At 35.0% G+C, this 57,671-nt stretch carries 50 protein-coding genes and 1 tRNA gene (1 of these 51 only partly in view); 29 read left to right on the plus strand and 22 right to left on the minus strand.

All coding sequences use genetic code 11. From position 1 onward, the window contains the following. Together QO200_RS01825 and QO200_RS01830 are read right to left on the minus strand one after the other, a co-directional pair. Positions 1–77, minus strand: the start of a protein-coding gene (locus tag QO200_RS01825; RefSeq protein ID WP_371535630.1) for a Kelch repeat-containing protein. The gene continues 928 nt to the left of window position 1, outside the view; the window shows 77 of its 1,005 coding nt (coding positions 1–77); its start codon is at positions 75–77; its stop codon lies off the left edge, out of view. Positions 78–91: 14 nt separating this feature from the next. After that, the gene (locus QO200_RS01830) at positions 92–940 is read right to left on the minus strand and encodes a hypothetical protein (protein WP_371535632.1); all 849 of its coding nucleotides are present in this window, start codon (positions 938–940) and stop codon (positions 92–94) included. 230 nt (positions 941–1,170) lie between these two features. On the opposite strand from QO200_RS01830, the gene QO200_RS01835 reads away from it, so the two are divergent. Together QO200_RS01835 and QO200_RS01840 are read left to right on the plus strand one after the other, a co-directional pair. Then, positions 1,171–2,493, plus strand: a complete 1,323-nt coding sequence (locus QO200_RS01835) for a DUF4270 family protein (protein ID WP_371535634.1) — start codon at positions 1,171–1,173, stop codon at positions 2,491–2,493. Beyond that, positions 2,494–3,738, plus strand: a complete 1,245-nt coding sequence (locus QO200_RS01840; protein WP_371535637.1) for an aromatic hydrocarbon degradation protein — start codon at positions 2,494–2,496, stop codon at positions 3,736–3,738. Here the strand turns inward: QO200_RS01840 and murI are convergent, their stop codons facing one another. The 8 genes from murI to QO200_RS01880 form a co-directional block, all read right to left on the minus strand. Further along, entirely contained in the window at positions 3,739–4,515 is a 777-nt protein-coding gene (gene murI / locus QO200_RS01845; protein ID WP_371535639.1) for a glutamate racemase, read from the minus strand. A 114-nt stretch (positions 4,516–4,629) separates the two neighbouring features. Then, complete coding sequence (locus QO200_RS01850; protein ID WP_371535641.1) at positions 4,630–5,130, minus strand: OmpH family outer membrane protein; 501 nt, start codon at positions 5,128–5,130, stop codon at positions 4,630–4,632. A 26-nt stretch (positions 5,131–5,156) separates the two neighbouring features. Continuing rightward, on the minus strand, positions 5,157–6,170 hold the full coding sequence (locus QO200_RS01855; RefSeq protein ID WP_371535643.1) for an OmpH family outer membrane protein: 1,014 nt from the start codon (positions 6,168–6,170) through the stop codon (positions 5,157–5,159). A gap of 39 nt (positions 6,171–6,209) precedes the next feature. Next, positions 6,210–8,939 (minus strand): outer membrane protein assembly factor BamA, encoded by a 2,730-nt coding sequence (gene bamA, locus QO200_RS01860; protein WP_371535646.1) that lies wholly within the window; start codon positions 8,937–8,939, stop codon positions 6,210–6,212. Beyond that, positions 8,872–9,612 (minus strand): isoprenyl transferase, encoded by a 741-nt coding sequence (locus QO200_RS01865; RefSeq protein ID WP_371535982.1) that lies wholly within the window; start codon positions 9,610–9,612, stop codon positions 8,872–8,874. The genes bamA and QO200_RS01865 overlap by 68 nt, the downstream gene beginning before the upstream one ends. Positions 9,613–9,616: 4 nt before the next feature. Then, the gene (locus QO200_RS01870) at positions 9,617–10,300 is read right to left on the minus strand and encodes a DUF6089 family protein (RefSeq protein WP_371535648.1); all 684 of its coding nucleotides are present in this window, start codon (positions 10,298–10,300) and stop codon (positions 9,617–9,619) included. Between the two features lie 170 nt (positions 10,301–10,470). Further along, positions 10,471–11,355 (minus strand): NAD kinase, encoded by an 885-nt coding sequence (locus tag QO200_RS01875; protein WP_371535651.1) that lies wholly within the window; start codon positions 11,353–11,355, stop codon positions 10,471–10,473. Positions 11,356–11,428: 73 nt separating this feature from the next. Further along, on the minus strand, positions 11,429–12,085 hold the full coding sequence (locus tag QO200_RS01880) for a CBS domain-containing protein (protein ID WP_371535654.1): 657 nt from the start codon (positions 12,083–12,085) through the stop codon (positions 11,429–11,431). Positions 12,086–12,201: 116 nt separating this feature from the next. Between QO200_RS01880 and QO200_RS01885 the strand changes: the two genes are divergently transcribed. From QO200_RS01885 to QO200_RS01895, 3 genes are all read left to right on the plus strand, one after another. Then, positions 12,202–12,915 (plus strand): pyridoxine 5'-phosphate synthase, encoded by a 714-nt coding sequence (locus QO200_RS01885; protein WP_371535656.1) that lies wholly within the window; start codon positions 12,202–12,204, stop codon positions 12,913–12,915. A 278-nt stretch (positions 12,916–13,193) separates the two neighbouring features. After that, entirely contained in the window at positions 13,194–15,485 is a 2,292-nt protein-coding gene (locus QO200_RS01890) for a TonB-dependent receptor plug domain-containing protein (protein WP_371535659.1), read from the plus strand. A 6-nt stretch (positions 15,486–15,491) separates the two neighbouring features. Further along, the gene (locus QO200_RS01895; RefSeq protein ID WP_371535662.1) at positions 15,492–16,346 is read left to right on the plus strand and encodes a DUF4249 domain-containing protein; all 855 of its coding nucleotides are present in this window, start codon (positions 15,492–15,494) and stop codon (positions 16,344–16,346) included. A gap of 49 nt (positions 16,347–16,395) precedes the next feature. Here the strand turns inward: QO200_RS01895 and QO200_RS01900 are convergent, their stop codons facing one another. Then, positions 16,396–17,784, minus strand: coding sequence for a hypothetical protein (locus QO200_RS01900; protein WP_371535665.1), 1,389 nt, complete (start codon positions 17,782–17,784; stop codon positions 16,396–16,398). A 208-nt stretch (positions 17,785–17,992) separates the two neighbouring features. On the opposite strand from QO200_RS01900, the gene QO200_RS01905 reads away from it, so the two are divergent. The 17 genes from QO200_RS01905 to QO200_RS01985 all read left to right on the plus strand — a co-directional run bounded on the left by QO200_RS01905 (position 17,993) and on the right by QO200_RS01985 (position 36,217). Next, a complete protein-coding gene (locus tag QO200_RS01905; RefSeq protein WP_371535667.1) occupies positions 17,993–18,757 on the plus strand; it encodes an alpha/beta fold hydrolase in 765 nt (254 codons plus the stop codon). Between the two features lie 24 nt (positions 18,758–18,781). Next, positions 18,782–19,126, plus strand: a complete 345-nt coding sequence (locus tag QO200_RS01910; protein ID WP_371535669.1) for a phage holin family protein — start codon at positions 18,782–18,784, stop codon at positions 19,124–19,126. A 96-nt stretch (positions 19,127–19,222) separates the two neighbouring features. Then, complete coding sequence (locus QO200_RS01915) at positions 19,223–19,588, plus strand: hypothetical protein (RefSeq protein WP_371535672.1); 366 nt, start codon at positions 19,223–19,225, stop codon at positions 19,586–19,588. Positions 19,589–20,017: 429 nt separating this feature from the next. Next, a complete protein-coding gene (locus QO200_RS01920; RefSeq protein WP_371535674.1) occupies positions 20,018–20,707 on the plus strand; it encodes a DUF3347 domain-containing protein in 690 nt (229 codons plus the stop codon). Between the two features lie 50 nt (positions 20,708–20,757). Next, positions 20,758–22,038, plus strand: a complete 1,281-nt coding sequence (locus tag QO200_RS01925; RefSeq protein ID WP_371535676.1) for an efflux RND transporter permease subunit — start codon at positions 20,758–20,760, stop codon at positions 22,036–22,038. A 7-nt stretch (positions 22,039–22,045) separates the two neighbouring features. Next, a complete protein-coding gene (locus QO200_RS01930) occupies positions 22,046–23,983 on the plus strand; it encodes an efflux RND transporter permease subunit (protein ID WP_371535679.1) in 1,938 nt (645 codons plus the stop codon). Beyond that, the gene (locus tag QO200_RS01935) at positions 23,970–25,199 is read left to right on the plus strand and encodes a TolC family protein (RefSeq protein ID WP_371535681.1); all 1,230 of its coding nucleotides are present in this window, start codon (positions 23,970–23,972) and stop codon (positions 25,197–25,199) included. The genes QO200_RS01930 and QO200_RS01935 overlap by 14 nt, the downstream gene beginning before the upstream one ends. Positions 25,200–25,201: 2 nt before the next feature. Further along, positions 25,202–26,449, plus strand: a complete 1,248-nt coding sequence (locus QO200_RS01940) for an efflux RND transporter periplasmic adaptor subunit (RefSeq protein WP_371535683.1) — start codon at positions 25,202–25,204, stop codon at positions 26,447–26,449. Between the two features lie 2 nt (positions 26,450–26,451). After that, the gene (locus QO200_RS01945; RefSeq protein WP_371535686.1) at positions 26,452–27,666 is read left to right on the plus strand and encodes an efflux RND transporter periplasmic adaptor subunit; all 1,215 of its coding nucleotides are present in this window, start codon (positions 26,452–26,454) and stop codon (positions 27,664–27,666) included. Positions 27,667–27,840: 174 nt separating this feature from the next. Beyond that, complete coding sequence (locus QO200_RS01950; protein WP_371535688.1) at positions 27,841–28,320, plus strand: DUF305 domain-containing protein; 480 nt, start codon at positions 27,841–27,843, stop codon at positions 28,318–28,320. 25 nt (positions 28,321–28,345) lie between these two features. Then, on the plus strand, positions 28,346–28,885 hold the full coding sequence (locus QO200_RS01955; RefSeq protein ID WP_371535983.1) for a helix-turn-helix domain-containing protein: 540 nt from the start codon (positions 28,346–28,348) through the stop codon (positions 28,883–28,885). A gap of 86 nt (positions 28,886–28,971) precedes the next feature. After that, positions 28,972–31,506, plus strand: a complete 2,535-nt coding sequence (locus QO200_RS01960; RefSeq protein WP_371535690.1) for a heavy metal translocating P-type ATPase — start codon at positions 28,972–28,974, stop codon at positions 31,504–31,506. A gap of 53 nt (positions 31,507–31,559) precedes the next feature. Continuing rightward, positions 31,560–31,979 carry a membrane or secreted protein gene (locus tag QO200_RS01965; protein WP_371535692.1) on the plus strand — a complete coding sequence of 140 codons (420 nt, stop codon included), beginning with the start codon at positions 31,560–31,562 and terminating at the stop codon, positions 31,977–31,979. A 215-nt stretch (positions 31,980–32,194) separates the two neighbouring features. Next, complete coding sequence (locus QO200_RS01970; RefSeq protein ID WP_371535694.1) at positions 32,195–32,581, plus strand: DUF302 domain-containing protein; 387 nt, start codon at positions 32,195–32,197, stop codon at positions 32,579–32,581. Between the two features lie 71 nt (positions 32,582–32,652). Then, entirely contained in the window at positions 32,653–35,049 is a 2,397-nt protein-coding gene (locus tag QO200_RS01975; RefSeq protein WP_371535696.1) for a multicopper oxidase domain-containing protein, read from the plus strand. A 285-nt stretch (positions 35,050–35,334) separates the two neighbouring features. Beyond that, positions 35,335–35,814: a hypothetical protein gene (locus tag QO200_RS01980; RefSeq protein ID WP_371535697.1), complete on the plus strand. Its 480-nt coding sequence runs from the start codon at positions 35,335–35,337 to the stop codon at positions 35,812–35,814. 331 nt (positions 35,815–36,145) lie between these two features. After that, a tRNA-Glu gene (locus tag QO200_RS01985) sits at positions 36,146–36,217 on the plus strand. A 280-nt stretch (positions 36,218–36,497) separates the two neighbouring features. Here the strand turns inward: QO200_RS01985 and QO200_RS01990 are convergent. The 7 genes from QO200_RS01990 to mddA all read right to left on the minus strand — a co-directional run bounded on the left by QO200_RS01990 (position 36,498) and on the right by mddA (position 44,378). After that, a complete protein-coding gene (locus QO200_RS01990; RefSeq protein WP_371535700.1) occupies positions 36,498–37,673 on the minus strand; it encodes a nitrate/nitrite transporter in 1,176 nt (391 codons plus the stop codon). A 187-nt stretch (positions 37,674–37,860) separates the two neighbouring features. Next, on the minus strand, positions 37,861–39,309 hold the full coding sequence (locus QO200_RS01995; RefSeq protein WP_371535702.1) for a flavin-containing monooxygenase: 1,449 nt from the start codon (positions 39,307–39,309) through the stop codon (positions 37,861–37,863). A 241-nt stretch (positions 39,310–39,550) separates the two neighbouring features. Beyond that, positions 39,551–39,820 carry a hypothetical protein gene (locus QO200_RS02000; protein ID WP_371535704.1) on the minus strand — a complete coding sequence of 90 codons (270 nt, stop codon included), beginning with the start codon at positions 39,818–39,820 and terminating at the stop codon, positions 39,551–39,553. Between the two features lie 354 nt (positions 39,821–40,174). Beyond that, on the minus strand, positions 40,175–42,019 hold the full coding sequence (locus tag QO200_RS02005; RefSeq protein WP_371535707.1) for a cystathionine beta-synthase: 1,845 nt from the start codon (positions 42,017–42,019) through the stop codon (positions 40,175–40,177). Between the two features lie 410 nt (positions 42,020–42,429). Next, the gene (locus QO200_RS02010) at positions 42,430–42,795 is read right to left on the minus strand and encodes a hypothetical protein (protein WP_371535708.1); all 366 of its coding nucleotides are present in this window, start codon (positions 42,793–42,795) and stop codon (positions 42,430–42,432) included. 391 nt (positions 42,796–43,186) lie between these two features. After that, the gene (locus QO200_RS02015) at positions 43,187–43,522 is read right to left on the minus strand and encodes a YegP family protein (RefSeq protein ID WP_371535986.1); all 336 of its coding nucleotides are present in this window, start codon (positions 43,520–43,522) and stop codon (positions 43,187–43,189) included. Positions 43,523–43,778: 256 nt separating this feature from the next. Further along, positions 43,779–44,378 carry a methanethiol S-methyltransferase gene (gene mddA, locus QO200_RS02020; protein WP_371535711.1) on the minus strand — a complete coding sequence of 200 codons (600 nt, stop codon included), beginning with the start codon at positions 44,376–44,378 and terminating at the stop codon, positions 43,779–43,781. A 448-nt stretch (positions 44,379–44,826) separates the two neighbouring features. Between mddA and QO200_RS02025 the strand changes: the two genes are divergently transcribed. The 3 genes from QO200_RS02025 (at position 44,827) to QO200_RS02035 (ending at position 46,636) form a co-directional block, all read left to right on the plus strand. Beyond that, the gene (locus QO200_RS02025; protein ID WP_371535714.1) at positions 44,827–45,000 is read left to right on the plus strand and encodes a hypothetical protein; all 174 of its coding nucleotides are present in this window, start codon (positions 44,827–44,829) and stop codon (positions 44,998–45,000) included. A 169-nt stretch (positions 45,001–45,169) separates the two neighbouring features. Further along, a complete protein-coding gene (locus tag QO200_RS02030; RefSeq protein ID WP_371535717.1) occupies positions 45,170–45,547 on the plus strand; it encodes a hypothetical protein in 378 nt (125 codons plus the stop codon). Between the two features lie 639 nt (positions 45,548–46,186). Beyond that, positions 46,187–46,636 (plus strand): hypothetical protein, encoded by a 450-nt coding sequence (locus QO200_RS02035; protein WP_371535719.1) that lies wholly within the window; start codon positions 46,187–46,189, stop codon positions 46,634–46,636. Positions 46,637–47,069: 433 nt separating this feature from the next. Here QO200_RS02035 and QO200_RS02040 read toward each other — a convergent pair whose 3' ends face one another. From QO200_RS02040 to QO200_RS02050, 3 genes are all read right to left on the minus strand, one after another. Next, positions 47,070–47,618 carry a transposase gene (locus QO200_RS02040; protein ID WP_371535721.1) on the minus strand — a complete coding sequence of 183 codons (549 nt, stop codon included), beginning with the start codon at positions 47,616–47,618 and terminating at the stop codon, positions 47,070–47,072. A 225-nt stretch (positions 47,619–47,843) separates the two neighbouring features. Then, positions 47,844–49,310: a glycoside hydrolase family 130 protein gene (locus QO200_RS02045; protein ID WP_371535722.1), complete on the minus strand. Its 1,467-nt coding sequence runs from the start codon at positions 49,308–49,310 to the stop codon at positions 47,844–47,846. Positions 49,311–49,967: 657 nt separating this feature from the next. Next, a complete protein-coding gene (locus tag QO200_RS02050; protein WP_371535724.1) occupies positions 49,968–50,522 on the minus strand; it encodes a tetratricopeptide repeat protein in 555 nt (184 codons plus the stop codon). Positions 50,523–50,902: 380 nt separating this feature from the next. Here QO200_RS02050 and QO200_RS02055 point away from each other — a divergent pair, with 380 nt between their 5' ends. The 4 genes from QO200_RS02055 (at position 50,903) to serB (ending at position 55,931) form a co-directional block, all read left to right on the plus strand. Further along, positions 50,903–52,228, plus strand: a complete 1,326-nt coding sequence (locus tag QO200_RS02055; protein ID WP_371535726.1) for a trigger factor — start codon at positions 50,903–50,905, stop codon at positions 52,226–52,228. Positions 52,229–52,538: 310 nt separating this feature from the next. After that, on the plus strand, positions 52,539–53,213 hold the full coding sequence (gene clpP / locus QO200_RS02060) for an ATP-dependent Clp endopeptidase proteolytic subunit ClpP (RefSeq protein ID WP_371535728.1): 675 nt from the start codon (positions 52,539–52,541) through the stop codon (positions 53,211–53,213). Between the two features lie 87 nt (positions 53,214–53,300). Next, the gene (clpX, locus tag QO200_RS02065) at positions 53,301–54,533 is read left to right on the plus strand and encodes an ATP-dependent Clp protease ATP-binding subunit ClpX (protein WP_371535730.1); all 1,233 of its coding nucleotides are present in this window, start codon (positions 53,301–53,303) and stop codon (positions 54,531–54,533) included. Positions 54,534–54,695: 162 nt separating this feature from the next. Next, the gene (gene serB / locus QO200_RS02070; RefSeq protein ID WP_371535731.1) at positions 54,696–55,931 is read left to right on the plus strand and encodes a phosphoserine phosphatase SerB; all 1,236 of its coding nucleotides are present in this window, start codon (positions 54,696–54,698) and stop codon (positions 55,929–55,931) included. Between the two features lie 231 nt (positions 55,932–56,162). On the opposite strand, the gene uraA is transcribed toward serB, so the two are convergent. Continuing rightward, the gene (gene uraA, locus QO200_RS02075) at positions 56,163–57,452 is read right to left on the minus strand and encodes a uracil permease (protein ID WP_371535733.1); all 1,290 of its coding nucleotides are present in this window, start codon (positions 57,450–57,452) and stop codon (positions 56,163–56,165) included. Positions 57,453–57,671 lie beyond the last annotated feature (219 nt).

The raw sequence follows: 57,671 nt of genomic DNA on the forward strand, positions 1-57,671 counted from the left end.
TCATCGTTACTGCAGCTAACCAAGACTAATCCCATGATGAGAGTAGACATTATCATTCCTTTTCTTAAAATATTCATATGTTTATTGTTTATTAATGTTTGAATTTTATACCAATGTTGAAAATGTATCCGTTGTTATTGTTAAAATCATAAGTTAGGTTTCCGGCATTATCTGTAAGATAAAATTTGTTGTTAAAGCCATATCCTCCTTTAAAATTAATGGACCAGTACGTGTCTACGCTTCGCACATATTCAAATGTTGTAGCCATTTGTGAGTAGGTCATTTTTGTCGCGTTATTATAATTGTCACTTAAGGCTTCACCGTCTAAATTGTAAATAGCCCCTTGAAAGTCATTTTTAATTGAGAATGAATTTTTATTATTATTCGAATAAGAAACTTGTGAGATGGGGAATCCAATTGCTACAGCTGTATTTTTATTTATCTGCTGCATATAGGAGAAGCTTGGTAACACACTTATTTTTCCAAAAAGCATACTACGTTGCGCCCCTGCGGATATTGAATTTGATTCATTGAATTTGTAATTCATTTTTAAACCTCCTAATAATTGTACATCCGAGAATCCAATGTTTTTTTCAAAATTAATGGTTGGTTTTACATTAACTGTAAAGCTCATTTTTTGATCAATATCATGGTTAATCGTTAGATCATTTGCTATACTAGAGAAATCAGTAGAATTATCTTGAAAAGCATATTTTTCTAATTCATAATCCACTCCTATTTTAGTATATCGTATCGTATTTGATAATGTGTTTTTTGAATCAATTTTCTTTGTAACGGTAAAACCAACTTCAGTTTCATTTGTTGTTATTTTTTCGGTTGGCCCTGTTTTTATATTTAAATCTAAAGAGTAGCTGTTTTGAGCGCTTATTTTTAGAATAGAAAACAAAAACAACAGGATTGTAAAAATCTGTATTCTCATATTTTTTTTTATTGTTTCAAAAGTAGTTGCATTATCCAATTTAAAAAAAGAAGATATATGTATTCGCTAATTCCATAGACAAATGAGCCATTTGCATGGCTGAATCAATATTGCTGTTTGCTAATTGAAGTTGTAGATGTTTTAAGGCTCTTTATAGATATAAAACTTTGAATGGTATATGTTATAATGCGGTATAAAAAGTGCTCTGCTATATTTGTTAAAAAACTTTTATGTATAAGTTATTGTTAGTGCTTTTTCTTGGAGCTTTGATAACCTCTTGTGATTCGGATGTAGATACAGGAGAGTTTGTTGTTGGGTCAGATTATTTATCTGTAAGTAATAAAGTAATATTAGTTGATACTCTAACGGTCGACGTTTCTACTATAAATTTAGATTCTTTAGTTACTTCTAGTCAAGGGAGAATTTTAGTTGGTAATTATAATGATCCGTATTTTGGAAAAGTGAAGTCTGAAAGTTATTTTCAGTTATCTGGTTCGAGCTATGCGTTGAATAGTGATAATTCAGATATAGATGCACCAAATTATGTTTTTGATTCAATACGAATGATCTTAAGACCTGATAAGTATTATTATGGGGATACAACTAAGGTACAAACAATAAGTATTCATCGCTTACTTGAGAAAGTGAAGGTAAATGATGATGATAGTTATTTCTATAATGATTCTAGCCTTTCTTATGATTCAGAAAGTTTGGGTTCCTATTCTTTCAAACCAAAACCATTATCTCAGGATACGGTAGTGGTGAGTATTAAAGATGTTTTTGGAGAAGCTATTTTTCAAAAAATTAAAAAACGTGAAATAACAAACTTTGATGAATTTACGCAATATTTTAAAGGATTAGTTATTAAATCAACGACGGGAACTTCTTCCAGTGTTGTAGGCTTTAGTACGACAAGTGTTCTGCGTTTGTATTATTCAAAGTATTTAGGTAATACGGAAGAGTCTCTAAATTTAGATTTCAATATTTTAGATCAAACGAAACAGTTTAACAATATAAGCTTAGATAGAAGTGGAACTGAAATTAAAGATCTGACGGGTTTTACTGGTAGTTTGTCAAGTCTCAAAACTGGTAATAAAGCCTATGTGCAATCTGGAACGGGTATTGCCTGTAGGGTAGATTTTCCTAATATAAAACAACTGAAATACATTTCAGAGAAAGGTACTATTGTTGACGCGGAACTTATTATTAAGCCTATAAATAATACCTATTCTGCGGATACTTATCCATTGCCGGATTCTTTAAGAGTTTTTGTGGCTGATAAACTGAATAGAATAACAGGAACTTTAAACAATACGGGTACTGCGACCTATGCAGTATTAAATACAGAAACGGATGAGTTCAACGAGTATATTGGTTATAAAGTTTCCATTGGAGCTTTTTTACAGAATGAAATGATTAAAAATTCTGATTCTAAGTTATCATTAATATTAACGATACCTAATATTTTGAAATCAGTAAATCGAGTGATGTTGGGAGATCAAAAAAACAGTAACAATAAAATTCAATTGAAAATTTATTATATTTCTTATTAAATGAAAAACAAAATAGTATTTGCTAGTTTCTTTATCCTTGTGGTAACAACTGCATTTTCACAAAGCATATCGAGTTCACCGTATTCAATTTATGGCCTAGGAAGTTTGTATGATTCTGATTTTGGTTCTAATGCTTCCATTGGATCTTCAGGTATTGCATTGCCTTCGACAAGTTCGATTAATAATCTTAACCCGGCTTCTTTGGGTTTTATGGCTCAAAATCATTTTCTGTTTGATGTGGGTGGTAAATCAATTTTCACCAGTTATGAAAATGGTTCTACTAAAGAAAGCCGTAATAATATTCAATTTTCACACATTGCATTGGCTTTTCCGGTTACATCTAAATCGGCGGTTAGCTTAGCTTTAAAACCATATTCTAGCGCTACTTATAAAATTTCTAATTTGCTTTTGCCTATTGATAATAGTACAGAGAGTTATACGCTAAACGCTACAGGTTCTGGTGGTTTAAATGATGTTAGTCTTTCTTATGGTTATAAGATCGGAAAAAAAATATCTTTAGGACTTTCTACAAATTTCCTTTTTGGTACTATAACGGATGAAAGAGGTTATACTGTTGGGAACTCAATAACAAATATTGACAAAACATCTTATTACAATGGAGCAAGAGTATCGCTCGGAAGTCAAGTTCAAATTGACTCTACATTGTCAGTTGGTTTGAATTTTAAGTCTCCTAGTCAAGTTAAAGCTTCAAAAGTGCAATCTGTAGTTTCTTACAACGGTTCTACAAGTACTAGTACAACAATAGAATCGGATGCAGATTATGATGTTGAAGATTACTATTTGCCGTTAGAAGTGGGAGTAGGATTAAGTAAAGTTTTTAAAAACAACTTAAATCTAACTATGGATTATTCAAAGAGTTTGTGGGACAGTACAAACCAGTCTGATTTGTATGGCACTTATATCAATCAAGATAAATTTGCATTGGGTTTTTCTTATAGTAAAATGAATAGTATTCGTACTTATTTTGATCGAATAAAATATTCGACGGGATTTAATTATGACACAGGATTTCTAGAAATTGACAACAAACGAATTAGCAATGTGGCTTTTTCAGTAGGGGTTTCTTTGCCAGTAGAGAATAGAACTTTCTCTGCATTAAACGTGACTTATTCTTACGGTCAAAAGGGGAGTATAAGTAATGGTCTAATCAAAGAAAATTACCATAAAATATCTGTCAATTTAAGCTTAGATGCAATATGGTTTGTTAAAAGAAAATTCGAGTAATTAAAATTCTTTTTCTATCACATCATATATATTTTCTAAAATCTCTCTCAATACTTTTGGATCCGAATTAGTATAGAAAATAGGTTTGCTATTTTTCTCGGTTGTAAAACCCACTTTTTCTTTCAATAGATTTTGTGTTTGTTTAGCAACCGCTTCTCCTGAATCAATGATTTGAATATTATTAGGAAGGATCTTTTTTATTTGGGGAATAAGGTAGGGATAATGACTACAGCCTAATACCAAGTAATCGATATTTGCATCAATCATAGGTGTTAAATAGGAGCGAAGTAATTCTGTCATTTCAGGAGAATTCATTTTTCCGCTTTCTATAAGCGGCACTAATCCATGACCGACCTGGTTAATAATTTTAGTGTTTTTAAACTGTTGTGCGGTTTTATTGAAAAGTTCGCTTATAAGGGTTCCCTGTGTAGCGAGAATGCCTATTGTTCGTGTTTTTGAATTTGTGGCAGCAGGCTTTATAGCTGGTTCTATACCTATAAAAGGAATATCATATTTTTCCCTTAGTTCTTTAATTGCATTTGTGGTAGCGGTATTGCAGGCTACTACAATGAGTTTGCAATTCATCTTAAGCAATAAATCAGTGTTTTTCATGCTTAGGGCTATAATCTCATCTTTTGTTTTTTGGCCATAAGGAGCGTTCTTGCTGTCTGCAAGATATATGGTGTTTTCATCGGGAAGTAGATGATGAATCTCTTTCCAAATTGAAGTGCCGCCAATGCCTGAGTCGAAAATTCCTATTGGTTGGTTGTTGTCCATCAAAACAAAGTTAATAGGAAAGGAGTAATAATCCTAAGGATTTATAATATGACAAAAAAATACCGCTCGATCCTAAAAAGGATGAGCGGTATTTTTTAATGTGTTTTTGATTTCCTAGAAACCTAAATCTTTTTTCACGTCAGCAGTCAAGTTAGGACCGTCAGCAAGTAAAAGAGTAGAACCGTCTAATACATATTGAAAACCTTTAGCTTTTCCAACTTTTTGGATTGAAGCTCTTACTTTTTCCATTAATGGTTTTACGATATCAGATTCTTTTTGTTGTAATTCTTTTTGAGCATTGTCTCTAAAGTCAACAATTCTTTTTTGCATGTCCTGAACTTCTTTAGAACGATCTCCGTTTATTGCGTCAGTAACAGTAGCAGATTCAGCTTCGTATTTTTTTAATTTTGCTTGGTACTCTTCAACCATTTTTTTATAATCGGCATCATAAGTTCCGCTTAATTTTTCTAATTGCTTTTGAGCATCTAACATAGCTGGCATTTTAGCCATGATTTCACTTACGTCAACATGAGCAGTTTTTGCTTGTGCGCTAATAGTTTGGTTTGCTCCTAAAATGAATATTGCAGCAATTAATAAAGTTTTAATCTGTTTCATCGTTTTTAAAATATTAAGTAATTAATTTATTGTTTTAGTTTTAATTGTTCTTCTCTGGCCTTTTTTATTGAGTCTCTTTCTTGGAGTACTTGTATTCTTTTTTCTTCTGCAGCTTTCTTGCGATCTTCAATTACTTTTTTGCGGTCTTCCAATAGTTGGGCTCTTGCATCAAGTTGTTTTTGTCTTGCCTCTTCTGCTGTTGTTTTTGCTGCTTCTTTATCAGCTTCAGCATTAGTTGTGCTTTCTTTTACATCTTCTGTTTTAGATGAGGCAGAAACCGTGCCATTTTTTTTAGCTTCTCTATCAGAAAGTATTTTTTGTCTTCTTTCCTCAAAGTCTGCTTTCTTTTTTTCTTGAGCTAATTTTCGATCTGCTAAAATTGAATCTCTTACTGCTTTTCTATCGTCCAGTATTTTTTGTCTTTCAGATAAGAAAGGATTGTCTTGAATAGCGTCTTCCTTATTTTGTTTTGCTTCTTGAGCCTCAAGTTGCTTTTTTGTTAACTGTTCTCTTTTTTCTGCTCTGTTCAATACTCGCAAGACCTGGTCGCTTATGTCAAATCTTTTTGCAGCAAACAGCATTGTTAAGTCAGAAGATTTATCGAAAACAAAATCATATTTAAGTGACTCTGCTATGTCTTGAACGGCGGTGAATACTTGATCTTGTATTGGTTTAACCAAAATAGATTTTTGCATCATTAAATCACCATTGGCACCAAATCTCTTTTGCTGAAAATCTAACAACTCATTTTCAAGGAACTTAATTTCTATCTCTCTTTCCTCAATTAAACCTTTTGTCAACAAAGGTTTTTCGGCGGTTAGAGCTTCTTTTATTTTATTGATCTCAATTTTCTTCGCTTCAATTTCTTGTTTCCATTTTTGTGCTTTTTGCTCCAGTTGAACTGTTGCTTCGGCATAATTGGGTACATTTTGTAAAATATACTCCATATCTATATAGCCTACTTTAGTTCCTCTGGTTTGCGAATGAATTGCATTGACTACAATCAGGGCTAAAAATAGTATTAAAAAATGTTTTCTCATAACTTTATAGTATTAGAAAATCGTGATTCAATTTTTTTTTTAAAATTGTTGTCCAATAATGAAATGGGTTTCCCATCCATTAGGTGCACTTTGTCCTGGTAGAGCATCAAAACCATGTCCGAAATCAATACCTAATAAACCAAATGCTGGCATGAATACACGTAGACCAACTCCAGCAGAGCGGTTTAAATCAAATGGATTGTAGCTTTTGAAATCTGCATAAGACGAACCTGCTTCTAAAAATCCTAATGCATATATAGATGCAGATGATTTTAAGGTTATAGGATAACGCAATTCCATAGAGAACTTATTGTAAACAGTAGCTCCAATTTGCTCTCCTGCACTATTTATTGGTGTCAGGGAGTTGTTAGGATATCCTCTTAATTGGATCGTTTCTCTACCATCCATAGAGTAGTTAGCTAATCCGTCTCCACCTACATAAAACCTTTCAAATGGTACAACACCTCTGTCTTGATTGTATGCACCCAAGAAACCGAATTCTGTCAATGTACGAAGTACTAATTTTCCGTAAACTTTAGTGTACCAATCTGCTTTGAATTTAATTTTATAGTATTCTAACCAGTTAAATTTCTTTTGATCTACTAGTGCTGGATCTGCAGCTGCATCTTGGTAATTGAAAACTTTGTTTCCAGATGCATCAATATAATCACCAATATTTACTGTGTTTCCGTTTGCATCGACTTGATTCGATTGATCAACAGTGTTTTTTAATTTATACTGTTCTTTATCACCCAATGTTGCATAATCTACACCATTAAACAGGGAATAAGGAAGTGAAAATTTACCAGTTAAACTAAACTCTGAACCGTAAGTAGGGAATATAGGATTCACCCCTTTGTTACTTCTAGATAGTCCAATTGTATAGGCTAAATTTCTTGAAGCACCATTACCAAATGTAAATAATCCAGTATTGTAATTATTTAAATCATAGTGTTGGTAACTTATAGATTGTGATAAAACAAAGAAGTCATCTGGCACAGTTAATCTCTTAGCTAACCCAACAGACAGTGTTAGGATATTGAAACTTTTATCTTTGTCTACACTTCCAGTAATGTAATTATTTAAAAATTGTTTACTGTAAGATATCGAAGTACTAAATGAAACTGGTTTTTTTTGTCCAAACCAAGGCTCAGAAAACGAAACACTATAGGTTTGAAAATAAGTACTTGCCTGAAGTCTTAAAGCTACCTTTTGTCCATCACCCATAGGTAAAGGTTTGTACGCTTCCTTATTAAGTAAGTTTCTAGCTGAGAAGTTATTAAAAGACAATCCTAATGTGCCAATGAAACCACCACCACCGTAACCTCCTTGAAGTTCTATTTGGCTTGATCCTTTTTCTACAAGATTGTATTCTATATCCACTGTTCCTGCTGCAGCATCTACATTTTTAAATTTAGGGTCAATTGCTTCAGGATCAAAAAATCCTAGTTGACCAATTTCACGTATGGTTCTAACTAATAATTCTTTGCTGTATTTTTCTCCTGGCTTAGTTCTTAATTCTCTATAAATAACTCGGTCATTTGTTTTGTCGTTTCCTACTACCGTAATTTTATTGAAGTAAGCTAGAGGACCTTCATTAATTCTTATTTCGAAGTCAATCGTGTCGTTAACTGTTTTTACTTCAACAGCATTGATGTTTGAGAATAAATAACCGTTATTTTGATAGAGATTAGTAATGTCTTCTCCGTCTGGTTTTGTCTTATCTGCTATTCTTTTTTCAAGAAGTACTCCATTATAAGTCTCCCCTTTTTTAACACCAATGTATCTGCTTAAAAGTTGGTCTGAATAAACAGTGTTTCCTAAAAACTTGATGTTTCCAAAATAATATTTGTTTCCTTCTTCAACATTAATTTTTATAGATAATGCGTTTTTGTCTTTAAGATAAGTTATTGAGTCAGAGGTTATTCTAGCGTCTCTATATCCTTTTTCTTTATAAGAAGCAATTACTTTTTCTAAATCTGTTTTGTATTTCGCTTTTATAAATTTAGATGATTTTAATATGCGAAAGAAGTTTTTTTGTTTGGTATCTTTCATCGCTTTACGTAAAGCTTTGTCTGATATTTTTTCGTTACCAATAAAATCAATTTCAGCAATTTTTATTTTTTCGCCTTTGTCAATGTTTACAACCATATTAACCTGGTTTACAGTCGCTGTGTCTTGGACAACGTTTATGTTTACCTTAGTGTTGTAATATCCGTCTTTTTTGTATTTGTTTTCTATGTAATTTTTTGTCGTGGTGATTAAGTTTTCATTGACTACTTTACTTTTTGTCAATCCGTTGTCTTTAATTAAAGCATCGGTTTTGTTTTTCTTAATTCCAACAAACTTAACGTTGTTTAGTTTTGGCAGTTCTTTGATGTCTAAATCAAGATAGATACTGTCGTTTTCAATTCTGTTGATGTAAAATGAAATTTCGTCAAAAAGACCTAGTTTACCTAGTTTTTTAATAGCGCTACTGATCTCTTCTCCGGGAACAGTGATTTCTTGTCCTTTCTCAAGCCCAGCAAAAGTCACAACTGTTTGGTCGTTGAAACTTATTTTGTTAGTAAGAACAACATCGGCGAGTATGTATTTATGGCCTTGGTCAAAAGGAACTCTTTCTTGGGCTTTAATTTGTGAAAAACTACCTAATAAAACTAGGGTAAGGACTGCTTTTATACTTTTATTCAACACTAAAAATTTATTTAATTTGTTCACTTGTTTTTCCAAATCTACGTTCTCTTTTTTGATAACTAATAATAGCCTCATATAAATTTTGTTCTTTAAAGTCTGGCCACAATACATCAGTAAAATATAATTCTGCATAGGCAATTTGCCAGAGCAAAAAATTACTTATTCTATGTTCTCCACTTGTTCTTATTAATAAATCTACATCCGGTAAATTTTGCGTGTAAAGATGCTCATTTATAATTGAATCGTCAATAGAGTCTATTGAAATTATATTATTTTTAACTTTATTACTGATGTTTTTTACGGCATTTACGATTTCTTCTCTCGAACCATAACTCAATGCTAATGTTAATGTCATGTGAGTATTATCCTTGGTTTTGTTTATGACATCAAGAAGCTCCTTTTGAGCAGATTGAGGTAATTTTTCTAAATTACCTATAGTGTTCAATTTGATATTGTTTTCTAGGAGTGTAGGAAGTTCTTTTTTTAATGACTTTATCAGGATCCGCATTAAAGTATCCACTTCCAGCTTAGGTCGGTTCCAGTTCTCTGTCGAAAATGCGTAAAGTGTTAAGTTTTCGATACCTAGTTTGGCACAAGTTTTTATGATGGTTTTTACTGATTTTGTTCCGCTCTCATGACCGAAAGCTCGCAATAAACCTTGTTGTTTTGCCCATCGCCCATTTCCATCCATTATAATGGCTAAATGTTGGGGTAAATTATTCTTGTCTATATTTTCTAGTAGATCCATTTTCTTATTCTGCACAGTAGCATGGTTTTTCTCCAAAGGTATAGGTTAATGTTAACCCAGAAAAAACATACCAATCATTATTATTTATATTTCCAAATTTCAGTTGCTCTAGATTTTTATTAGTGGGGTTACTCCCGTCAATGTCATCAGCAAACGTGTATCTTGCTCCAACCTCTAATCCTAGTATAAAGCGATTGTTTAAATTTGTCTTAATCCCCACAGTCATTGGAATCGCGATTGTTCCGTGATTTGCATCAGATCTTGTTTCGTCGTCTACAAAAAACAAACCGTTATATTGTGTGTAACTAATTCCGCTATAAATATAAGGAGTGAATTGCCTGTCTAATTCATGAAGATTAAAATCGAAAAAATTAAATTCAAGGCCTAAAGATACTTCTTTTATGTTATTTTCAAAACGATAGCCTCTCTGACTGCGGCTCGGTTCTTTTGAATCAAGATCATTTGAAGTGATTTTTGATTGGGTGTAAGAAAAACGATAGGCATGTCTTGGGCTTTTGTTGTATTTATAAAGTATTCCAAAAGCAGGTTCATTTGGGGATATGTAGGTTGTAGGCCCAATGTCGCCAATGTAGTTGCTTCCACCTAGAAAAACTCCCACTTCATGTATTTGTGAATACATCGTCATACTTAGGAATAAGCATATAAATAAGGCGAAAGGTTTGTTCATTTTGATTGAAATTGCGTGCAAATATAATAATTATCGTTTCGAATCAATACCGATTACGTTAAATGTGCCATTATTTAAAGAATTGGCGTTATAATCGATATCGGATAGGGATTTGTTAAAAGCGAAACGAAAAAATGGGATACAATCGTATATTTAGGAAGTAAAAAGATTTAATTTCTTTTGTCTTCACCCCACAATAGTTTTGTGCGCAGTGTTTTTAGAAAGGTTTCTTCCGGGATTTCGACCATGTTTATTTCAAACGGTGTTTTGCTAATGGTCAGTATGGATTCGTTTTTTACAGAAGTAATTCTGGAGTCTAATGAAACTAGATAATGCTCTTCTCGTCCTGATACTTTTAATCTGATTTCAGTTTCATCAGGGATAACAAGAGGTCTTGCATTCAAGTTGTGCGGTGCAATAGGAGTTATTACTAGACTTTTTACGTCAGGAGTTAAGATAGGACCGCCACAACTTAAAGAATATCCGGTTGATCCTGTAGGGGTGGATACAATTAAACCATCGGCCCAATAGGAGTTTAAAAACTCACCATTAAGGTAGGTGTCAATTGTTATCATGGATGTGGTGTCTTTTCTGCTTACTGAGATCTCGTTCATTGCAAAGTTAATGTCTTGCAACGCCTCGTTTGGAGGAGTGCAGGACAGGCTCAACAGTGTTCTTTTAGAAAGTGTGTATTTTTCATCAATGACAATTTGTAGGAATTCATCAATGTTTTCTTTTTGAACTGTAGCTAGAAAACCAAGTCTTCCTGCGTTGATACCTAAAATAGGGATTCCTGAATCTCTTACCAGCGTTGCTGCTCTTAAGATGGTTCCGTCACCGCCAATGCTGACTAGCATGTCAAAACTTTCGTCTAACTGCGTATGCGAAGAAAAAGTATTATATTCTTTTTTTACAATTCCCTTTTCATAAAGCAACTCTAAAAAAGCAGCTTCAATGACTAATTCGACATTGTTTCTATTAAAAAAAATGAAGATGTCTTTTATGATAGGTTCTGTACTATTTTGATAATATTGACCGTATATGGCTACTTTCATTATTTTATTGAATCGTTTGTTTGTAAAATAGTTGAGTTATTAAAAAGCTTAGATTAGTATTTAGAATAAACAATTACATATTAAGGTACTTGTCTAAGTAGTCTGAGCGTTCTTTTAAACTGCTGATATAATTGTCTTCTTGGTGTTCTGATACTATTTCGTAACTGTACCTTCTAAATGTCTGGACTATTTCATTAATAGCGCCCAGGCTAATTTTCATCGTTACTTCAATGCTGTCCACATCAGATTCAGAAATGAATAAGCCTAAAAGTTTTCCGTTATTGCTTTCCACTATTTGAGTGATTTGGCTCATAGAATAATCTAATACTCCTTTTTTCACCTTTATAATTCGTCCTTGTTCTTTCAAAAAGGGAGTTTGGTGGAAAAAGCTCATAATATCATCTATTTCATAATAGCCAATATAACTGTTCTTTTCATCCAAAACAGGAATCAAGTTCGTGTGATTTTTTGCAAAAACTTCTAATACTTCGAGCCAAATTGAATCTGTTCTCGTGAAAAAACTCGCAAGAGTATATCTGTAATCAATTACTTTTTTGTCATTATCAAAAGTTTCAATATCTTCAGATGAGATACTACCAATGTAAATGCCTTCTTCAACAACAGGAAAGTGTGAAAAAGTCAATTCGTCAAAAAAGTCTTTAACAGAGGCAATAGTCTCTTGGCTGTCAATCGCTTTAAAGTCAGTGGTTATGTAGTTTGTAATTTCCATCTTAATTAAATCCTGAATTTTTATGCAAAATAATCAAAAAAAGGCAAAATCTCCTACCTTTTACTTTGTATTTTTGTGTCAATTATACAGTTATTTCATAATCAAAAAGTATTCCAATGACAAAGTTAAGTGTAAATATCAACAAAATAGCGACTTTACGTAATGCGCGCGGAGGAAATGTGCCTGATTTATTAAAAGTGGCCACTGACATTCAAAAATTTGGTGCCCAAGGAATCACCATACATCCTCGTCCAGATGAGCGTCACATTCGCTATCAGGATGCTCGTGATTTAAAAGCAATCGTTTATACCGAATTTAATATAGAAGGAAATCCACAACATAATTTTATCGATTTGGTTTTAGAATGTAAGCCCGAGCAAGTGACTCTTGTACCAGATGCTATTGGTGCAATTACCTCTTCTGCTGGTTGGGACACAGTAAAAAATCAAGCCTATCTTACTGAGATGATTCAAGAGTTTCAGCGCAATGGTATTCGTACCTCTATTTTTGTAGATCCAAGATTAGATATGATCGAAGGTGCTAAAAAAACAGGGACAGACCGAATAGAATTGTATACCGAAGCTTTTGCACATGAGTATGGTTTAGGAAACAAAAATGGAATTGATCCTTACGTAAAAGCGGCTGTTTTGGCTAATGAAATAGGTTTGGGAATCAATGCAGGTCACGATTTAAGCTTGGATAACATTCAGTTTTTTAAACAAAATATTCCAGGGTTATTAGAGGTTTCTATTGGTCATGCCTTAATTGCAGAGGCCTTATATCTTGGCCTAGAGAATGTGGTCAATATGTATTTGCAAAAATTAAAATAAAATAATTTGGGCGTGACCCGCATAATCCCGATAGCTATCGGGACGGGTCGGGCTATGCGCTACAATCTTTAATAGTATTTCGCTATCGCTCCATACTACTAAAGGATTTTCGCTGCTATTCCTCACGTAAAACCAGTATTTTTGTTGTATAAAATACCTTCTATTTGTAAAGCAATTTAAAAGGCATAAATCAATTTAGATCCTTTAATTTTTATAGGAATATTTTGATTAATTTAGGTTCGAAATGTTTACTTTAGCTCTTTATTAAAAATGAGCTATTGAAGGCAATTATACTCTCTACATTTCTATTTTTTTTCGGTTTAAAATCAATAGCACAGTCAAATGTTACCGTTGAAGGATTTGTAAAAAATCAAGATAAACAACTTGTTATTGGTGCAAACCTAATTTTTCTTTCGCGTAGCAACACTTTTACAACTACCACAAATTCATTAGGTAAATATACGGTTTCTATTCCAGCTGATTTCTATAATATTGAAGTTCATTATCTTGGATTTGTTTCGCAGGATTTAAACGATACTATTTTAAGCAATCGCTCACTTGATATTTTTATGCAAAGGAAAGACAGCTCATTGAAAGAAGTTATTGTAATTGCAAATTCCAATAAAGCTGTAGCTGTTTCCTCAGGAAATCGATTGTCTTTCAATCCTGAAAAATTAAAGTCAATCCCTTCTTTAATGGGTGTTCCTGATGTTATAAAAATCTTGCAACTTACCCCAGGAGTACAGAACTCAGGTGATGCAAATGGTTATTTATATGTAAGAGGCAGCGATCCAGGACATAATTTGATGCTTTATGCCGATACTCCTATATATGGAATGGCACATTTACTAGGTGTTTTCCCTTTTTACAATGGCGATCATATAAAAGAAGTTCAGTTTGACAAATCAAATTCTGAGGCTAGAAACGGTGGGCGATTAAGTGCTACGGTTTCAGTAATTCCTAATAAGATGGTGCCAACTGAATTTTCTGTCAAAGGAAATTTAGGATTACTAGCCTCTCAGGCTACAGTTGCAATACCTATTTCAAATACGATGGGTTTGTATCTTTCAGGCAGAAAAACCTACATTGACGAGATTGTTGCGCCGTTATTTGATTCTCCTAAAAACAATAAAAATAGCGATGTAAAAGATTTAAAATATAGTTTTGGAGATGGTAATTTGACTTTTGTAGCGGCATTTCCTGACAAGCATTTATTTACAGTTGATGCTTTTGTAAGCGGTGATGTTTTAAAAATAACAGACTCCAATTTAGCGCTCAATGCAAATCTAAAATGGAGTAATACAGCAATTTCTCCCTCATGGCAGTACCATATTTCCGAAAAAACTGTTTTGACAAACTCAATCTATTTTACACAGTATGAAAACAGCCTTCATCTAGAACAAGCAACGGTACAAATGGATATTGCATCGTATGTAAAAGACTTTGGTTTTTCAAGTGCAATTAAATACCCTGTCAATAAAATTCCATTTGAAACAGGTTTACAGTATACAATTCATGAGTTGCAACCACAAAAAATTGAAGTTAGTAATCTAAGTATTAACCCTATCAATCAACAAGCTGTAATTAATAATGCTAACACGCTAGCAATATACACTAGCGCTAAACCTAAATTATTCGATAAGCTAACTGCTGAGCTAGGTTTACGCTTGAATTATTATACATCGGATAAGGGAAAAACGACTTATTTACATTTAGAACCAAGAGTCTTATTGAATTATAATTTACAAGAAAATAGTTCGTTTTTTGCCTCTTATACTCGTAAAAATCAATATTTAAATCTGATTACAACCTCAAGTGTTGGGATTCCCACTGATTTTTGGGTTGCGAGTGCAGAGGGTGTTCCAGCACAATTGTCCAATGAGTTTTCGATTGGTTACAACCAAAAAATAGAAAGGCAATTTGATCTTTCTTTGAATGCCTTTTATCGCTCGATGAATAATTTAATTGAATATCCATTCGGCGTGACTCAGTTTAACGAAATTACATCTTTCAAGAATGATTTTATAGTAGGAAAAGGAGAGGGCTACGGGCTAGAGTGGATGCTTAAAAAAGATTTAGGGAAATTTAAAGGTTGGTTGAGTTATACTTTAAGTTGGGCTGACCGTCAGTTTGATAAATTAAATAATGGAGAGCGCTATTATGCTAAATATGATAGGCGCCACAATTTAGCTTTGGTTGGTACTTACGATTTAAATTCAAAATGGGATTTCGGGATCACCCAAATTTTTAGTTCTGGAAATCGATTCACGACTCCTACGTCTTGGTATTTTATAAATAATAATCCAGTTAAAGAGTACGGGAAGTACAATAATGCACAAATGCCAAATTACATACGTACCGATTTATCCTTAAACTATTATTTTATAAAAACGAGAGAGAAAGAAAGTGCTATTAATTTCTCTATCTTCAATGCTTTTAATGTAGAAAATCCAATATATACGGTTTTGAATGTTGCTATTGATGAAGAAAAGCAAAAAATAGAGGTAAAGCCCGAAAGAAAAACATTGTATTCTATCTTGCCTTCAATAAGCTGGAGGTTTAAATTTTAAATAAATATGAAACAGTTTATAGTATTATTTATTTGTATGCTTTTTTTAAGTTGCAATCAAGATGATTTCAGCAGTAGCAGTGATTCAGATTCTAAGATTGTTGTTGAGGGCTGGATTGAAAACGATGATTATGCTCAAGTAATTTTGTCTACGAGTATTCCTATCACAGCAGTTGTTGATTCTACAACCATATTAAATAATGTGATTAGATCAGCTAAGGTAACAGTTTCTGATGGGGAAAAGGTAGAAGTGTTAAGGCTGAAAAGAGATAGTGATAGAATTCCACCTTTTATATATTATGGAAGTGAAATTCTTGGTAAATCAGGAAAAGAGTATACTTTGAAAATTGAATATTTAAGCAGAGTAATTCAAGCAAAGACAATAATTCCTGCAGTTGTTCCTTTAAAAAAAGCAACCTATATAAAGGAGAATACGCAAGATACTACGGGGTATATATTCATAGAATTTGACGATCCTGTTTTAGAAAAAAATTATTATCAAGTGACCACTAGAATAGATAAAGAAGAGCCTATTTTCGTTCCTGCCTTTTATGGGAATCTAAATGATGACAATTTCTCTTCGAGTGCAATTGCTATGCAGGTTAATAGAGGGGTTTTGATTTTTCCTAAAACTAAATTCAAACCCTATTTCACTGATGGCGATTTGATTTATGTTAAGTTGAAAACGCTAAATAAAGAGACTTATGATTTTTGGAATAGTTGGCAAAACGAAATTGTAAACGGGAGAAACCCTATTTACCCTTCAAACACAAGTTTAAAATCAAATATATCTGGCGGTTTAGGACTTTGGACTGGCTACGGACAAAGCACAATCGTGGTTCGAACTCCTCCAAAAAAATAAAGCCGAACTGAAATTAATCAGTTCGGCTTTAAGTCAATTTCTTGATTTATTATCTTTCAAAAGATTTTAAAAAATCTTCAAATTTCTTTTCTAAATCATCAAATCCAGTAGAGAAGTAAGCGCTCATTTCAACTTCAGTATTGTCATTGAATTTTAAGTAAAGTACTTCGTCGTATTGTTGGATAGTAATTGCCTCACCATTACCGTTAAACGACCAATATCCTCCATTTGTATAATATGAATTTTTAACCCATACTGGTATTTCATCAATATAGCTATATCCTTTTTCTGAACGGTAAAAAATGTCAGCGATCTTCGTTCCGTCTTTTTTAGACACTAAAATCAGTTTCATATTTTTATTTGAATTAACCACATTGCCGTCAGAATACTTTTTATAATATGCGTTTTTAGCTGTGTAATATGCTTTGAAGTCAGCTTTAGGACTTTCGTAATCAGGATAATCAGGATAAGCCAAACTTTTTTCTAAAGCAGCTTCGTCATTCCCTAAACCTGCAATATCAATATCAGCTACAATAACAAAATTGTCCATTAATTCAACAAGTCCATTTGCTGTTCCTCTGTAGCTTACAAGTGCATCATTATCATCAATTAACGCATCAATTTTAGCAGTGCTTCCTACTGTGAATTTTACAAGATTTTTTTCCTTGTAAGTAAAAGTAGATTGAACTGAGTTTACATCCCCTTTTTTACTACTAATTACATATGCATAACCATCATTTAAAGTCATTTTATAACTAAAGTCATCTGGAGTTTCTTTTCCGTTTGAATATTTAGCTTTGATTGCAAATGTAGCAGCTTGTGCGTTGTCAATTGTAAGGGCGGCATCGGCAGAAGTAGGTAAGAAAAATTCGTCATTAATAGATGGACTTTGAGTATACTGATCAGTATTAGGATTGTATACCCAGTTTCCGTACGTGTCTTCAAGTTTTACTTTTATGTCTGAAGATGTTGCTTTAGACGAAAAGGTGGCGTTATTGCTTGTTGCAGCTGCTTTTGCTGGGAAAACAAATTTTAACTCAGTATTTGAAGTTGTTTTAATCCAAATTTTCTTTGTACTGTTCCAAGTGTAAATACCATAAACCCCAGAAACATTTAAAATATCTTCAATTTGATTATCATTTTTACCATTAAATATATCAACAGAGCTAATGTCTAATAGATTACCTAGATTTTGTATTGCTTCAACTGCGCCTGATGTTTTTGATTTGTCCATTTCTAGTAACATTGCATTCGCCTCTGCTTCTAGTTTTATTTTTTGTTCCGCAGGTGTGAGTTTAGAGTACGGCTGTTTAATCAAATTTGCAATTTGCTCATTTAGGTTTTCTGATGTAACTTCATCCACTGCTGAATTGTCACTGCTGCATGAAGTTGTTAATTGAGCAACAACTAGCCCTAGTAAAAGGAATTTTTTAATCATGTTTTTTTATTTAAAGATTTATCAGTATTCCATTCTAAAAAAGACATTTCTGTAAAAGATAGAATAATACTACAAAAGTATGCAATTTAAAATAGCTAACAATACCCACTTTTAGTGATATTTTAAATAATAACTGCGTTTAGGAATTAATGGCTAATGAAAATTGATTTCTTATCTTTGCTATTCAATTTTATTAAAAAATAATCAAATGCTTTATTCAAAAATAGAAGGTGAAGGAAAACCATTATTGATACTTCACGGGTTCCTAGGAATGTCAGACAATTGGAAAACGCTTGGCGTGCAGTTTGCAACTGAGGGATTTGAAGTTCATATGTTAGATCTGCGCAATCACGGGCGAAGTTTTCATTCAGAGGAGTTCAGTTATGAATTGATGGGTCAGGATATTCTGGAGTATTGCAACGATCATAATTTAAGCAATGTCGATATGATAGGACACTCCATGGGCGGTAAAACAGCGATGCTTTTTGCAACCTTGTATCCGCAAATGGTGGAGAAGTTGATTGTAGCTGATATTGGACCAAAATTCTATCCGCAGCATCATCAAACGATTCTAGCGGGATTAAACGCAGTAGATTTTGCTAAAAAACCCAGTCGATCTGAAGTAGAAGATACACTTTCGGAATACATAACCGACTTCGTGACGAGACAGTTTTTAATGAAAAGTTTGTATTGGCAAGAGCCAGGACAATTGGCTTTCCGATTTAATTTAGCTGTTTTCAATAAAAAAATGGATGAAATAGGAGTAGCGCTTCCAGAGGACGCTGTTTTCAATAAACCAACACTTTTTATTCGTGGCGGAAACTCTAATTATATTTTAGATGGTGATTTTGACACGATAAAGAAACATTTTCCTCAAGCAATTTTTGAAACAATTCCAAACGCAGGACATTGGCTTCATGCCGAAAATCCTAAATTGTTCCATCAGTTTGCAAAGGAATTTTTTGATAAATAATATTAACCAATAAAACATATACCTATGAAACTTCTTTTAAGAATATTAATTACCTCCGCTTTAGTGTTACTGATCTCTAATTTAATGACAGGTGTGCACGTCGCAAGTTTTACTACTGCTTTAATTGTAGCTGTTGTTCTTGGACTACTGAATGTCTTTATTAAACCAATATTAGTAATCTTGACTTTGCCAATTACTTTTATAACCTTAGGGCTGTTCTTGTTAGTAATCAATGCGCTAATTATTATATTGTGTGATAATATTGTAGAAGGATTTCGTGTAGATACTTTTTTTACTGCCTTATTATTTAGTATTATTTTATCAGTATCTCAGTCGATTATGTATTCAATACTAGGAGAAACAAAATAGATTATTTTTAAAGTATAGATTAGTAAAACTATATTAACATTATATTTTGATTCGAACTAGTATAGTTTTACTAATTTTGTACGCAATTACAAGAAAATGAAAAAAATCCACTTTATATTAATCGTTTTGATTGGCGCACTTTTGATGCCAAGCGCTACGTTTGCCTGTGGAAATAATTCAGAAAAATCTTGTACTAAACAAATGACTGCTAAGACAGGCATGAAAGACTGTTGCGGTAAGGGCAGTAGTTCTAAAAGCAAAGATAACCATGGTTGTACTGGAAAATGTGGAAATGCTTTATGTAGTGCTTCTTCCATAAACTTAGTAATCGTTACTGCTACACCATTAGAAAATCAAGACAACGTCTTTAATTTTGCTACAAAAAAGCAAAAATTTTACCCGTCAGTATCGTTCACTTCTGAAGGATACTCTTCTATCTGGCTTATTCCTAAAATAGGCTAAATTCTTTTTTGACAGCCATTAGTGTGTCAAATTCAAAGCAAACTACTTGCTTAAATCTATGATTTATCAATTTAATTAAGGAACAAATTCGAGTAAAATCACTGTTTTTGTTTCAGGAACTCTGCTTGTTTTTTTTAAACGGTTTGCCAAGTTAAGTAAAACGCAATAATTTCACTCCATTTTAAGGGTTGTTGATTTATTTTTGAACTCTTAAATTTGGACAACCAAAAAAGAAAAACCCAAGATTTAAACAATGATATTTGATAGTAATCGAAAAAGCAATAAATACTAAGAAAACAACGTAATTTTCCATTTGGATAAAGACTAAATAGCTATTTAGTCTGTTTATTTGGGGTTTAGAAGTTTTCTAAAACAGATCAGAATTAAATAAATAACGCAATATAATTATAACTTTTAAAAATCAGTAAAATGAAAAACATTGTAAAAATCAGTCTTTTATCAGCAGTATTTGCTCTAGCATCTTGTAAAGACAACAAATCAGAAACAGCCGATAAAGCGAACACCGAGACATCCGACAGTCAGCAATATTCTTGTGAAATGCATCCTGAAGTACACGGTAAAAAAGGAGAAGAATGTTCTAAATGCGGAATGTCCTTAACGGTTCCTGTAGCCCATGAAGAAGTGATTGAAGAAGTGAAAGAAATGGACGTTACAAAAAGCAAATCGGCATTTTCAATCGATATGATTTTAAATGATTACCTAAAATTGAAAAATGCTTTAGCTAGCGATGACGCTACATTAGCGACTGCATCAAGTAAAGCTTTAGAAACAACTTTACAAAAAACGACCACTGACAAAATTGAAGCTGATTTACTTTCTCAATACAACACCATCGCTGACGCTGCTAAACAACACACCGCAACCATTACTGAGAATGCAGGTAAAATTGCTGCACAAAGAAATGCGTTTGCTTTATTGAGTGCTGACATGCATAACTTTATTAAAATGTTTAATACAGATAAAAAACTGTACCAAGACTATTGCCCCATGTACAATCAAGGAAAAAATGGATATTGGATTAGTGAAATTAAAGATATTAAAAATCCATATTACGGAGCTGAAATGTTGACTTGTGGAGGAATTACAAAAGAATTGTAATTCTCAGTTCCAACCTTTAGATGAAAAATATTTTCATTAATTAAGCTATTATGGTAGAAAAATTAATATCGTTTTCCTTAAAAAATCGAGCGATTGTTTTGCTCGTTTCCGCCTGCTTGTTTGGTTGGGGAATTTATAGTGTGCAAGAAAATCCCATTGATGCGATTCCTGATTTATCAGAAAATCAGGTTATTGTTTTTACGGAGTGGATGGGTAGAAGCCCACAGGTGATAGAAGATCAGGTAACCTACCCTCTAGTTTCTAACTTACAAGGAGTTCCTAAAGTCAAAAATATCCGGGCTTCTTCCATGTTTGGGATGAGTTTTATCTACATCATTTTTGAAGATAATGTAGATCCTTATTGGGCAAGAACTCGAGTACTGGAACGTTTAAATTATGCTCAGCGACTGTTGCCACAAAATGTAGTTCCCACTTTAGGACCTGATGGTACAGGAGTAGGGCATATATTTTGGTACCATTTGGAAACGAATGGAATGGATTTAGGCGAGCAAAGAGCACTGCAAGATTGGTATGTGAAATTTGCTTTACAGACAGTTCCAGGTGTTGCTGAGGTAGCTTCCTTTGGAGGTTTTGAAAAACAATATCAATTGGTTTTAGATCCTTTGAAAATGCAGTACTATAATGTTAGTATGATGGAAGTGATGAAAGCCGTAAAGACGAGTAATAATGATGTTGGTGGGCGCAAATTTGAAATGAGCAACATGGCCTATATCGTGCGAGGGCTCGGCTATATAAAAAACATCAAAGATGTGGAGGAAATTGCCATCAAAAATTATAATTCGGTTCCCGTAAGAGTTAAGGATATCGGTTCTGTTCAAATGGGTGGTGATTTACGTCTGGGGATTTTTGATGCAAATGGAGAAGGCGAAGTAGTCGGCGGAATTGTCGTGATGCTTTACGGTGAAAATGCTGATAAGGTCATAGATGCGGTGAAGGTGAAAATGAAAGAAGTCGAAAAAGGATTGCCGGAAGGGGTGACCTTCAAAACCTCTTATGATAGAAGCGAGCTAATTAAAAAAGCAATTGAATCTGTTAAAGGGACTTTAATCGAGGAAATGATTGCGGTCTCCATAGTGATTCTTCTTTTTCTTTTCCATTGGAGAAGTGCCTTAATTATTCTAATACAGTTGCCAATATCTGTTGCTATAGGTTTTATTTTGCTCCAGGCTTTTGGGATTTCATCCAATATTATGTCGCTTACCGGAATTGCTTTAGCAATTGGTGTTGTAGTTGATGATGGGATAGTTATGGTCGAAAATGCCTATAGAACCATCTCTGAGAAACAAGAAGAAATGGATAACAATCAATAATCAACCGATGAAAAAGTTATTTAAAAAGATATTTAAAAAAGAACACGATCCATTGTCGGCGGATGAAAGAATGAAGTTAATAGAATCTTCCTCTAAGCTCGTTGGCCCAGGAGTTTTTTATTCGACACTTATTGTAATTGCTTCTTTTTTACCCGTTTTTCTACTAACGGGGATGGAAGGAAAATTATTCAGTCCGTTAGCGTGGACAAAATCATTTATACTGATAGTAGATGCGTTTTTAGCGATTACATTGACTCCAGTTCTAATCAGTTACTTGCTGAAAGGAAAATTGCGTCCGGAGAACAAGAACCCAATCAATAGAAAAATGGAAAGTTGGTATACGCCAATTCTAATTTTTTGCTTAAAATGGAGAAAAAGCGTTTTATTGGTAAACTGCATTGCTTTACTGATAGGAGGGTTGATGTATACGCGTCTCGGTTCAGAGTTTATGCCTCCTTTAGATGAGGGATCTATTTTGTTTATGCCTGTAACTTTACCTGATGTCTCTAATTCTGAAGTAAAAAGAATATTGCAGGTTCAGGACAAGATAATAAAATCAATTCCTGAGGTAACCCATGTTTTAGGAAAAGCGGGCAGAGCCAATACGGCAACGGACAATAGCCCTATAAGTATGATTGAAACAATCATTTTGCTTAAACCTCATAACGAATGGAGAGCCGGTAAAACCAAAAGTGATATCATAGATGAAATAAATAATAAACTGCAAATACCGGGTGTTACTAATGGTTTTACGCAGCCTATTATTAATCGAATAAATATGCTTTCGACGGGAATTAGAACAGACGTGGGCGTAAAAATTTATGGGGCAAGTTTGGATACCATCGAAGCTTTGGCACAAAAAATTAAAAAGACGCTGGAAGGGACCGAAGGAGTGAAAGATTTGTATGCCGAACCAATAACTGGTGGGAAGTATATCGATATTGAAGCAAATCGTGAGGCAATTGGAAGATATGGTCTCAGCATTGACGATGTGAATAATGTGGTTGAAGCAGCAATTGGTGGAATGACATTGACGACTACTATTGAAGGGAGACAGCGTTTTTCTGTAAATACCAGATATGCACAAGAGTATAGAAATAGTATTGAAGACTTAAAAAAACTGCAGGTACAAACCATGGAATTCGGGCCAATACCATTAGACGCCGTCGCCGATATAAAAATAAGCGATGGACCTCCGATGATAAACAGCGAAAATGCCATGCTGCGTGGGAGCGTTTTGTTTAATGTTAGGGATCGTGATTTAGGAAGTACGGTAGAGGAAGCGCAGGATAAGCTCAACACCATGATGACTAAACTGCCAAAAGGGTATTATGTGGAATGGAGCGGACAATGGGAGAATCAAATCCGTGCTAACAAAACATTGGGCATGATATTGCCTATCGTTGTACTTATCATATTCCTGATTTTGTATTTTACGTACAACTCAATGAAGGAAGCTTTAATAACGATGATAACAGTTCCTTTTGCTTTAATAGGAGGTATTTTTATGGTCTATTTTTATGGAATTAATTTATCTGTAGCGGTTGCTGTGGGATTCATCGCGTTGTTTGGGATGGCCATAGAAACAGCCATGATAATGACTATTTACCTAAACGAGGCCATGAATAAAATGGTTGAAAAACACGGCAACAGCAAAGAAACAATTACCACGGACATCCTCCGACAGTACATTATTGATGGTTCGGCAAAAAGGCTGAGACCAAAATTAATGACGGTTTCGGTTTCTCTTTTTGGTTTAGTACCCATTCTTTGGTCGACAGGGACGGGCGCTGATGTGATGATTCCCATTACGGTTCCGCTCATTGGAGGAACAATCACCTCTGTTATATATGTATTATTAGTAACCCCTATTGTTTTTGAAATGACAAAGCAACATGAATTAAGAACAAAAGGCAAAATAGATCTTATCGATGCGACACATTAAATATTATATCATTATCAGTTGTTTGCTGTTAAACGCTACTGCTGCAGTAGCGCAAACACTTTCGTTGGATGCTATTTTGACTAACGTCAGAACGAATAATCCGCAGTTAAAAATGTACGATGCCGACATACAGAGCATGGATGCAGCAGCCAAAGGGGCACGCAGTTGGATGGCACCTCAAGTGAGTACAGGCTTGTTTATGACTCCGTACAACATAAATCCAGATATGGGGTCTTACATGATAGGCGTTACACAAATGATTCCCAATGCTTCAAGGCTAAAAGCCGATTCTAATTACATGAATGCCATGTCTTCGGTAGAAGCAGAAAACAAGAACTATACCGTGAATCAGTTGAACGCGTTGGCAAAAACGAATTATTACCAATGGATCGTACTGGATAAAAAAATAAAAATAACCAAGGATAATTTATTGCTTTTAGAGTACATGATTAAAAGTATGGAGATACGCTATCAGTATAATATGGACAAACTGCCCACCTATTACAAGGCAAAGTCACAATACAGCGCATTGGAAAGCATGGTGGTAATGTTGCAAAACGAGATTTCGCAAAAGAAAATCATGCTTAATACTTTGATGGCAAGAGATAAAAACACTGTTTTTGAAATAGAATCTAATTTTACTTTAAAGGAGTATGATTTTATGAAATCAGACACGGTATCGCTTTCTGAAAACCGAAGCGATGTAAGAGCTATCGAGAAAACAATTGCTTTAAATGAGTTGAAAATAGACATTGAGAAAGCAAAATTGTTGCCCGAGTTTGGGGTGAAGTACGATCATATGTTTGCCTTCGGGAATGGTCCGCAACAATTTTCCTTGATGGGAATGATTACAATTCCCATGCCTTGGTCATCAAAAATGAATAAAGCTAACATCAGTAGTTTTAAAATAAAAAATGAAAGTCTGGATTGGCAAAAACAAATGATTCTAAACGAAGCAACAGGAATGATTTCAGGCATGCAAGCGGAGCTTAGCAACTTAAAGAAACAATATGAAATTGCCGATAAAAGCATCATTCCGGCATTGCGAAGAAATTATGACACTTCCATAATCGCCTGGCAAAATAACACAGGAGATCTATTTTTGGTACTGGATGCGTGGGAAGCATTGAATATGGCTCAAATAGAAAAACTGGACAAGTTGCAGGCCATATTGAGTACTCAGGTAGCCATTGAAAAACAACTGGAAACGAAATAATTATGAACAAATATATAAAATATAGTTTGGCGGCTATTGCCATTTTAGTTGTAGGATTTGCAATCTATTATGGTGTGAACAATTCTACTGCCCAAAGGGATCAAGAGCAACCGGCTGCCGTATATACCTGTTCGATGCATCCTGAAATTATTCGGGACGAACCAGGGAATTGCCCGGTATGTGGAATGAATTTGGTAAAAAAAGTGACTGAGGGACAATCTATAGAAAGCCACTCTATTGACCATTTATTACGGTCAACTGACAGCTTCGTAGTAGGGGATTTTCAAACCACAACGGCAAAAGACACGGCCATCAGTAGTGAAATAGAGCTACCTGGAATTGTCGCTTATGATCCTAATTCATCGGTTAACATTGCCGCAAGGATAAGTGGCCGAATCGAAAAAATGTATGTGAATTATAAATACCAAAAAGTAAATAAAGGACAAAGACTTTTTGATTTGTATAGTCCGGAATTATTGACAGCACAGCAAAATTTCATTTATTTAATTACCAATGATTCTGAAAACGCATCCATCATAAAAGCTTCGAAACAAAAATTAGCGCTTTATGGAATGACTACAAGTCAGATTAATTCATTGGCTACAGCCAAAAGAACAAATCCTATAATTACTATTTATAGTCCCGCTAACGGAATTGTTCAAGGAACTGAAAGTAGTAGGACTGGTACTGAAGGATCGATGCAAAATAACGCCGCCACAACGACCTCCTTAACATTGAAAGAAGGAGATTACATTAAGAAAAATGAAGTGGTTTTTAAGTTAGTGAATACGGATAAAGTATGGGGTATTTTCAATGTGATGCAAGGACAAAGCAGTTTGATAAATATCAACCAAGCGATTCGGTTTTCTTCAGAATTAGATGAAAGTGATTTTATAAATGCCAAAGTGAGTTTTATAGAAACACAACTCAGCGAAACGGATAAGACGAACAGGGTTCGAGTGTATTTAAATAATAGCAATCTGAAATTCCCGATTGGATTGCGATTGCAAGGTTTTGTCGAAACAAATCCTATCCAAGGCATTTGGGTTCATAGGCAAGCATTGGTAAGCATCGGCAGTAAAAAAGTAGTTTTTATTAAAAAAGAAAATGGTTTTAAAGCAAAAGAAATAAAAACAGGAATTGAACTCAATGATTTTATTCAGGTCCTCGAAGGGCTGGATGTAAAAGAGGTAATTGCTGACAATGCACAATATTTAATGGATAGCGAAAGCTTTATTAAAACAGAATAATTATGCAAAAGATAAAGAAATTCAGTTTCCTATTCCTGGCATTAGTTGTCGTAATGGGATGTAATACTAAAAGCAAGGAAGATCATAGCGCGCATCAGGATGGAGAAAGTATTTTTTACACCTGTTCCATGGATCCCCAAATAAAGGAAGATAAGCCTGGTAAATGTCCTATTTGTCATATGGAATTGACCCCAATGAAAAAAGACAATTCGGCCTCTAATGAAATAACCCTAAGCGACCAGCAAATAAAATTGGGAAATATAACTACCCAAAATATAGAGGAAACAAATAGTAGTCTGAAAGAAAACTATACGGGCGTTTTGACAATTAATCAGGAACAAATCAAAACCATTTCAGCAAGAGCGATGGGGCGAATTGAGAAATTATATTTTAAAACTACGGGTGATTATGTTAAAAAAAATCAAGCTGTATATCAATTATACAGCGAAGATATAGCCATTGCTAAACAGGATTATTTTGCAGCGTACACGCAATTGGCCATGCCTGGTGATTTTGGAAAAAATGCCAAAAGTATGCTTCAAGCTGCAAAACAAAAGCTGTTGTTTTATGGTTTGTCTAATGCGCAAATTGAAAGTATTAAAGGCAATGCTCAAATTTCACCATACACCACTTTTTATAGTACTTACAGCGGATATATTTCGGAGATAACGGCTACAGAAGGTAGTTATGTAATGGAAGGTGCTGCAATAATTAAGTTGGTTGCTTTAAACACCCTTTGGCTTGAAACGCAAGTAAACGTGAGCTATGCAAAATCATTAAAAATTGGACAAAGTGCTACGGTTTCTTTTACAGATTATCCCGCTAAAGAAATGCAGGCAAAAATCTCATTTATTAATCCTGAGATTAATCCAGACTCCAGATTGCTATTGATTCGAATGGAAATCGCTAACCCGGACTTGTTTTTAAAACCGGGAATGCAGGCAGTGGCAAAATTAACTCAATCCAATAGGAAAGGATTATTTATTCCAATAGATGCTGTCATTAGAGAAGAAAACCACAAGTATATATGGGTCGAAAAAAGTCATGGTCTATTTGAGAACGTGATGGTTGAAACCGGGGTAGAAGCCAATGGAATGGTCGAAATCACATCGGAAGTGGACATTACAAAAAAAATAGTTATTACCGGTGCCTATGCCATTAACAGTGAATATATATTCCGCAAAGGAAGTGATCCCATGGCAGGGATGAAGATGTAATAGGAGGTAATGCATAATAGTTTGATTATTAGTAGCTTATTAGGTTAAAAAAAGCTAACTTAGTTCTGTTATAATGGAATTTTAAAGCATTTTTGATAATAAAATAATTATAAAAAGGACGTTATCTGAAAGTTAAATCGAGTAGCGATCAAAAACTCTAATTAAAATGGGATTATGGAAGAAAACAACACACAGTTAAAAACTAATCCTTATGTGAAATTTGCCTCAATAATGGCGGTTTCATTTGTCATTATGTATTTAGTAATGTTTTTAAATGTTGCTGAATTTAGCCATGTACACAATAGCTTAACCCGCTTTTACATGACCACTTTAATGATTGCAACAATGGCAATCAATATGCTGTTATTTATGTGGAAAATGTATCCCAATCGTAAAACCAATTTAGCAATAATAGTCTTTGCCGCTACTACATTTCTTGGAACACTTTTTCTATTAAGGACACAAACTTTTATTGGAGATGTACAATATATGAAAGCTATGATTCCTCATCATTCATCAGCCATTATGACTAGTAGTAATGTAGATTTTAAAGATCCAGAAGCTAAAAAATTAGCCGGAGATATAATAGATGCTCAAGAAAGAGAAATTAAGCAAATGAATGAAATGATTATTCGTCTGGAAAGCAAAAAATAATAAAGTGAAAATTTATATCAAAAACATGGTTTGTGGTCGTTGTGAAATGGCTGTAAAGACAACCTTAGAAAAAATGTCGCTTCCTGTAGTTTCTGTAGACTTGGGTGAAGTACTCTTTTCTCGGGAATTAAAAAGCGAGGAAAAACAACCATTAGCACTAGCTCTTAAGGAGCTTGGTTTTGAATTGTTAGAAGATAAAAGTAGTAAAGTTATTGAGAAAATTAAAAACCTCATCATTGACTTAGTACACAATCAAAACGAAAAACTAAAAGTCAACTTCTCAGCTTTCTTATCGGATGAGTTGCACCAAGATTACAGTGCTTTGAGTAAGCTTTTTTCAGAAGAAGAAGGTGCTACCATTGAGCATTATTTTATAGCTCAAAAGATCGAAAAAGCCAAAGAGTTATTGGTCTATGACGAAATGAGTCTAAGCGAAATTGCATTGTATTTAAATTATAGTAGTGTCGCTCATTTGAGTAATCAATTTAAGAAAGTGGCGGGTATGACTCCAACTTATTTTAAAAAAACAGAAGACAAAAACCGCAAACAAATTGATTCTTTGTAAATGATACAAATCTCTTCCTGAATTGTGTAACAACGAAACAGAGTTTCAGTCGGATATTTGTAGTATAATTTTTTATAGAGAGAAAGATGAAACATACATATATAATTACGGGAATGTCTTGTGACGGCTGTCGTAAAAAAGTAGAAAAAACACTGAATGCTATTGACGGTGCTGATGCTGTTGTTTCGCTAGAATCAAAGCAAGCATTTATTACGATGGATACCCATATCCCATTGGCTATTTTTCAAGATGCTTTAGCTGTTGCAGGAAACTACAGTATAGAAATGAGTACTCCAAAAGGGAAAATCTCTGAGCCTACACCTGCAAAATCTTGCTGTAGTATGAAGGATTCTGATACTAAAAAAGAACATTCTCATACACACAATCATACTGCAGCACCCGGAAAATATTATTGTCCAATGCATTGCGAAGGCGACAAAGTCTATGACAAAGCGGGTGATTGCCCGGTATGCGGAATGGATTTAGTTCAAGAAGCGGTTGTTAATCAAAAAGTAGAATACACTTGTCCGATGCATCCTGAAATCATCAAAGATGGTCCTGGTGATTGTCCTATTTGCGGAATGGATTTAGTACCGATGGAGCCAAAAGAAAGCGATGACAATAAAACCTATAATGAGTTATGGCGTAAAATGAAAATAGCAATATTTTTTACTTTGCCTATTTTTATCATTGCCATGTCAGATATGATTCCGAACAATCCTTTGATGAAAATCATGAGTATCGAAAGTTGGAACTGGGTGCAATTTGCCTTATCGCTTCCCGTAGTGTTTTATGCGTGTAGTATGTTTTTTGTACGCGCCTATAAATCGGTTTTAACTTGGAATTTAAATATGTTTACCCTTATCGGCATCGGTTCTGGTGTAGCATTTTTATTTAGTGTTTTCGGATTGTTTTTTCCATCGCTATTTCCAGCAGAATTTAAAACGGAAACGGGGAGTGTTCATTTGTATTTTGAAGCAGCCACAGTTATTTTGACTTTAGTCTTATTAGGGCAATTGCTTGAAGCAAAAGCGCACAGTAAAACTAGTGGAGCAATAAAAGAATTATTAAAATTAGCGCCTACACAAGCTACATTGGTGGTTGATGGAGTAGACAAAGTGATTTCGATCCATGATATTAAAAAAGGGGATTTATTGCGCGTTAAGCCAGGAGATAAAATTCCGGTAGATGGAAAAATAACGCAAGGCGAAAGTACGATTGATGAATCGATGATTTCGGGAGAGCCTATTCCGGTTGATAAATCTGTGGATGATGACGTTATCTCAGGAACAATCAACGGAACTAAATCGTTTGTAATGATTGCTGAAAAAGTAGGGTCAGAAACCTTACTCGCTCAAATTGTACAAATGGTTACAGAAGCGAGTCGTTCTAGAGCACCTATTCAAAAACTAGCGGACAGTATTGCCAAGTATTTTGTACCTATAGTTGTAGGTGTTTCGATTATTACCTTTTTCGTATGGACAGTCTACGGACCTGAGCCTGCATTAGTGTACGGTTTTATTAATGCCATTGCGGTATTGATTATTGCTTGTCCTTGTGCTTTGGGATTAGCTACTCCCATGTCTGTTATGGTAGGAGTGGGTAAAGGGGCACAATCGGGAGTTTTGATAAAAAATGCCGAAGCTTTAGAAATGATGAACAAAGTAAATGTACTGATTACAGATAAAACAGGAACGATTACCGAAGGAAAACCTTCTGTAGAAAAAGTAGTGGCTGTACATAATAACGAGGAGGATTTGATTCAATTGATTGCTTCGGTAAATCAATATAGTGAGCATCCTTTGGCGCAAGCCGTAGTAAATTTCGCGAAAGCGAAAAATATAGGGCTAACTGAAGTTAACGATTTTGATTCCGTAACAGGAAAAGGAGTGGTAGGAAATGTAGCTGGTAAAAAAGTAGCATTAGGAAATAAAAAACTAATAGAACACGTAAATGCGACTATTTCTAAAGATTTAGAAAATACTGTTATTGCGGAACAAAAGCTAGGAAAAACCATCTCTTATATTGCAGTTGATACTATAGCAGTGGGTTATGTCGCAATTACAGACGCTATAAAAACAACTAGCACAAACGCCATTAAAGAGTTAATGTCTCAAGGTGTTGAGGTGATCATGTTGACAGGAGATAATGAAAATACAGCTAAGGCTGTAGCCGATGAATTGCATTTGACTTCGTTTATTGCAGGTTGTTTGCCGCAAGATAAACTCAATGAAATTAAACGTTTACAAGCCGAAGGTAAAATTGTAGCGATGGCAGGTGACGGAATCAACGATGCGCCGGCTTTGGCTCAAGCCAATGTAGGAATAGCAATGGGAACTGGAACAGATGCGGCAATTGAAAGTGCCAAAATAACCTTGGTAAAAGGTGATTTACAAGGAATTGTAAAAGCTAAAAAGCTAAGTCATGCGGTTATGGGGAACATTAATCAAAACTTATTCTTTGCGTTCTTCTACAATGTAATTGGAATTCCAATTGCAGCAGGAGTGTTATATCCTTTCTTCGGATTGTTGCTTTCGCCAATGATTGCTGCTTTGGCAATGAGTTTTAGTTCGGTTTCCGTTATTGCAAATGCACTGCGACTGCGAAATTTGAAGTTGTAATGCACTGAAGTTGATTTTTAATATAAATATTTTAATCTATAAAATAAAACACCATGAAAACACTACAGAAACTTGCCTTTGCAACCGGACTAATTGGACTATTGTATTCCTGTCAGTCAACGAATCAGGTACTCTCAAAATCAGATAAGAGAACCGAAATTATGAACACTATCGCCAATGACGAAATGATGTCAAAAGAGATGATGGGCGTGTTGATGAACAGCAAAAGCGGTCAAATGATGATGATGAAGGAGCATCACGCTAAAATGATGGGGATGATGAAAGAGGATCCAGAAATGATGAAAGGCATGATGAAAGGCATGATGGAAAAAGTTAAAAATGATGATGCTATGATGTCCGATATGTGTAAATCTATGATGGATAATCCAGATATGATGAAAATGATGGAGAAAATGAAGGCAGAAAAAATGGACATGAGTAAGATGAAAGGAATGGATAAAAAATCCAAATAACATTATAAAAAAAACAGGAGGAGTACTATTTAACGCTATTAATACGATACAATTATGAATAATCATGGACATCAAGGAATGCATATGGATAGCTACTCATTTATGGGAATGCATTGGTTTTGGTGGGGGTCAATATTGATTTTTGCACTAGTATTATTAGTGGCAGCCCACCAGTACAGAAAAAGAAAATAATTTAATTTAAAAAATAAAAAGTTATGGAATATTATTTCAGTAAAACGATTAACGACAGTTTCGAAAATGCAATAGAGAAAGTTACGGAAGCCCTTAAAACGGAAGGATTTGGAGTATTAACAGAAATCGACATAAAAGCAACATTAAAGAAGAAATTAGATGTGGACTTTTACAATTACACCATTCTGGGTGCCTGCAATCCGCCTTCGGCATACAAAGCATTATTGGCAGAAGATAAAATAGGAATGATGTTGCCTTGTAATGTGATCGTTCAAGAGAAAGTAAAAGGTCAGGTAGAGGTTTCGGCGGTTGATCCGGCAGCATCTATGCAAGCGGTAGATAACGCAGCACTTGGGGAAATCGCAACAGAAATCAGAGATAGGCTGCAAAAAGTAATTAATACTTTGTAGTCCCGTTTTTAACAGTAACCCTTATTAGGCAAGTCAAATTGCATTTAAGATTAGTAATTAAAAACAAGAAAATGAAGACTTTAAAATATACAGCATTGTTAATTTTGATTGTGTCCCAATCTATTTTTAGTCAGGTTGTAGAAGGCAACGTTGACAATCTTCCGGTGAAAGAATATACACTCACCATCAGGGAGGAGGTTGTTAATAAAGCAGGGGTAGCTGTAAAAGGAATGACTGTAAATGGAAGCATACCAGGTCCGGTATTGGGATTTACTGAAGGAGAGTATGCTATTATTCATGTTAAAAATGAAATGAAGGAAGAAACGTCCGTTCATTGGCACGGGATAATACTGCCTAATTTTTATGACGGAGTTCCTTACTTGACTACTCCGCCTATTAAGCCGGGACAAACGCTCAAGTACGAATTTGCCATAAAACAAGCGGGTACTTATTGGTATCATTCGCATACCATGTTGCAAGAGCAAAGTGGCGTTTTTGGGTCCATAGTTATTCACCCCAAAAAAGAAACATTGGTATACGACAAAGAATTGGTTTTAATGCTATCGGATTGGACCAATGAAAAACCAATGAATGTGCTGCGGACTCTAAAACGGGGTTCCGAATGGTATCAAATAAAAAAAGGTACCGCTACTCCGCTCAATAGGGTTATTGCAAGAGGTGCCGTCGGAGCGCAATTAAACTTTTGGAGACAACGTATGGTAGGTGCTGATATTGCCGACATCTACTATCCTGCATTTTTGATTAATGGAGAACAGTCTGTTGAATATCCCGATTTTAAACCGGGAGAAAAGGTAAGAGTACGAGTTATCGATGGAGCTGCTTCTACTTCTTTTTGGATGACTTTTGGCGGAGAAGATCCAGTACTTGTTTCAGCAGACGGTCATGACGTAGTACCGGTTGTAAAAAACAAAACATTTATTGGTATAGCAGAAGCCTATGATTTTATTGTGACCATTCCACAAGACGGTAAAATTGAATATAGAATTACGGCACAGGATGGTTCAGGTACCGCTTCGGCCTTTCTGGGAACAGGTAAAATCTTAGCGGCTCCAGTTGTTCCAAGACCAGATAAAATTGGCATGATGCAAAAGATGGCGAAGATGGACATGAAAATGGGAGCGCATGCACTAAAATACCGTCCGAAAAAAGACGAACGCTTTAAAATTAAGGAAGAGTATGGCATGCAAATGGATATGCCCAAGGATACTGCAATGAAAGGAATGAACATGGACCATTCTAAGATGGAAGGGATGAAAAAGGACGGCATGAACCAAAAGCAAATGGATATGCCTAAGAATTCTGCAAAGGAAGGAATGGAAATGAATCATTCTAAGATGGAAGGGATGAAAATGGAAGGTATGCAAGAAGAAGCTGTAAAGGCTGATTCTGCAAAAAAGGATAGTATGGAAGGCGAAATGAAAATGGAGGGAATGGATCTGTTTTCAGAATACAACTATGATTACCTAAGGTCACCGGTAAAGACAAACTATTCTGCCGATGCACCAGTAAAAGAAATCCTGTTGAACCTGACGGGAAATATGCAGCGCTATATCTGGAGTATGAATGGTGTTCCCCTGGCTGAAACTGATAAAATAAAAATTGAAGGAGGTCAGGTCACAAGAATAACATTGAATAACCTGACCATGATGCATCACCCCATGCACCTGCACGGTCATTTCTTCAGGGTGATCAATAAAAACGGAGAATACTCACCCTTAAAGCATACCGTAAATGTTCCTCCAATGGGGAATGTCACAATAGAATTTTACGGAAGTGAATATGGAGATTGGTTTTTCCATTGTCACATATTATATCATATGATGAGTGGTATGGCAAGAGTAATTAGTTATGATACACCAAGGGATACACGTATGAAAGGGTTTCCCGTTTCTGAGTTAGTAGCTGAAACTAACAGATATTATTCTTGGGGAATGGTGGATGCAGCATCTCATTTTACGGCTTTACAATTAACGGCTTCCAACTTGAGAAATCAATTTAACGTGTCCATGGAATATGGCTGGAACAAAAATCTCGAAGGTGAAGTTACCTACGAAAGATATTTACATGATTATTTGAGGGTTTTTGGTGGCGTAAACATAGAAAATGAGAAGGAAGATAGCTTTGATACGTTTAAGACTACGGCAGTGGTTGGTATCCGATATTTGACCCCTTATTTATTTAATCTAGATGCGCGAATTGATAATGAGCTTAGACCGCGAATTGCATTAGGAAGAAGTGTTATGGTGTTTCCTAAATTTTCAGTGTTTGGATATTATGAATATAAATTGGACTTAGGCTTGGTGAATGATCTTCCAGTAGCTAAAGACTACACCTCAGATACCGTTTGGAGTGCCGGTGTTGAGTATATGTTTTCAAAAAACGTTTCAGCAATGGGAAGCTACGATAACCGATTCGGTGCAGGAGGCGGGTTGTCTGTCAGATTTTAAAATTTATTGGCATAAATTTATTTAAGAGCCGGATATACAGAACAGAAATAATTATTTCAAATTACGGTGACTGCTTGTGAAATGGATTTAGAAATGGAAGTATTTGGGGCACAACTATCGCAGAGGCTTGGAATAGAGATTGTTTAACATCTTCAGCAGCTGATTTAACCATACAAAACCGAGAAACCATCAGACTGCACATAAGAGTAAGAATAAATCTAGCAGCCGGATAAAAAAACAGAAGTGTTTCTTAAACCGGCTAAATAGTAATTAAAATCAAATAATATGAAAACAGTATTAATTATTTTTTCGGCAATTGGTTTATTAACATTAAACAGTTGCAACCAAAAAACGGACCCTAAAGCAATGCTTGAAAACTCGAAATCAAGGACTGAAGTTTTTGATGCCATTGCCAGTAATCCTGATTTTATGAAAGAATTCATGGGAAACATGCAATCTAATCCAGATGCCATGCACATGATGCAAGGGGATAAAATGATGATGGGCAATATGATGGGTGGTAACGGAATGCAAATGATGATGAAAGACAGCATGATGACAAAGAATTTCACGAGCGGAATGATGGCTAATCCAGAAATGATGCAATCCCTGATGGGTGAAATGATGAAGGACGGCAAAACCATGGCTGCTATGATGCAAATGATGCAGCAAGGAGGCATGATGAGTAAAGAGTGCATGCAATCAAGCATGAAAATGATGGATAGTAAAGGAATGCCAATGATGAATAGTGCTAATATAAAATAAGGCAGTTTTTTGACAATTCAAAGGCAGGAAACTTTGCACAGCTGGGGTTATACCAATTATAACTGTTAGCAAACTTCAAATAAATAGAATAGACGCTCAACAAATTTAAAAAACAAGAAAAGCTATGATGTGATGTTATGGCTTTTTTTGTAGTTTGTCTCGCTGTTGTGAGCACTGAAAATTTCTCGTCTTTTTTTTTCTTACTAAGAGCTAATTATGAATTAATTACAATTTTCTGATGAGAAAAGGGCGATTTATTATTATCAGTTTTAGGATTTGGTTTTGTGTATCTCAAAAATAGTTCTATTTTTGCACCAGAATAGAAAATTAAGGCCCGTTCGTCTATCGGTTAGGACGCATGGTTTTCATCCATGTAAGAGCGGTTCGATTCCGCTACGGGCTACAATATTTCCATTTTGCAATTCAGACTTTCAGAAAGCTGACTTCGCTATTTAATTTTGTAAATTAATTTCAATTTACCTCTTAGAAATAAAAAAAGCCTCGAAAATTAAACTTTTCGAGGCTTTTTTTGTTGACGACGAAAGTGCTTTTATTTTCCTAAACAAGAGATTCCGAATTCGCTTTTTTTTCAATTTTAAATTGAAATTAGTTATAGAGAGAGCTTAATCGATACCATAAAATGGAGCAGTCTGTACTCAAGGAAGTCTTTAAATCGAAGCAAATTAGTCTGTTTTATCTTTTTTGCTTAACGCCAATAATCCTAAAATAGGACCAATAGCTAAACAGGTATAAATATAGTTTGTATCTGTTACTGTTCTTAATCCACTGATTAATTGAATGCTAATTATTGTAATTGTAAAGCCAATACTATTCACTATTGTAAGTGCTGTTCCTTTTATTTCTGAAGGAGCATTCTGAGCGACTAATGTTGATAAAAGTGGAGAGTCAGCAACAACGACCATTCCCCAAAAAAGTAAGAAAGTAATAAAGAGAGTCGCTGATTGGATGACAAATAGAAAGGGAAAAATAAGACAGCAAGTACAAGATAGTAATAGTGATATAAACGCAATTCGTTTTGCACCGAAGATTTCTGAGAGGTAGCCACTCAATACGCAAGCGAGCCCACCAATACCAATGATAAGGAAAGATAAAACAGGAATATTAAATGTTGTTTCTGGATGTAAATCGCTATATGTTTGAAGTAGTAACGGTGTAAAAGCCCAAAACGCATATAGCTCCCACATGTGCCCAAAATAGCCAAATGCAGCGGAACGTAAGTTTTGATTTCTAAATATACCAAAGAAAGCAGATAAATTAACACCTTGACTTTGTTTTCGATAAGGACCATCAGGAACTAAAAGAGCGATCATTAAACCGCCCAGAACGGCTAGCGAAGAAGTCGTGATTATAACTAATTTCCAAGGGAATGCATTCGTTAATCCTTTTAACAAATGCGGAAAAGCAGTGCCAATTACTAGTGCGCCCACTAAAAACCCCAGCGACTTGCCAAGCCCTTTATTAAAATAATCAGCCGCTATTTTCATTCCAACAGGGTAGATGCCGGCAAGAAAAAAACCAGTTAAAAAACGTATGGATAGCATTGTGGTAAAAGTGTTACCTTCCCATATAAGACCTGCATTGCATAGCGCTCCTAGCAGTGCACTTATCAAAAATACTTTTGAAGGAGAAAAACGATCTGCGATCGCCAGTACTGCAAATACTAAAGTGCCTAAAATAAAACCAAATTGGACTGCTGAGGTTAAATGACCAATAGCCGTTTCCTGAAGTCCAAAATTAATTACTAAATCGCTCATCACGGCATTACTTGCAAACCAAAGAGAGGTACAGCAAAACTGGGCAACAACAATTGTAGGTAGGATTGTTTTTATTCGGTTCATTTAAAAATTTGCTTATTATTAACTAAGGATATTGTTTTGCTATGCAAAGAGAAGCAAAACTAGTGAAATTGTGGCAGAACAGAACATGTCTCATAATTAATCAATGGCTATATAAAGTAAAGCAAAAATAAAATAGTTTAAGGTCAGGAAGCTTTGTGCAACGGGTCGCTATTTGATCAAGTTAATTTTAAAAAAAGGTGAGTCGTTTGTCTTTAACAGAATCCAAGCGAAGCATCTTATAATCCAGAACATAGTTTTGATATATGCGCCAAGGGGCTTTGTTTCCTTGACTTGGAAGCATGTCGGCTGCTCTGTTAATATATCCCGAGTTCAGGTTGAGTAGTGGAACTGGTTTTAAATTAGTCTCAATTACTTTTGCCTGCAAAGCTTTGTAATTATGTTTGTCCAAGTACTTTAATACACGAGAAATATATTCACTGGTAAGGTCACTTTTCAACGTCCAAGAAGCATTGGTATAGCCAACAAATATAAAGAAGTTGGGAAGATCGCTTAACATTAGGCCCTTATATACAAAGGATTTGGAAATGTCAAATGGTTTCGAATCCAGTTGAATTTTCACCCCTCCAAACGCCACTAAATCCAGCCCAGTTGCCGTGATGATAATATCGGCAGCTAATGTCTTGCCCGATTTCAATAAAACTCCATTACTTAAAAAACGATCGATATGGTCGGTGACCACTGATGCTTTGCCTTTTCTGATGGCTCTAAAAAAATCTCCGTTTGGGGCGATACAAAAACGTTGCTCCCATGGATTGTAGTTAGGTATAAAATGCGGGTCGACAGGAAAGTCCCCTAGGCTTTTTTTAGCGCCATTTATGATGAAATTTTTCATTCTTTCAGGAAAGAACCGACAGAGATTAAAAAAGACAATCGAATAGAAAATATTTTTATAGCGGATCAATCGATAGGCTACTTTTTTAGGGAATAGGCGTTTCAGTCGAGCGGCAATCTTGTCTTTATTAGGCAAAGCAGCAATATAGGTAGGTGATCTCTGTAGCATAACAACCTGTTCAGCTGCTGCAGCAAGTTCGGGGACGATGGTAACGGCAGTGGCTCCGCTGCCTATTACAACGATTTTTTTATCGGTAACATCTAAATTTTCAGGCCATTTTTGAGGATGGATTATTTTTCCTTCAAAAGTGGATTGGTCCTTAAATTCAGGGGTGTAGCCTTTGGTGTAATTATAATAACCACTACAACTAAAGATAAACTGGCAGCTATAAATAGTTTCTTCGGCTGTAGCTGTGTTTACAGTGGTTACCGTCCATAACTTCTCCTTTGTATCAAAGTTATAAGAAAGGGCACGCTGTTGGTAAATAATTTTTTCTCGTACCTTATATTCGTCAGCAGCTTCATTGATGTATTTCAAGATAGAAGGTCCGTCAGCAAAAGACTTTTGGTCTTCCCACGTTTTAAAGGAATAACCAAAGGTATACATATCAGAATCAGAACGAATACCGGGGTATTTAAACAAACTCCAAGTACCTCCAATTTCTGTTCTTGCCTCTAAAATAACATAGGTTTTATCAGGATTTTTACGAGACAAATGACACGCAGCCCCTATACCAGACAAACCGGCTCCTATTATGATTATATCGGTATGATTCGTATTCATATTGTTATTTTAGTATTAAATGCTGTTGCAAAATACAAAATAGAATCAACAAAAAACACCATTAAATATTAAGAGGTAATGGTGTTTGTAATTTATAAGATGCTCTTTAAATGAACAAAAGGATAAAGGTCAATACAATGCCTCCAATCGCAAAATAAATCCCCTTTTTGAAGATAGGTATTTTTGGGGAGTACATCTAGAATGCAGATCACAAAAAAAAAGGATACACCAAAAAAGATGTTTAAAAAGTATAAAGGACTATTTGTTGACGCTTTGTGTAGGCGTTCCGTTTTTTTACGATTGCAACTCCTGTTTCTTCATTGTAATTACCGCCCTTGAAATATAAGACATCATCTTCTTCTTTTTTAACTTTTACTTTCATACGTAATTTTGGACTTAATTCTTCACCTGCTAAATTTGGTTCGAGTTGTTTTTCTAAGACAACCTCGCTTTTTAAGAAGCTGGTTTCTCTAAAAATCATTACAATACCACTTAAAGCATATACGGCCATTATGCCTGATAAAAAATAACCTAGATATTTGTGGGTAACTCTAACTTGAAATGAGAATGGCGTTTTTTAATTTGCCATATTTGATGTTGATTTATATTTTGATTCGGATGACTTGAATTTTAGCTAAAGGTTTAATTCTGAGGTTTTTTAAACCTTTTATTTCAACAGTTCTCTTTTTTGTTAGTAACAATACCGATTAGTGCAAAGGTTCTTTAGGAAAAACGGAGCAGCTTACAGATTTATCATTATTATTCCCTTTGCTATTTAAGTACATGCAACTTTTCAGACGCATGTACTTATAGCTTATTTTATATAATTAGACACACAATATGGTCTCTCTTATTATAGATGATTTTACATATTTTCAACAAATTTTGAAAAGACTTTTTTATGTAGGTCTAAATCCATATCGGGAGAAAGTGAGGCACGCACAATATAATCTTTGTCACCTTCTTTAGTAGTCCCTTGAGTAGATGTCGCAGGTATCGTCCAGTAACATCCTTTTAACTGCCCGTAGCTCACACAAAATTTACTTTCATTAGGGATTTCTGTAATCATCAAATTGATTAATTTTAAATTCAATTCTCTTTTATGCGCTTCTTTTTCTTCAGCAGTATTCCCTTTAGTGGGTAGGTCTAATGAGAAAACAGAAGGTGTAAATCCTTGTTCTGCTAGTTCTTCTGAAACAAAATTGATTTTCGCTTCTGGTAATGTTTCGTGGATGAAGTTTACAAAATCGCGTGTATTTTTATAAGCATCAATAATTCTTTGATTCATTGAAGGCAATTGTTTGGCTAGTATTTCATATTGCAATGCTGTAGCTTCATTATCGCACAGGTCTAGATGCAGCGCTATTTTTTCCATCAAAGCATCCGTTTTTTTATTTCCTACACAGTAACCAGCAGTACATTGCCCGCCACTAGGGAATTTTGATCCACTAGCAAATGAAATCGTTCTAACCGTTGCAAGTATGTCCTCTTCCCCTAAAAAGTGAACATTAGGGCAAAATGTTTGATCTAAAATAAAAACGGGATCGATAGCAATTGCACCCGTAGCCGTTTTTCGTTCTTGGCTTAGAACATTTTTTAAATCAATAAGATTTGGAACTTCAACTCTTGGGTTTGTTGGAATCTCGGCAATGATGTAAGGAACAGCATCTTCATTAGCAATTTGGGTTAAAACGGCATCAATACTTAGAACCATATCGTTATCGCCATCCACTAGTAAATCTACTATTTCAACATTGTCAATACAAGCAGCAACACGTCTTGCTTGGTCATTTGTACCACCATAGCAATTAGGAGGGACAATGATTTTTATCGCCTTTCCTTTGTGTTTTTCAATAGCATCATGAATTAATCCCATTAAAATCGCATACTGAATCGACAGTCCGCTAGAAGCAACTAGTGGCTTTGTGCTTGAATTAGTAATTGTTGTAATTGAATGTAAGACCGCTTTTTTATCTGCTTCAATATTACTTTCTTTAGTTTCAATACGAGATTGTGCTATTAAAGAATTCAAAGCCGTAAGAGAATCAGCAGGTGTCATTGCAATGGTTTCTCTTCTTCTTACATGTTGAATATCTGAAATGTAACTTTCGTTTTTCTCTCCATTTACAACTAAAACACTTCCTAAGTCGTCATAAAGACTGATGAAAAAATCTACGCCATTAGGAATGTCAATTGTACCAAATTTTTCTTCTTTCGAAATTAGAACGGTACTACCATTAAATGCTGGAATTGCCTCCGCATTCTCCACTTTCTTTAAATCAAAATGATAACCATAAGTGTTTTTAACTACATCAGCATCAAAAAAATCTGGTAGTTCATTAGTGTAAAGGATTTGGGTGTTTTTATTGTCTAATAAATTTTTTCTTAGAACTGCCAAAACAGGAACTGTCTTTGACGAAAAGCTGATTACGTTTTCTGATTTTAGATTATTTAACTTAGCAATTGCCCATTCAAGTACACAGGATAAAGGATGCCCTAATCGAATATAGTCGTAAGCAGTGGGTAATTTACTTAATGCTGATGGTTCAGAATTATTAGCATTGTATAAGGCTTCAAACTCATCTAAGAATTGCGTTTTAGCTAATTTCTCATCATAAATATCTAGTCGATGCGTTGTTGTACTCAACCAGCCAGCGGGCATATTTTTTAATACTTCTTTTATATAATTTAGCATTTTATTGTCTTTCATGATTTTGAATTTAGATAGACCGCAATTTACGTTAATTAGATTTATTTTATAGGGTTGCCAGCCGTTTTGTTGGATTGTGCCTCACAGTTTAGTGCATGTGCAATAGCGGAGTTTGTAATTTATAACCTATTTGAAAACCACCAAATCAATCTTTCTTATCTTGTTGTTCTGTGTGGTGTTGTTTTCTAAGAGACGTTTCGTCTCCTACGTTCATTCCGTTTGAAATTCCTATCATAAAGGCAGTAATGAATAACATTAGTTTTCTTTTTATCCAAAGAGTAGGTCGTTTAGATTGCTCTAAACGTTTTTTGTTTTTGTGTTTATACATGGTGTAAATGACAAATGATTATACATTTTTTTATCATCGGTATGCAATAAATTGCATAAATGCTTAGAAAAGAAAACCTGTTCTAGGCTATGTGTAAACTGGAATAAGGATTGCTTGAAGTGCTTATTTTACTCAAAAAAACGTGTTGTGCTTTGATTGCACTGATGTCTTGATAAAGTACAATTTGTAATTTTAGTTGCACCTTAATGTGAAGACTATAAATATCTTGAAACTGCAACTGTGCCAAAGGAATTGGCAATGAAGTTTTCTCAGATGAAGTTCTCTGATTGAAAAGGTATGATTTAGAATTCTTAAAATCCTTTCTAATCGTGAAATACGAAACTTGATCGTAAGGGGCTGCATTTGATTGAGAATATAAAATACCATCGTTCACCATCAGACCAAAAGCCAGAAAGAGAGAAAAGAGATATTTTAAATATTTGGTCAATCTATTTGATTCTAATTATACTTCAAAAGTACAAAAGTTGTTGTAAAGTATTTGATAATTTGTTGCGGGCGCGAGAGTCTCGCTCGTGCCTGCAATAAAAATTAATTTTGTTTATTTTTTAAATAGTTGAATTGTTAATTATCTATATTTCTTGTTAGTTTTTTAAGTTGTGTGTTTACGAGCGGGCGCTCGCGCTCGCTGAAGGAATGTCATACTCATGTCAGTTAGGGATCTGCTTTAAGAAGACTAATGATAAAAGTCTTTATTTTGAAAAGCTAATGTCAGCTAATTGTTATAGTCCATGTATCAAAATGGAACACCAGAACAACTAAAAAGGCCAGCTTAATATTTTAAACTGGTTTTTTTATGAACTTAAGTCTATAAAATCAACTTAGGCTGTCTGATCATCGATTGTCGCCTCAGTAGCATTATTCTTAACCGATTCAATTCCCTTGTCTCTTGATGCTGCGCTTGAATAAATTTCACTCGTTCCAATGACCTGATGATTAGCTGCTTTCAAGTTGAAGTACGGCTTTCCGATGGACGATTCTTTGCGGTCATAGTTCGAGTCTTCGGAGGCGTTTTTTCGCACGGACTCCATTCCGTTTTCGCAGGCTGCTTTAGAGTTATACGATTCGCTAGTCAGAACAATCTCGCCATTTGCGGCTTTCAAGTTAAAATGGAACGATCCATTTTCCGATTTAGTAATTACAAATTTTCCCATAATTATATAGTGTGTTGATTATCATAAATTTAAGAAAAATATAATTGAAAGGGAAATATAATTGATTTATTTTATTTTCGAAAAAAACACACTCGAATTTTGGTATCAATCTTTGACTGCCTTCAAATATCCCATTGCGATAACCGGGTCTTCGGTCGCTAATCTGGATGCATTAGTCATTAACGCGACAGCAAGGGAACGTGCAGCTTCGCTTTGCGTGCTTTCCCTGATTCAAAGGTGATTTATGGTAGGGAACGCGTTATCCTTTTTTCGTGAACGGAATAAGCATTGGCACTTTATTTTCGTAGTCTTCATATTCTTTCCCGATAGATTTGCGAAGGTCTTTTTCCTCTAAATATTTTACCGCAACGACTATGTATAAAGTGGTAGTGACAGCGAATAGTAAGTGTCCGACGGTCATTACCGGCGTTGCCCAAAAGGCGATGATGTATCCCAACATGATAGGATGTCGGACAATTTTGTATAAGTAATTGGTTTGGAATTTTGAAGATGGAACGATTTTGTCTTTCAGGTTGTCAAAAATTTGCTTTAAGTCAAAAAGGTCAAAATGATTGATCATGAATGTGGAGAGAAGTGCCACAAGCCACCCAAAGAAAAATACTCCGGTTATAATCACGGCGATAGTTGCATTGTCAGCTTTCCAGACAATCGCGGTTATCGGTTGCCATTTCCAATACATTAAAAGCAGTGCCAAACTGGAGAACAGAACATAAGTGCTGCGTTCGATGACAGGACTGATAAACGCGGTAATCCATTTTTTAAAAGCCGGTGTCGCCATCAAACTGTGCTGGATTGCAAAAACGCTTAGCAATAGAACGTCGATTAGCAGTGATGGCAACAAAGCGGTTTCGGTGCCGGAGTCGATTGATTTTGGACGAAACTATCACTCAAAAATCCAATCGCATAAAGAATGGTAAATAGAAATAGGAGGTACGCCAATGCACCGTAAATGAATGAAATTATTTTTTTGATGATACTAAGTTTTAGATTAATTGTTACGATTGTTTAATTTTAAGAATTATAACTGGTATTCAGGGTGTTTTCGAATGAATGAAGTACAAGTGTTTGATTAAAAATCAGCTGAAAAATACGAAACAAACCTCAAATGAAATTCCAGAACTGCGAGAGTAGCAAAAAAAATCATGCAGGGGAGGCTTTGCGCAGCGTTTTAGCGAAAAACATGTAAATTATGTAATCATTGTCTAGAATTGTATTACTTTTTAGACAGTGTATTGTGTTATATTTACTTACCGCAGATTAATAGCGGATTATCTAAAATCATTTATATGAAAAACCCCTCAGCGCCAAAAAGAATTACCTGGATTATAGGATTGATTTGTGGCATACTTGGAATTATTGGGCATTTCTCAAACGTTCCGATTTTAACAGAACACAATTACACACTATTGCTTATTGGTTTCGTTGTTTTGGCAGTAGGAACCACTTTAAAAGAAGTTTAAGTAATTAGATTACGCCTGTAAATTCCACTTGCAAATAGCTTCTAAAAAGCCAAAATTCAGGAAATTTTGGATGGCTGAACAAGAAATTTCGCAGAGTAGAAAGCAATTGGTCTTATCAGGCATGCTTTTTACAGTTTAACACAAATAGTAATATAATAAATACATAATAATGTCAGAAAAAAACAAAAAACAATTTGGTGTTTGGATGGATTCACACCACGCAACTATCGTAGGTAGAGAAAATGTAGATTCAGGTGAGTTTGTAGTATTAGGTCACGAAAAAATGGACAGTCAAGGTAGTAACTCAAATGAAAACGCAGCAAATAATGCTGAAAGAGATTTGCTTCACAAATTATTCAAAAACACCACTGCCCACATGCAAAATGTTGATGAACTGCATGTGACTGGAACGGGTACTGCTCAAGAACAATTTATTAAATACTTGAAGGAAACGCCACAGTATAAAAATGTTGCCGCTACAGAAAGCACATCTAATAAAATGAGTGATGAAAGTTTTGTTGAATATGTGGCTACACAGTTCAAATAGTCGTTTTAAATAAACAAAGCTATTTATCAGTTTAAATAAATGCCTCAAAAGCCGTGTGCTATTTGGGGCATTTTTGCTATAAATAGACTGCTTTTTTTATGTTTTCTGTGCTAGATTGGAAAACAATTGGCAGGCCGATAATTTTTTGCCCAGGCTATATTTTCAATCCAGTCCCGGATCTGGACATTAACCCCATAAGCGATCTGCAATCGTTTTGAATGCGCAACGTTTCCATGGGACAACACCGCAAATTAATCACTAACAAGCATTGGCACACTGAAAAAAATCACCAAAAAAAGAGAGGGCACTTAAATAAAGCGTAAATTTATATCAAACCAAAAAAAGTCGTCGTATTGATAGTTAGTATTTTACAACGTTATTAAGTTCCGTTGATGATAAAAATCATTACTGCATATTTCACGGGAATAATGGCTGTTCATCCAGGTATCCTTTGAAACTTAGTGGCAAAAAACGGATATTATTTATGGTTGAAGCCTACTCAGTTACAAACTAATATATTTCGCAATTAAGCAATCGGTAATGGGGAAAATTATAAAAACAGCGTGGGTAGCCGCTATCGTGTTGCTATTATGCAGCTTTACGATCAGGGCACAGCAAAGATACCAAACCAGGGAAGGGATGATGGAGGTTATTGGCTCGTACAGGGATTCCATAGTAATTGCCACCAGCGATCATTTGTTTGTTTTAATCAATTATCAAACTGCCGAAATCGGATTATCTCTTGATCCGGCCACTTTACGCACCGAAACAGATTCGTTGAATGTGACACTGATAAACTCACCCCTAATGCCCGTAATACTAGAAGGAAAACTGAACATTTCCCATGTGAACACATTACAGCAGCCAGATCAGGAACTGAATTTTACGGCACAACTTCATATGAATAAAATAGTGGACACGATATACGCAAACGGGGCACTTAAACACAGTACGGGCTCCGACAACTTTTCTTCTATGCTTACGCTAAATTTTAAATTGCGATTAAGCGATTTTGGGATTGTTGTGCCAGAAGGCTGGAGCGACGAGATAACGATACAGATTTATCATGCGATGCTCAAAACCGAATGAAATAAAAACGGCTTCACCAGGAAAGTATCGGACACAAAATTAAACAATAAAGTTTTAAACTTTTTTAAGTCTGTAACTTTTTACTGTATTTGCTTCTCTTTGTGGGCACAGGTGAATACCTGCGCTAACGTTTGCGCATTTCAGAGCGATCGAGTACATTATACATTTGTTGTTTTGTTATAGGTTCGAATACTTCTATTTATTAGAACTACAATTATGGTAAATAGACAAATTGTGAATAATAACAATAGGTATACAAGATATCCCTCAATCTCATGATCCAAAAAATCTATTTTTAATTTATATAATCTTAAATATTTTACAGCCAAGCTAAAAACATATATAATTAAAGATGTCCATAAACAAACAATTATATATTCATTAAAAGTTCTCCCCGCTAGCGCGAGCGTCCCGCTCGTGCCCACATTCAAAATCAATTCACGTCTATCTCTAAAACTGTTTGGTCATTATTTCCATAATTTCTAGCACTGCTGTATTTCCAATCTATTGGATCAGTTACAAAACCCGATTCTACTGGATTTTGATGAATATAATTAAGCTTTTGTTCAAAAACTTTCAACGACCAAATTTCTATAGGATGATTATCTTGTTGCCAAAATTGTCTATGCTTTACATTACTATTCTTTTTACCAGCTCGTTCCATCATCCAAAGCATCCATTCTCTTCGGCTCTCCTGTGAGTTTTCTTCAATTGTTTGTAACATTTTTTTTGAAGTAAAACCTTTGAAGTCACGCATCAATCCTGAGGGATCGCCATTTCCCGAACGAAAGATTAAATGTACGTGACTTGGCATAATGCAATATCCATATATTTCCATCCCCTTATTCTTTCTACAAAAATCTAATGATTCTATAATATTCCAGAAATAAATATCTCTTGTAAAAACATCTATCCAATTTATGGTTGCGAAACTCACAAAATAAGCTCCTGTTTTTTCGCCAAATTTATATTTTGTACTCATTTAATTAATTGTTGTGTTTACTTTGCGGGCACGAGCGGGACGCTCGCGCTAGCGGGGGGGTACTGATGGAACTAAGAAGACAGGTTGAGGAAGTAAAGGGATAGGCTTTCTTAAATAGATTTCGGTGAGTGAATTTAACTTATTCCAATTATTTATTGCAAGGGTAGCGTTCCGAGAGCAACTCTATTCAATGAAATACCCACAAAATAGCAAAGCGTACAACCATCATTTACTTTTCTTCAATGCATCCAATAATTCTACCATATCCACGACCCCATACGTAGAGGAGTAGTCTGATACGGCATAAGGCAATATAAGGCTGTTGTTGTGAATAAGCGAGCCGCAAGAATACACTACATTAGGTACGTAACCTTCGCGCTCATGTTCTCGTGGTGAAAGCAAGGGTTCTTTTAGTTTGCCAATTTCCTTAGAAGGATCATCAAGATCAAATAGAGAAGCACCCAAGCAATATTGTCTCATAGTCCCTACACCGTGGGTAACGACTAACCAGCCTTCTTCGGTCCAAAGCGGTGATCCACAGTTTCCAATTTGTGTAAATTCCCATGGGTAACGCGGTTCCTGAAGCATAACGGGCTTGTCCCATTGCGTCGCTGTATCGGAATACATAAGATAATTATTGACCCCATCAATTCTAGAAAGCATGGCGTATTTGCCCTTAATTTTTCTAGGGAATAATGCCAGGTTTTTATTTTGAGCGCCTGCTCCATACAAAGGCATGACACTGAACGTATAAAAATCTTCAGTAGAAATCATTTTTGGAAGAATGGTATGACCATTATAAGCGGTATAAGTTCCAATTATTCTTTCTGATTCGTGATCATCAAAAAAGCGCACAAAACGGGCATCCTCAATACCACGACTTTCAGAAGCGGATATTGGAAATATGACACGTTCGGAGATGTCAGAATCGTGTTTGAATTCTATATCATAAAATGAATCCGCCAACCAGATCATTTCTTCGAGTGCAATTCTCATGTCCTGGCTTATTGATTGATCGCTTAAGCCTTTATCAATGAGGTCTTTTAATGCTTGATATTCAAATTCCTGAGGCAGTTCTTGCATAATATTAGTCGAGTATTTGTCTTGAGTATGCATCTCTGTCAATTTTATAACAAATCGGTCTTTGTTATATAATTGTTCCCGCACAATCTGTGCTTGGTCAATGTTATTACCAATTTTCATAACTCGAAGATCGTTATTTATATCAAGGATTCCCCTTCTAAAAACGATTGATGAGATATGGCCTTCTCCGGTGGCACGGAAAGAAATAACCACACGTTTCTCTCCATTTTTGAGGTTTGACTGATCAAAATCTTCAACAATGGAAGGGTTGAAAATAGCTGCTGATTCGATAGCATATTCCATGGTACAGTAAGAGCCAATGAGCATTTTTCGTTCATGTGACATGCCGTCATAATTGATTTGCATCCCTTCAATAACTACTCTGATGTTTTCACAATGTTTATAAAATATGCTTGAAATATTTCGATGCCGTCTGGCAAACTGACGGAGTGTTTGTTCTAAGGTGTGTCTGACTTGTTTTTCATCCAAAGCCATTACGTTACTCACCATTTTTTGGGTCCGTAAATCACCGCTCATAAAATAACGGGCGACAATTCTAGTTGAATCAGGGATGAATTTTACATTTTTTCGAATAACAGAAACTCGCATGGATTTATTTTTAGATTATAATAAAATAAGAGCGCTTTTTTATACAACGATAAAAAGGCGTTAGATTATAGATAGTTCTTATTTTAGATCAATTTAAAAGAGAACTATTTGTTCGAAAAGAATTTGTAATTATTTTCTTTCTCCAATGTCTTCTCTCTCTAAACCGGCTTAAATGATTATTGACGCATAAGCCTTGCGGTTGATAAGGAAGGTTATGTCATTTAATTTCAAGGGCCACAAAAAATGTTGTTCTAAAATCATTTATTGATATTTTACGTATCAATATAGTAGGAGTTAATTTGGCAAGCGGTTGATTTTTAAAGTCTTAGCTAAATTACAAAAAAAACACTTAAAATGAGTGTAAAAATTATTTAGTTGTAACTATTCAGCCTGTTTGGAAAAAACATAGTTATGAACATTTTTTTTTTAAACAGCTTTATTGTAAATACATCAAGCCAACCAACCGTAGTTATTGTTATAAAATAGGCGTCATCAGTAGTAGTGGCTTTATATTTTGTTGCCGTTTTTAATTTAAAATTAAACAATAAAGTTTTAAACTTTTTTTAATCCTGTAGCTTTTTACTGTATTAGCTTCTCTTTGTGGGCACAGGTGAATACCTGCGCTAACGTTTGCGCATATCAGAGCGATCGGGTCGGTCAATCATCATAATTTGAAGGATAATGAGTTTCTAATTCATCAGCTTTTACATAGTCTTTTGATGAACCTTCGAAGTCATTTATTTTGTTTTTTATAAATGCACGGTCTCTATAACAATCCGATTCATTTGGAAATAATTTAATTAATTTGGTATAGTCGACTATTGAGCCTTTGTAATCTTTTAAATCCTTTTTTAAGAGTGCTCTAGTATAAAGAGATTTAAGTTCGTTGGGATCTAATTCTATAGCTCTGTTAAAATCTTTCAGAGCATTGGAAAAGTATTTTAATTCATAATTTGCAATTCCTCTTTCACAATAATATTCTACATTTTTAATGTCTAACGAAATTGCTTTGTCATAATCAATTATTGCCTCTTTATACCTTTTGGAATTTGCCTTTTCTTTACCACTTTTAAATAACTTGGCACTTTCAGATTGATTTGAAGCTTTAAAATATTGCCCTATTCCTTCACTTATAGCTAAAAGAAAAAGCACTGTTATTATTACAGCGTAAGTAATAATTAACCATTTTGGAGCTGTACTTCTTTCTTCCATGTTTTTAAGTTTTTTGATTAGAACAAGCACCAAATGACTAATATATAGTTCTGAAGTTATTTGCCTTTATTCACTATCAAATGTATACTAATTATCTGATAAATCCTCAGAAGTGTTTTTAAAACTGAATGCTTCGCGTGAAGGATGGCAGTGGAAATCCTTTTATGCAGCGTAGCGAAATAAAAGATTGTAACGAACAGCCTGACCCGCCGCAGTGAAACGGTGGCGGGACACGCCCAAAACAAACAAAACACCCTTGATTTTAAACGGTAAAATGCAATGAAAATTCGCTCTGAAGGTTCGGGATTAAAAAGCTTGGATGGCTTCAAAAAATTTTATAATTTTGCACTCTGAATTTATAATGTAAAGTAAAGAAGAAGATGGATATCAAAAGAGTAGCAATAGACGCTGTAAACGAGACGATTGTAATAACAGTGGTTCACATGGATTACAAAGGTCAAGTAGCAAAAAGAATAAACGAAAAAATGCCTTTGGCAACTGTTAAAGGATTTAGAAAAGGGGCTGTGCCTAAAGATCTTGTTGAAAAACAATACGGTAAAGCAATAAAAGTAGAAGAAGTTACTAAAGTGGTTGATTTAGCTTTAGAGCGTTTTTTACAAGCTGAAAGATTAAACCTTCTAGGGACTCCGCTTCCTAAAGTAAACGAAGATTTTTCTTGGGATACTGAAGAATTGGTTTTTGAGTACGAAATAGGGTTAGTTCCTGATTTTACTTTAGACTTAGAGGCTAAAAACGACATCGTGAAATATGTAGTTTCTGCTGATGCTAAATTAATCGACGGTCAAGTAGAACGTATCCAAAAACAATTTGGTACTGCAGTTCCTCAAGAAGTGGTTGTAGCAGGTTCTGATTTAACTGGAACTTTCTTAAACGAAGAAAAAGGAATTAATAGTGGAACGACTATTTCTTTGGATGTTTTCAAAGACAAAGCAACTGCTGATAAATTCATTGGTAAAAAAGTAGGTGACGTTGTTACTGTAAATACTAACGGTTTATTTGAAGACGCACATCAATTGATGGACGTGATGAAAGTAAGTCATGATGACGTTCACACACTTGCTGTTGATGTAGACTTTACAATCGAAGCGATCAACACAACTGAATTAGCTGAATTAAACCAAGAGTTGTTTGACAAACTTTTTGGAGAAGGAGCAGTAGCTTCTCTTGACGAATTGAAAGCGAAGATCAAAGAAGATGCTGAGACGCAATTTGCTACTCAAGCGGACCAAAAATTATTAGGAGATGTTACTGAGTTTTTAATCGAAAGCACAAAATTTGATTTACCTGCAGCATTTCTTAAAAAATGGTTGCAAACTGTAGGAGAGAAAAAATTGTCTCCTGAAGAAGCTGAAGTTGAATATGCACGTTCTGAAAAAGGATTGCGTTTTCAATTGATCGAAGGTAGAGCAATGGCTCAATCTGACATTAAAATCACTTTTGACGACTTGAAAACATTCACTACAAAAAATATCCGTCAACAAATGGCGCAATACGGACAAGCAAATCCTACGGACGAAGAAGTTCAAGGAATTGTTGCGAGAGTATTGTCTAACCAAGACGAAGTAAAAAGACTTTCTGATCAAGTTGTAGCAGAAAAATTGTTAGAATTGTTTAAAGAAAAAGCAAATCCAACAACTAAAGAAGTTACTTACGACGAATTTATTGCTGCGTCTTACGGAGAATAATTTCTAAAAAATTAAGTATATTTGAGCGTCAAAGGAAAATTCTTTTTGGCGCTCTTTTGTTTTAATTAATTTTAGGAGCTATTCCAGTTATGCGTTACAAGTTTTTTCTTCCGCTTTAGTTTTTAAAATTCTTGCAAGAGCTTCCTTTGGTCGCTTTACAAGAATAAAAAAACTAAAAACCGGAATTCAAAAAGCTTTTCACTACTACCTGGGCTAAAAATAAGACAGTTTGACATCATTTGTAAAGAGGTATGACCTTTGCATTAAAAAAGGCTACTAGATATAACGTAAAACTTAGAACAAATAAAATATGAACTACGGTAAAGAATTTAAAAAGTTTGCTACAAAGGATCACGGGGTAAATGCCATGTATTACGATAAAATCGTTGCGGCAATGAACCCAACTAATATGACTCCTTATATTATTGAAGAACGCCAGTTGAACATCTCTCAATTAGATGTTTTTTCGAGACTGATGATGGACAGAATTATCTTCCTAGGAACAGGAATTGATGACCAAATTGCAAATATCGTTCAAGCACAATTACTATTCTTAGAAAGCGCAGATGCTTCTAAGGACATTCAAATTTATTTGAATTCTCCTGGAGGAAGTGTTTATGCAGGGTTAGGGATTTATGACACGATGCAATACATCAAGCCAGACGTTGCTACAATTTGTACAGGAATGGCAGCTTCTATGGGAGCGGTATTATTATGTGCAGGTGCCGAAGGGAAACGTTCCGCATTACCACATTCAAGAGTAATGATTCACCAACCATCTGGAGGAGCACAAGGTGTTGCTACTGATATGGAAATCAACTTGCGTGAAATGTTGAAACTGAAAGACGAGTTGTATAAAATTATCTCTCAACATTCAGGACAAACATTTGAAAAAGTACATAACGATAGCGAACGTGACTACTGGATGATTGCTGATGAAGCAAAAGAATACGGAATGATTGATGAAGTTTTAAGAAGAGGATAAGAAAAATAGTTACAAGTTTAAGGTTTAAGGTTTAAGGTTGTCATGGTAACTTTAAACTTTAAACGTTTAAACTTTAAACAAATAAAGATGGCGAAAGAAAAATTAGAATGCTCATTTTGCGGAAGAAAAAAACCAGACACCAATTTATTGATTGCTGGAATTGATGCGCACATATGCGATAAATGTATTGAGCAGGCACATGGAATTGTTTTAGAAGAATTGAAATCAAGTGGAAGTTCAAAATTAGTTGGGGATCTTATTTTAAAGAAACCAAAAGAAATTAGAGCGTTCTTAGATCAATATGTAATCGGACAAGATCAAACTAAAAAAGTAATGTCAGTTGCAGTTTACAATCACTACAAACGTTTAATGCAACAGCAACTAGACGATGAGGTAGAGATTGAAAAAAGCAACATCATCATGGTGGGACAAACCGGAACAGGAAAAACATTAGTAGCTAAAACCATTGCTAAAATGCTTGATGTTCCTTTAGCAATTGTGGATGCAACTGTATTGACAGAAGCGGGTTATGTAGGGGAAGACGTAGAGAGTATTTTGACACGTTTGCTTCAAGCAGCTGATTATGATGTTGCCAAAGCAGAACGTGGAATCGTTTTTATTGATGAAATAGACAAAATCGCCCGTAAGAGCGACAACCCGTCTATTACCCGTGATGTTTCTGGAGAAGGAGTGCAACAAGCATTATTGAAACTATTAGAAGGAACGGTTGTTAATGTACCACCTAAAGGAGGACGTAAGCACCCAGACCAAAAATTTGTGGAAGTTAATACTCAAAACATCTTGTTTATAGCCGGTGGTGCTTTTGACGGAATCGAAAGAATTATTTCTAAAAGATTGAATCGTCAGGCAGTAGGGTATTCTACATCAAAAAATGTGGATAATATTGACAAAGAGAATTTATTGCAATACATCATTCCTAAAGACATCAAAGATTTTGGATTGATTCCAGAGATTATTGGTCGTTTGCCGGTATTGACTCATATGGATCCTTTAGACAGAGAAACCCTTCGTGCGATTTTGACGCAACCTAAAAATGCGTTAATCAAACAATATCAAAAGTTGTTTTTAATGGATGAGGTTGAATTTTCAATCACAGACGAAGCATTAGATTTTATTGTTGATAAAGCATTAGAATATAAATTAGGAGCTCGTGGATTGCGTTCATTATGTGAGGCAGTCTTAACGGATGCTATGTATGAATTACCAAGTTCTGATACTAAAGTATTAGAAATTGATAAGGACTATGCAATAGAAACTCTAAATAAGAATTTATTGAAGCGATTAGAAATAGCATCATAGAAATTGCGTTTTTCTCAAAAACAATAGCCCGTTCATTCAATTGAGCGGGTTTTTTTGTGGGTAATTTGAACTATTTGTTATTGTTTGAAAAAAGCAAGGCGATTCTTTTTTATAAACAAATAGATTGCCGATTTTTGTTGCTTCTAAATCAATAAGGATCAAATGGCAACAGAAGACAAAGAGATTATTTTATTAAAAGTTTCTGGACAGGATAAACCAGGTGTTACAGCTGGCTTAACGGCAGTGTTAGCTACCTATAATGCGATTGTTCTAGACATCGGACAGGCAGATATTCACGAAACACTGTCTTTGGGGATTTTGTTCGAAATTGAAGCGGGTTCTACTTCTGCTCCCGTCTTAAAAGACTTGTTGTTTAAGGGATATGAATTAGGGATTAAGGTTAAATTTGTTCCCATTTCTATTGATGATTACGAGAGTTGGGTAAAAACGCAGTCCAAACAACGGTATATCATTAACATTCTAGGAGAAACATTAGCTGCTAAGCAAATAGCTGCAGTGACTAAAATAATGTCCGACCAGCATTTGAATATTGATTCAATAAAAAGATTAACCAGTAGAGCCTCTATTCTTGTTAAAGAAGAATATCCTCGTTCTTGTGTGCAGTTATCTGTGTCAGGTATTATGGAAAACAAGACTTTAATGACGGCCAGTTTTATGGAAATTTCCAGGTCTATGGATGTGGATATTTCTTTTCAAGAGGACAATATGTTTAGAAGAAACAGACGTTTAGTTTGCTTTGATATGGACTCGACTCTAATCCAAACAGAGGTTATTGATGAATTAGCTGATTTAGCGGGTGTAGGAGAGCAGGTAAGAGCCATCACAGAAGCGGCGATGAATGGCGAAATTGATTTTAAAGAAAGCTTTAAACAACGCATGGCTTTGTTAGAAGGTTTAAGCGAAGAAGTACTGCAAGGTGTGGCCGAAAATTTGCCCATTACAAAAGGAGCACACCGCTTGATGAAAGCCTTAAAATATTACGGTTATAAAACGGCTATTTTATCAGGAGGGTTTACCTTCTTTGGTAAATACCTGCAAAAAGAATTGGGAATTGACTACGTTCATGCTAATGAATTGGAAATTATAGATGGTAAATTGACAGGTAAGTATCTGGGCGAAATAGTAGATGGCGCAAAGAAAGCCGAATACTTGAGAGCAATCGCTGAAAAAGAAGGCATCCACATCAACCAAACAATTGCTGTAGGGGATGGAGCAAACGATTTACCGATGTTGAATTTAGCCGGTTTAGGAATTGCTTTTCATGCAAAGTTGACCGTAAAAGAAAGCGCAGAAAGTTCTATTTCTAGCTTAGGCTTAGACGGTGTTTTATACTTATTAGGATACCATGACAGACATATTGATATGATGGAGATGTAAATAATAGGTAGCATTCTAATGGTAATAAGTGTGTTGATCGTGCAAAAGGAATATCAAAATAAAATGTACTGAAGCAATCATAACTACATAGTTTTACAAACAGAAAATCACTCGACTTGAGTGGTTTTCTTGTTTTTAGTTTTGTATTTCTTGGCGTACATTACTTGTACGAGAGGCTATTAAACTAGCGAACTACATGGTTTTTTTTCTCGAAGAGAAAAAAGCAATTCATTAAGCCTCTTCATTCATTAGACCAAGCTTATCTAGTAGCCAGAAGATTAATGACAACAGCACACCAACAATGGCTGCAAAAGCCATCCCTTTAAGCTGAACAGTTCCAAGTGTTATTCTGGCGCCACTGACACCTACAATAAATGTAATAGCACCCAATACCATATTTCTACTTTTGCTAAAGTCGACTTTTTGCTCTACAAACATTCTGAAACCCTGTACTGCAATTACGCCATACAGCAACATAGTGATTCCGCCCATTACTGGAATTGGAATGGAGGATATGGCCGCAGAAATTTTTCCGACAACCGAAAAAGCAATTGCTAAAAGAGCCGCCCCGCGAATAACCCAAACAGAATACACGCCAGTGATCGCCATTACACCTATGTTTTCACCATAAGTAGTATTGGGCGGCGAACCAGCCATACCAGATAAAATATTACTGATTCCATCACCGAGTAACGAGCGGTGTAGTCCTGGGTTTTCCATTAAATCAGTATTAGTGATTTTTCCAGTGACTATCAAATGACTAATGTGTTCGGCTAAAACCACAATACACGCGGGAGCAATAATAATGATTGCATTTATATCATAAACCGGAGCCTGAAATGTAGGTAGGGCAAACCAAGCTGCATCACTGATTTTGGTGGTATCCACAACTCCCATGAAGAGAGCAAGAAAATAGCCTGCAACCACGGCAAAGAGAATTGGAATCACCTGCATAAATCCTCTGAACAATACAGTTCCTATAATCCCAATACCCAAAGTAAACATCGAAACCAGTATCACAGTACTGTCAGATACAAAAGGAGCAACAACGCTGCCTACATCTGTAGGCCAAGGGGCAAGTCCCGCTTGTTGTGCTGCAACGGGAGCTAATTCCAAACCAATGATTGCAACGACTGCGCCCATTACTGCTGGTGGCATTACTACATCAATCCATTTTATTCCCCATTTTTTCACAACAAAGGAGATTGCAACAAAGAACAATCCGAAAAATATAAATCCAGATTGAGCATGCCCAAAACCACCATAGCTACTAATGATCAGTGAAGCGGGTGCGATAAAGGCAAAACTTGATCCTAAATAAGCGGGAATGCCACCTTTGGTTACCCATGTATAGATTAAAGTCCCAATTCCGTTCATCAATAGGGCAATAGCGGGGTCGACACCCAATAAAATAGGAACTAATATTGTTGCGCCAAACATGGCGGTAAGATGCTGAAAACTGAGAGGTATGCTTTCCAGTATAGAAGGTTTTTCGTGAATACCAATAATTTTTTTGGCCATTGCTATAGTATTTAAAAGATAAGATTTTAGAGTTCTTCTGCTTCGAGAAATCTTTTCAACGGGATATTAAAGTTGCAAACTTAGTCTATTTTTTACTTTTTTACGATTGCATGAAAATGAAGAATAGCAGATCGATTTAGTTTGTCAGTTTGGCGTATTTGTCAGTGTTTGTTTTTGAATATTTTCTTCATAAAAAGAGGTTGTAAAATGAAAAATTCC

Source organism: Flavobacterium sp. Arc3, assembly GCF_041431375.1.
Taxonomy (GTDB): Bacteria; Bacteroidota; Bacteroidia; order Flavobacteriales; family Flavobacteriaceae; genus Flavobacterium.

Bases quoted from the DNA above. Each gene is read 5' to 3' on its own strand.
- uraA (WP_371535733.1), bottom strand. From the start codon at position 57,452: ATGGCCAAAAAAATTATTGGTATTCACGAAAAACCTTCTATACTGGAA.
- QO200_RS01960 (WP_371535690.1), top strand. From the start codon at position 28,972: ATGAAACATACATATATAATTACGGGAATGTCTTGTGACGGCTGTCGT.
- QO200_RS01865 (WP_371535982.1), bottom strand. From the start codon at position 9,612: ATGGATCTACTAGAAAATATAGACAAGAATAATTTACCCCAACATTTA.
- QO200_RS02030 (WP_371535717.1), top strand. From the start codon at position 45,170: ATGTCAGAAAAAAACAAAAAACAATTTGGTGTTTGGATGGATTCACAC.
- QO200_RS01920 (WP_371535674.1), top strand. From the start codon at position 20,018: ATGAAAAACATTGTAAAAATCAGTCTTTTATCAGCAGTATTTGCTCTA.
- bamA (WP_371535646.1), bottom strand. From the start codon at position 8,939: ATGAGGCTATTATTAGTTATCAAAAAAGAGAACGTAGATTTGGAAAAA.
- QO200_RS01945 (WP_371535686.1), top strand. From the start codon at position 26,452: ATGCAAAAGATAAAGAAATTCAGTTTCCTATTCCTGGCATTAGTTGTC.
- serB (WP_371535731.1), top strand. From the start codon at position 54,696: ATGGCAACAGAAGACAAAGAGATTATTTTATTAAAAGTTTCTGGACAG.
- QO200_RS02035 (WP_371535719.1), top strand. From the start codon at position 46,187: ATGATGGAGGTTATTGGCTCGTACAGGGATTCCATAGTAATTGCCACC.
- QO200_RS01930 (WP_371535679.1), top strand. From the start codon at position 22,046: ATGAAAAAGTTATTTAAAAAGATATTTAAAAAAGAACACGATCCATTG.
- QO200_RS02040 (WP_371535721.1), bottom strand. From the start codon at position 47,618: ATGAGTACAAAATATAAATTTGGCGAAAAAACAGGAGCTTATTTTGTG.
- clpX (WP_371535730.1), top strand. From the start codon at position 53,301: ATGGCGAAAGAAAAATTAGAATGCTCATTTTGCGGAAGAAAAAAACCA.
- QO200_RS01935 (WP_371535681.1), top strand. From the start codon at position 23,970: ATGCGACACATTAAATATTATATCATTATCAGTTGTTTGCTGTTAAAC.
- QO200_RS02055 (WP_371535726.1), top strand. From the start codon at position 50,903: ATGGATATCAAAAGAGTAGCAATAGACGCTGTAAACGAGACGATTGTA.
- QO200_RS01925 (WP_371535676.1), top strand. From the start codon at position 20,758: ATGGTAGAAAAATTAATATCGTTTTCCTTAAAAAATCGAGCGATTGTT.
- QO200_RS02050 (WP_371535724.1), bottom strand. From the start codon at position 50,522: ATGGAAGAAAGAAGTACAGCTCCAAAATGGTTAATTATTACTTACGCT.
- QO200_RS01990 (WP_371535700.1), bottom strand. From the start codon at position 37,673: ATGAACCGAATAAAAACAATCCTACCTACAATTGTTGTTGCCCAGTTT.
- QO200_RS01900 (WP_371535665.1), bottom strand. From the start codon at position 17,784: ATGATTAAAAAATTCCTTTTACTAGGGCTAGTTGTTGCTCAATTAACA.
- QO200_RS01950 (WP_371535688.1), top strand. From the start codon at position 27,841: ATGGAAGAAAACAACACACAGTTAAAAACTAATCCTTATGTGAAATTT.
- QO200_RS02000 (WP_371535704.1), bottom strand. From the start codon at position 39,820: ATGGCCGTATATGCTTTAAGTGGTATTGTAATGATTTTTAGAGAAACC.
- QO200_RS01955 (WP_371535983.1), top strand. From the start codon at position 28,346: ATGGTTTGTGGTCGTTGTGAAATGGCTGTAAAGACAACCTTAGAAAAA.
- QO200_RS02005 (WP_371535707.1), bottom strand. From the start codon at position 42,019: ATGAAAGACAATAAAATGCTAAATTATATAAAAGAAGTATTAAAAAAT.
- QO200_RS01875 (WP_371535651.1), bottom strand. From the start codon at position 11,355: ATGAAAGTAGCCATATACGGTCAATATTATCAAAATAGTACAGAACCT.
- QO200_RS02045 (WP_371535722.1), bottom strand. From the start codon at position 49,310: ATGCGAGTTTCTGTTATTCGAAAAAATGTAAAATTCATCCCTGATTCA.
- QO200_RS01910 (WP_371535669.1), top strand. From the start codon at position 18,782: ATGAAACTTCTTTTAAGAATATTAATTACCTCCGCTTTAGTGTTACTG.
- murI (WP_371535639.1), bottom strand. From the start codon at position 4,515: ATGGACAACAACCAACCAATAGGAATTTTCGACTCAGGCATTGGCGGC.
- QO200_RS01835 (WP_371535634.1), top strand. From the start codon at position 1,171: ATGTATAAGTTATTGTTAGTGCTTTTTCTTGGAGCTTTGATAACCTCT.
- QO200_RS01885 (WP_371535656.1), top strand. From the start codon at position 12,202: ATGACAAAGTTAAGTGTAAATATCAACAAAATAGCGACTTTACGTAAT.
- QO200_RS01940 (WP_371535683.1), top strand. From the start codon at position 25,202: ATGAACAAATATATAAAATATAGTTTGGCGGCTATTGCCATTTTAGTT.
- QO200_RS01895 (WP_371535662.1), top strand. From the start codon at position 15,492: ATGAAACAGTTTATAGTATTATTTATTTGTATGCTTTTTTTAAGTTGC.
- QO200_RS01965 (WP_371535692.1), top strand. From the start codon at position 31,560: ATGAAAACACTACAGAAACTTGCCTTTGCAACCGGACTAATTGGACTA.
- QO200_RS01855 (WP_371535643.1), bottom strand. From the start codon at position 6,170: ATGAGAAAACATTTTTTAATACTATTTTTAGCCCTGATTGTAGTCAAT.
- QO200_RS01970 (WP_371535694.1), top strand. From the start codon at position 32,195: ATGGAATATTATTTCAGTAAAACGATTAACGACAGTTTCGAAAATGCA.
- QO200_RS01975 (WP_371535696.1), top strand. From the start codon at position 32,653: ATGAAGACTTTAAAATATACAGCATTGTTAATTTTGATTGTGTCCCAA.
- QO200_RS01980 (WP_371535697.1), top strand. From the start codon at position 35,335: ATGAAAACAGTATTAATTATTTTTTCGGCAATTGGTTTATTAACATTA.
- QO200_RS01850 (WP_371535641.1), bottom strand. From the start codon at position 5,130: ATGAAACAGATTAAAACTTTATTAATTGCTGCAATATTCATTTTAGGA.
- QO200_RS01880 (WP_371535654.1), bottom strand. From the start codon at position 12,085: ATGGAAATTACAAACTACATAACCACTGACTTTAAAGCGATTGACAGC.
- QO200_RS01995 (WP_371535702.1), bottom strand. From the start codon at position 39,309: ATGAATACGAATCATACCGATATAATCATAATAGGAGCCGGTTTGTCT.
- QO200_RS01840 (WP_371535637.1), top strand. From the start codon at position 2,494: ATGAAAAACAAAATAGTATTTGCTAGTTTCTTTATCCTTGTGGTAACA.
- QO200_RS01830 (WP_371535632.1), bottom strand. From the start codon at position 940: ATGAGAATACAGATTTTTACAATCCTGTTGTTTTTGTTTTCTATTCTA.
- QO200_RS02025 (WP_371535714.1), top strand. From the start codon at position 44,827: ATGAAAAACCCCTCAGCGCCAAAAAGAATTACCTGGATTATAGGATTG.
- clpP (WP_371535728.1), top strand. From the start codon at position 52,539: ATGAACTACGGTAAAGAATTTAAAAAGTTTGCTACAAAGGATCACGGG.
- QO200_RS01870 (WP_371535648.1), bottom strand. From the start codon at position 10,300: ATGAACAAACCTTTCGCCTTATTTATATGCTTATTCCTAAGTATGACG.
- QO200_RS01915 (WP_371535672.1), top strand. From the start codon at position 19,223: ATGAAAAAAATCCACTTTATATTAATCGTTTTGATTGGCGCACTTTTG.
- QO200_RS01905 (WP_371535667.1), top strand. From the start codon at position 17,993: ATGCTTTATTCAAAAATAGAAGGTGAAGGAAAACCATTATTGATACTT.